The following is a 57,245-nucleotide window of genomic DNA, read 5'->3' as shown; positions in this document are numbered from 1 at the left end:
TCTTCGCGATGGAACTCGCGACGGCGAAGGGGCTCGACGTCGATCAGCCGCGCAACCTCGCGAAGTCCGTCACGGTCGAATAGGGCGTGGCGAGGCAGTCCACCGGTCCCGATGTGGCGGACCGGTCGGCCGTGCGCCTCGCCGTAGAGTAGAAGCATGATCATCGGCATCGGCGTGGACCTCGTGGACCTCGCCAGATTCGAACGCGCGGTCACGAGGACCCCCGGTCTCCGCGAGCGCCTGTTCGTCCCGGTCGAACGGGAGCTGCCGTTGCGTTCGCTCGCCGGCAGATTCGCCGCGAAGGAAGCGCTCATCAAAGCGCTCGGCTCGTCCGACGGCGTGCGCTGGCAGGAGATGGCCGTCGTCAACGGTCCGGAGGGCAGCCCCGATTTCCACCTGACCGGGGTGACGGCCGAGGTCGTCGCGGCACGCGGGATCACGAGCCTCCACCTGTCGATGACGCACGACGGCGGCGCCGCGGTGGCCTTCGTCGTCGCTGAGGGGGAGTCGCGATGAGGCAGACGCAGCAGACAGGAACGCAGCGGTCCGGCGCGCAGCAGCCGACCCGCGAGGCCATCATCGACCTCGATGCGATCCGCGACAACGTGCGGACGATCCGTCGCCTGACCGGGACCCCGCAGCTCATCGTCGTCGTGAAGGCCGACGCGTACGGCCACGGCGCGATTCCGGTCGCGCGCGCCGCCGTCGAGGCCGGAGCGGATCGCCTGGGCGTCGCCGACATCCGCGAGGCGCTCGTCCTGCGTGCTGCGGGCATCGACGCACCGCTCGTGGCGTGGCTGCACGGACCGGACGCCGACTTCGCCGCCGCGATCACCGCTCGCATCGAGCTCGGGGTGTCCTCGGTCGAACAGCTGCGCGCCGTGATCGCCGCCGGCGCCGTCGCCGCGCCCGGACGGCCCGTCGACGTCCAGTTCAAGCTCGAGACCGGCCTCAGCCGGAACGGGGCCTCCGCCGATCAGTGGCCGGCCCTCTTCTCCGAGGCGGTCGCGGCTGAGCGCGACGGTCTGATCCGCGTCGTCGGCGTCTTCAGCCACGTCTCGAACGCTTCGCCGGACGATGACGCCGACGCCGCCCAGCGCTTCGAGCAGGGCGTCGCCGCGGCGCGCGCCGCGGGTCTCACCCCGGAGACCACGCACCTCGCGGCATCGGCCGCAGCCCTCGCCCTCCCGACGCTCCGATACGACACCGTGCGCGTCGGCATCGCCGTCTACGGCCTGTCGCCGTTCGAACCGGACGCCTCCGCGGACCCGTCGACCGGACGCACCGCGGCGGCATTCGGGCTCCGACCAGCGATGACGCTCCGGGCGACCGTCGCCGCCGTGCGCCGCGTCGAGCCCGGCGCCGGCGTCTCCTACGACTACACCTACCGGACCGACCGGCCGACCACCCTCGCGCTCATTCCGCTCGGCTACGCAGACGGCATCCCGCGCAGCGCCTCCGGGCGAGGTCCCGTCGTCATCGGCGGACGCCGGTACCGGGTGTGCGGACGCATCGCCATGGACCAGTTCGTGGTCGACGTCGGCGACGACGAGGTGCACGTCGGCGACGACGCGATCCTCTTCGGCGACCCCTCCACGGGCGTGCCCGCCGTCGAGGAGTGGGCGGACGCCGCAGGAACCATCAACTACGAGATCGTCACGCGCATCGGACCACGCGTCACGCGCACCGTGCGGGAGGGACGATGACCGGTCTCGCGGACCGAACGGTCGACATCGGTACGCCGGAGTCCATGCACGAGCTGGGACTCGAGATCGGCCGTGCGCTCGTCGCCGGCGACCTCCTGGTCCTGACGGGTGCGCTCGGCGCAGGCAAGACGACGCTCACGCGCGGCATCGGCGAAGGGCTCGGCGTCCGCGGGCCGGTGACCAGCCCCACATTCGTGCTCGCCAGGACGCACCCGAGCCTCGTCGACGGGCCACCGCTCGTGCACGTGGACGCGTACCGCCTCGGCTCCGCACTCGAACTCGACGACCTCGACATCGACTTCGCACGCTCGGTCGTCGTCGTCGAATGGGGCGCCGGCATGCTCGACGGCGTCGTCGACCACTGGACCGAGATCGTCATCGACCGGCCAACGGGCGCGGGGACCGAGCACGTCCCGACGCCGGAGGGCGAGGAGCCCGTCGAGACGAGGCGCGTCACGATCACCGGGCGCGGGTAGGCTGGTCGGCGTGCTGTTGGCCATCGATACGTCCGCGGGTTCGAGTGTCGCCATCACCGACCCGGTCCGTGGTGTGCTCGCGGAACGCTCGTCGGCGGACACGATGCGTCACGCAGAGGTCATCGGCCGGCTCATCCACGACTGCCTGCAGGAAGCGGGCGTCGCGGTCTCCGAGCTCGACGGCGTCGTCGCCGGCATGGGGCCGGGTCCGTTCACGGGTCTGCGCATCGGCATCGCCGCGGCCCGCGCCTTCGCCATCGGCGCCGGACTCCCGGTCCTCCCGGTCGTCAGCCACGATGCGATCGCGCTCAGCGAGTACCGCGACGGTCGGAGCGAGCCGCTGCTCGTCGTGACCGACGCACGTCGTCGCGAACGCTACTGGACCGCCTACTCCGGGCTCGACGCCTCTGGGCTGCCCGTGCGCATCGACGGTCCAGGACTCGGCAAGCCGGACGAACTGCCGCATCCGGAGCTCCTGCGCATCGACGCGGAGACCGTCTCGGCAGCCTCGCTCGGCGTCGTGGCGGAACTGCTCCGCGCCGGCGGACACCCGTTCGCCTCCGACGAGCCGCTCTACCTGCGCTCACCGGACGTCACCCTCTCACCGAAGAAGCGGGTCACGGGATGACCTGGCTGCTCCGCACCGCGACCGAGGCCGACCTCGACCGCATCATGGACATGGAACGCACCGTCTTCACGACCGACGCCTGGTCCGACGAGATGATGCGATCCGAGATCCTCTCACCGCACGGCACGTACCTCGTCGCGACCGACGCGGACGGCGACGGTTCCGTCCTCGACGGGTACGCGGGCCTCTTCGCACCCTCCCGTTCGAACGACGGCGACATCCAGACGATCGCCGTCTCCGAAGCTGCACGGGGTCGTGGGCTCGGCCGACTGCTCATGGTGACGCTCATCGATCGCGCCCGTCGCCAGGGCGTCACGCAGGTCTTCCTCGAAGTGCGCGCGGACAACCCCGTCGCGCAGGGCCTCTACCGAAGCCTCGGCTTCGAGGAGATCGCGGTCCGCCCGGGCTACTACCAGCCCGATGACGTCGACGCGATCGTGATGCGGCTGACCGTCCGTCCCGCGGAGCCTGCGCTGGCCGAGCCTGCGCTGGCCGAGCCTGCGCTGGCCGAACCCGGTCGGGCCGAACCCGCCGCAGCTCCTCAGCCCACCGAGATCCCGGAGAACCCCCTGTCATGAATCGCGACCAACCGCTCGTCCTCGGCATCGAGACGAGCTGCGACGAGACGGGCATCGGCATCGTCCGCGGTCGGACCCTCCTCTCCAACACGATCGCGTCGAGCATGGACGAGCACGCCCGGTACGGCGGCGTCGTGCCCGAGGTCGCCGCTCGTGCGCACCTCGAAGCCCTCGAGCCGGCGATCACGGCGGCGCTCGCGGAAGCGGGAGTGACGCTGCAGGAGCTCGACGCCATCGCGGTCACGAGCGGTCCAGGGCTCTCCGGTGCGCTCATGGTCGGGGTCGGTGCCGCGAAAGCGCTCGCCGTCTCGCTGGGCAAGCCGATCTACGCCGTCAACCACCTCGTCGGACACGTCGGCGCCGACATCCTCGACACGGCCGACGGCCCCTTCGAGTACCCGACCGTCGCGCTCCTCGTCTCGGGCGGCCACACCTCCCTCCTCCTCGTCCGCGACCTCGTGACCGACGTCGAACTGCTCGGCGAGACGATCGACGATGCCGCCGGCGAGGCCTTCGACAAGGTCGCGCGCGTGCTCGGCCTGCCGTACCCCGGCGGACCCCAGATCGATCGCGCCGCCGCGACGGGCGACCCCAAGGCCATCCGGTTCCCACGTGGGCTCAGCCTCCCGAAGGACATGCCTGCGCACCGCTACGACTTCTCCTTCTCCGGCCTCAAGACGGCGGTCGCCCGCTGGGTCGAAGCCCGTGAGGACGCAGGAGAGCCCGTGCCGACGGCCGACGTCGCCGCGAGCTTCCGTGAAGCCGTCGTCGACGTTCTCATCACGAAGGCGATCGCCGCGTGCACCGATCTCGGCGTTCCCCGGCTGCTCCTCGGCGGCGGCGTCATCGCGAACGCGAGACTCCGCGAGGTCGCGGCGGAACGCACGGCGAAGGCCGGCATCGCCCTCCGCATCCCGCCCCTGCACCTGTGCACCGACAACGGCGCGATGATCGCCGCGCTCGCCTCCCAACTCATCGCGGCGGGCCACGAGCCGTCCTCGCTCGACTTCGGTGCGGACTCGACATTGCCCGTCACGGAGATCCAGGTCCACTGATCGACGGTGGCGGCTCGGGAGGGTCGCTTTCGAGGCTCCCGCAGGGCTCCTACGGGGCTCCTCCGGAGCTGAGCGCATAGGATTGCCCGTGCCGGACGCACACCGAGCTCGAGCAAGGGAGACCTCATGACCGATCCGACGATTCCGCCCGGCCAGCCGCAGCCGCCCGTCGAACCGACCCAGCCGCCCGCGTCCCCGCAGCAGCCGCCTGCCCCCACCCAGCCGGAGCCGCAGCAGCCGGTCCCGCCGCAGTACGGGCAGCCGACGGGGCAGTTCCAGCAGCCTCAGCAGTACTCGCCCCCGCAGCCCCAGTACCAGCCCCAGCCGCAACAGTCCGGGCAGTTCCAGCCGCCCGTCGAGCCTGGGCGCTACCAGCAGCCGGCTCAGCCGCAGCAGTACCAGCAGCCCGGCGCCTACCAGCAGCAGCCCACGTATCTGCAGACGGTCCCGACGGCGATCTACCAAGCGCCGAGCCAGGGCGGATACGCTCCGTACCAGGGCGATGCGCAGGGGCAGGGCGCCCGGCCGATGCCGCAGACCTCGACGCGCGCCGTGTGGGCGCTCGTGACGGGCATCATCGGCCTCGTCATCTCGATCTTCGTCGGCTGGGGATTCCCGTTCTCGATCGCTGCGATCGTCTTGGGCCTCATCAGCCGCCGGCGCGAGACGGCCGGTCGCGGATTCGCGCTCACCGGCATCATCACGGGCTTCATCGGGTTGGCGCTCTCGGCCGGCTGGCTGACCTACAGCATCGTCACGATCATCGGCTACCTGGCCACCTGAGCCCGTGATCCGTGTGAGGGCATCGCGGCGAGCGGCTACGCGACCCGCTCGACAAGCAGCGCGGTGTGCTTGCCGTCCACCCGTGTGAGGATGACGGTCGCCGAGTTCGGGCCCTTGAGCCCGAGCCGGCGACGGAGCGCTGCCGGATCGACCTCGACGCCCCGCTTCTTGATCTCGAGGACGCCGATGCCGCGCGCCTTCATCGTGCGCTTGAGCGTCTTCTCATCCATCGGAAGCCGTTCGAGCACACGGAACGCCGTCGCGAACGGGGTGGACGGTGCCTCGTCGCCCGTGAGGTAGGCGATGCCGGAGCCGAGCATCCCGGCGCCGAGCCGTTCCGCGAGCATGCCGATGAGACGGGCGCGGATGACGGTGCCGTCCGGTTCGAAGACGTACTCGCCGAGCGGGCGCACGGGGACGTCGTCGACGTCGGCCTCAGCGTGCAGTTCGTGGCTGCCGTCGGCACCGAGGACCAGCGCCGAGCGACGGATGCCGGGGCGTGCGAGGACGCCGAACCACAGTCCCATCTCGACGAGTTGACCGTCGACCGACACCCACTGGGCCTCGGCCGTCGGCGGAATGAGGGAGCGGTCGAATCCGGGGCCGAGCTTGACGCCCGTCGGTAGGATCTCCGCTGCGCCCCACACGACGTCGAGCGACGGCGTGTAGTCGGCTGCATCGGTCAGGCGGCTCGTGTTGCCGTGGCCGGCGGTCCGTCTGGCCGGGTCGAAGTAGACGGCGTCGAATCCGCTGAGGTCGACGTCCTCGGCCGGTTCGTTGCGAACGGTCGCGGTGGGGAACGGGGCGAGGTTGTAGCTCGTGATGGCGGCCGTGACCTCGTCGATCTCGACGGCGGTCACCTCGAGGTCGAGGGAGGCCATGGCCATCGCGTCCGCACCGATGCCGCATCCGAGGTCGGCGACGCGGCGGAGACCCGCCTGCGCGAATCGGCCGGCGTGCAGAGCCGCGACGGAGAGCCGCGTCGCCTGTTCCAGACCGGCCTCCGTGAAGAGCATCCGCTCGGCGAACGGCCCGAACTTCGCCGCGGCCTTCGAGCGGAGTCTGGCCTGCGTGAGGACGGCTGCGACGAGCGATGGGGAGTGGCCTTCGGAGCGGAGTCTGCCGACGAGCCGCACCGCTTCGTCCTTCGAGGGGTACGGTGGGAGGGAATCGAGCAGTCGGAGACCGTCCGCGGTCAGCAGTTCGACGAGTTCGCTGCGTTCCACGGTCAGCGCGTTCCTGCGGGTGCACTGTGCATCCGGCAACGGTAGCAGCCGTGCGCTGGCACTCGCATTGCGTGAGTGCCAGAACATCCCTAGACTGGAATTAGCGCTCTCACAATGAGAGTGCTAACACGTCTTCGTCTTAAGAAAGAGGTCAACCGTGTCGGTCTCCATCAAGCCGCTCGAGGATCGCATCGTCATCAAGCAGGTCGAGGCAGAGCAGACCACCGCGTCCGGTCTGGTCATCCCTGACACTGCCAAGGAGAAGCCCCAGGAGGGCGAAGTTGTGGCGGTCGGCCCCGGCCGCATCGACGACAACGGAAACCGCGTCCCCCTCGACGTCGCCGTCGGCGACAAGGTGATCTACTCCAAGTACGGTGGCACCGAGGTCAAGTTCGGTGGCGACGACCTGCTCGTCCTCTCCGCACGCGACGTCCTCGCAGTCGTCGTCCGCTAAGGACTCAGTTCTGCAACACCACAACCCGGATGGCGGAAACCATCCGGGTTGTGTCTGTTAACCGCGCGATCCGAGACGGGCCCGCACGTACGATGGGGACAGTGCAGACTCCATCCGACCCCGCCTCGACGACCGCTCCGACAGCCGAGGCGACCGGCATGAAACCTGCATCGCAGAGTCGCATCGGGCTCGTCTACGCCTTCGCCGCGTACGGTCTCTGGGGCTTCCTTCCGCTGTACTTCATCGCGCTCGCACCGGCCGGCGCCTTCGAGGTCGTGGCGTGGCGGGTGCTCTTCTCCCTCGTCTTCTGCGTCGTCCTGATCACAGCGACGCGCACCTGGCGGAAGCTCGTCGTGCTCCTCAGGCAGCCGCGGATCATGTTCACGATGGGCGCCGCCGGAGCGCTCATCTACGTCAACTGGCTGACCTACGTCTTCGCAGCGCTCACGGGTCACGTCGTCGAGGCGTCGCTCGGATACTTCATCAACCCGATCGTGACCGTCTTCCTCGGCGTCTTCTTCCTGCGCGAGCGCCTGCGCCCGGCGCAGTGGGCCGCTGTCTCGGTGAGCCTGCTCGCCGTGCTCGTCCTCGCGATCGGCTACGGGGGCCTGCCGTGGATCGCACTCGTCCTCGCCTTCTCCTTCGGGTTCTACGGCTACCTCAAGAAGCTCATCGGCGGATCGGTCGATGCCGTCTCCGGGCTGACGATCGAGACCGTCTGGCTGACCCCTGTGGCGATCATCCAGCTGATCGTCGTCGGCGTCATGGGCGGGTTGACGATCGGGACGGTGAGCGTCTGGCACACGGTACTCCTCGTGAGCGCCGGCGTCGTGACGGCCGTGCCGCTCCTCCTCTTCGCTTCTGCGGCGAGGCGCCTCCCGCTCATCTGGATGGGCTTCGTGCAGTACTGCGCGCCCGTCCTGCAGTTCATCGTCGGCGTCGCGATCCTCCACGAGCCGATGCCGCCGGAGCGGTGGCTCGGATTCGGTCTCGTCTGGGTCGCGCTCGCCATCCTCACGGTCGACCTCCTCATCGCCGGTCGGCGTGCCCGTCGTCTGGCGCCCGTGCTCTGACGAGCAGCATCGTCGCCATGACGACGACGATGCCGATCGCGCCCGTCACGATGAACGACGCCTGGGCGCCGGACACTTGGATGACCAGGCCGGCGAGAGCGGTGCCGACCGAGCCGCCGACGTTGTGCGCGGTGTTGACCCATGTCGTCGCCTCCGTCCGGCGATCGTCGCCGCCGAATCCGGCTGCAGCGAGGTACGCGACGACCATCACGGGGGAGAAGCAGCAGCCGGCGATCACGATCGCCAGGCAGATCCACACGGCACCGCTCGCGAAGCCGACCACGGTCGACGTTCCCAGGAGGAGCACGGTCAGCACGACGAGCTGCCGATGCGGTGGGCCGGGCGTCGTGATCGCCCCGAACACGAGTCCGCCGACCGCGCTGCCTCCGGCGAACAGGCCGAGTGCGATGCCGACGAAGACGGGGGCGGAGGGGCCGGTGAGCAGTTCCGGCATCGAGATCGTGAGGTTCCCGGAGACCATCCCGGCGAGGAGCGGCGGCAGGAGCACGGCCAGGTACGTGGCATCGGCGAGGAGCGATCGGCGTCGTGTCTTCCGGGCCGAGTCGGTGCGCTCGGTCGATGTCGGAGCGGGGGGCGTGCTCCGCACCGCCGGGGACAGCACGAACGCCACGGTCCCGACGACCACGAGGACGGCCGGCACGACGAGGGCGATGCCGGGGGCGATGATCGTGAGGGCGAGTCCTGCGGCGGCCGGGCCGATGAGGTACAGCACCTCCTCGAGCACCGCGTCCAGGCTGAGCGCCGTGCGGAGCGTCGCTGGATCCCCGGTCAGCTCCGACCAGACGACGCGCATCGCCGGGCCGATCGGTGGGGCGAACGCGCCGGCGAGAGCGGCGAGCGTGATGAACATCGCGCCGTTCGCATCGAGGAGGGCGGCCACCGCGAGCGAGGCGAGCATCGCGCCGAAGACCACCGCGAGCACGGTGAGCACGCGAGGCCTGCCGTAGCGGTCGATGATGCGGGCGCGGAGCGGGGCGAGGAACGCCGCGCCAGCGCCGTAGACGCCGACGGCGAGGCCGGCCGTGGCGGCGGACCCCGTGCTCGCCTGCACGGCGAAGATGAGCGGGAGGATGACGATGGCGTAGGCGGAACGCGCGACGAGGGCGCTCCCGAAGGTCGGCAGGGCGTGGGGGAGTGCGAGCACGTCGACGTAACGTGCTGACCGGACGGTCGGCATGGAAGGGCTCCAGAAAGCTCGGCGCCGTGGAGGCGCGCGGATGATCGGACGGGCTGGGAAGCGCGTCGTCGATCAATCACGAGCGGTGAGCATCGCACCAGACTAGCGACACGGCGCGTTCTGCCGCGAGCGCACTCCCGCCCGGCGACGCCGCAGGATTCCCAGGAACGTGGGAATAGGGGCGGGCCACACTCCGTTACCATGGAGATATCGCCGGAACGGTCCGCCCTTCCGGTGTTTTTGGCATCCCGAGCGGATGACGTGCTGATGAAAGGGAAAGATGGACCAGCCTGATCCGTTCGGTTTCGTAGGACTCACGTATGACGACGTGTTGCTGTTGCCCGGCCACACCGATGTCATCCCCAGCGAGGCGGACACCTCGTCACGACTGACGAGACGGATCACGGTGGCGACGCCGCTCCTCTCGAGCGCCATGGACACCGTCACCGAAGCGCGCATGGCCATCGCCATGGCCCGCGAAGGCGGCCTCGGCGTCCTCCACCGCAACCTCTCCATCGCCGACCAGGCCGACCAGGTGGACCGCGTCAAGCGCAGCGAGTCCGGCATGATCACGAATCCCGTCACGACGACGCCGGACGCGACCGTGGCCGAGGTCGACGAGCTCTGCGGCCAGTTCCGCATCTCCGGCCTCCCCGTCGTGAACGGCGACGGCATCCTCGTCGGCATCGTCACCAACCGCGACATGCGCTTCGTGTCGGCCTTCGAGAAGGCGACGACCAAGGTCAGCGACGTCATGACGAGCACGGGCCTCATCACGGCCCCCGTCGGCACGGACCGCAACACGGTCATGGCGCTCCTCGCGAAGCACCGCATCGAGAAGCTCCCCCTCGTCGACGCAGCCGGCAAGCTCAAGGGCCTCATCACGGTCAAGGACTTCGACAAGAGCGAGAAGTACCCGCTCGCCACGAAGGACGACGACGGCCGACTCCGAGTCGGTGCCGCCATCGGCTTCTTCGGCGACGCATGGAGCCGTGCAGGATCGCTTCTCGACGCCGGGGTCGACGTCCTCGTCGTCGACACTGCAAACGGCGACAGCGCCGGTGTGCTCGAGATCATCCGCAAGCTCAAGGCCGACCCCGCGTTCGCGAACGTCGACATCATCGGCGGCAACGTCGCCACGCGCTCCGGCGCGCAGGCGCTCATCGACGCAGGCGCCGACGCCATCAAGGTCGGCGTCGGACCGGGATCCATCTGCACCACGCGCGTCGTCGCCGGTGTCGGCGTCCCGCAGGTCACGGCCGTCTACGAAGCATCGCTCGCCGCACGTGAAGCAGGCGTTCCACTCATCGCCGACGGCGGCCTGCAGTACTCGGGCGACATCGCCAAGGCCCTCGTCGCCGGAGCGGACACCGTGATGCTCGGCTCGCTCCTCGCCGGAACCGACGAGAGCCCCGGCGACCTCGTCTTCGTCGGCGGCAAGCAGTTCAAGAACTACCGCGGCATGGGATCGCTCGGTGCACTCCAGACGCGTGGCAAGAAGACGTCCTACTCCAAGGACCGCTACTTCCAGGCGGACGTCCCCACCGACGACAAGCTCATCCCCGAGGGCATCGAAGGGCAGGTCCCCTACCGCGGGCCGGTCTCCGCCGTCGCGTACCAGCTCATCGGCGGCCTCCGACAGACGATGTTCTACGTCGGCGCACGCACGGTCCCCGAGCTGAAGGCGAAGGGCAAGTTCGTCCGCATCACGCCTGCAGGCCTCAAGGAATCGCACCCGCACGACGTCCAGCTCATGGTCGAGGCGCCCAACTACCGCAAGTAGTCGGCCCCTCGCATCGACGCCGGGAAGGCCCCGTCCGCTCACGCGGCGGGGCCTTCCGCGTTCCCCGAATCCTGTTCCGGACACCCCAACCGATAGGCTGTTGTCGTGAGTATGGATATCGAGATCGGCCGGTCGAAGCGCGCCAGGCGTGCCTACGCATTCGACGACATCGCAGTGGTCCCGTCGCGGAGGACCCGCGACCCCGAAGACGTCTCCGTCTCCTGGGCGATCGACGCGTACCAGTTCCAGATCCCGGTCCTCGCCGCCCCCATGGACTCCGTGGTGTCGCCGACGACGGCCATCATGATGGGCCAGCTCGGCGGCGTCGGCGTCCTCGACCTCGAAGGCCTCTGGACGCGGTACGACGACCCGACCCCGCTGCTGGCCGAGATCCGCTCGCTGCCCGCCGCCCGCGCCACCTCGCGAATGCAGGAGATCTACGCGGCTCCCATCAAGCCTGAACTGGTGACCGCTCGTCTCGCCGAGATCCGCGCAGCCGGTGTCACCGTCGCCGCTGCGCTGTCCCCGCAGCGGACGCAGGAGCTCTACGAGACCGTCGTCGCCGCCGGTGTCGACCTCTTCGTCATCCGCGGGACCACCGTTTCCGCCGAGCACGTCTCCAAGAACCAGGAACCGCTCAACCTCAAGAAGTTCATCTACGAACTCGACGTCCCCGTCATCGTCGGCGGCGCCGCCACCTACACCGCTGCGCTGCACCTCATGCGCACGGGCGCGGCGGGCGTCCTGGTCGGCTTCGGCGGCGGTGCCGCGTCCACGACGCGTGCTTCGCTCGGCATCCACGCGCCGATGGCCACCGCGGTCGCCGATGTCGCGGGCGCACGCCGCGACTACCTCGACGAGTCGGGCGGACGCTACGTCCACGTCATCGCGGACGGCGGTCTGGGCACGTCCGGTGACATCGTCAAGGCCGTCGCGATGGGTGCCGACGCCGTGATGCTCGGCACCGCGCTCGCCCGCGCGACCGACGCGCCCGGCGGCGGCTGGCACTGGGGTGCGGAAGCGCACCACCCGCACCTGCCGCGCGGTCGTCGCGTCGAGGTCGGCACGGTCGCCCCGCTCGAGGAGATCCTCTACGGTCCCTCGCCCGTCTCGGACGGCACCGCCAACCTGATCGGTGCGCTGCGGCGTTCGATGGCGACCACCGGGTACTCGGACCTCAAGGAGTTCCAGCGCGTCGAGGTCGTCGTCGCGCCGTACCAGTCGAACTAGTGGTTGTGGCCGGTCGGGACTCTCCATTCATCGGGCTGTCCCGGATCCCGTAGCTCACGGGTGACCAGCGTGTCGAGGGTGTTGTCGCGCCTGACGCGTCGCACTAGCCTCGAAGGAGAGCCTCAGCGATGAGTCCCTGCGCCAGCAGGAGCTCACTGGGGCGAACCGGAGAGCGGAGTTCGACGTGACCACGAAACCCAACGGCATCACCAGATCCACGAAGCTCGGCCAGGAGGAACGGGCCGCTGCGATCGAGGCGCTGAAATCGAAAGAGCTCGACATCCTGGTGGTCGGCGGCGGGATCGTGGGCACGGGGAGTGCGCTCGATGCCGTCACGCGAGGCTTGAGCACCGGCCTGCTGGAGGCCAGGGACTGGGCGAGCGGCACCTCGAGTCGTTCCTCGAAGCTCGTGCACGGTGGCATCCGCTACCTCGAACAGCTGGACTTCCGTCTCGTCCGTGAGGCGCTCATCGAACGCGGCCTGCTCCTGCAGCGCATCGCACCGCACCTCGTGAAGCCGGTCAAGTTCCTGTACCCGTTGACGAAACCCGTCTTCGAACGCTTCTACATCGGCGCCGGCATGCTCCTGTACGACGCGTTCAGCTGGACCGGTGGGCGGCCCCCTGGCGTTCCGCACCACAGGCACCTGTCGAAGCAGCAGATGCTGCGGTCGATCCCCAGCCTCAAGTCGAATGCGTTCGTCGGCGGGCTCACCTACTACGACGCGCAGGTCGACGACGCGCGATACGTCGCTTCGCTCGCCAGGACGGCGTCGTCGTACGGTGCACACGTCGCGAGTCGGGTGCGGGTCGAAGGCTTCATCAAGGTCGGTCAGCGCGTGGTCGGGGTGAAGGCCCACGATCTGCAGACGGATGAACGGTTCGAGATCCGTGCCAAGCAGGTCGTCAACGCGACGGGTGTCTGGACCGATGACACGCAATCGATGGTGGGGGAGCGCGGGCAGTTCAAGGTGCGTGCCTCGAAGGGGATCCACCTCGTCGTCCCGCGCGACCGATTCCAGTCCAACATGGGGCTCCTGCTGCGGACCGAGAAGAGCGTGCTCTTCGTCATCCCGTGGGGCCGGCACTGGCTCATCGGCACGACGGACACCGACTGGCATCTCGACAAGGCGCACCCCGCCGCGACGGCGGCAGACATCGACTACCTGCTCGAACACGTCAACAAGGTCCTCGCCGTTCCGCTGACGCGCGAGGACGTCGAGGGCGTGTACGCGGGTCTCCGGCCGCTTCTCGCTGGCGAATCCGAGCAGACGTCGAAGCTGTCGCGTGAACACCTCGTCGCGCACTCGGTCCCCGGGCTCGTGGTCATCGCGGGCGGCAAGTGGACGACGTACCGCGTGATGGCGAAGGACGCGATCGATGCCGCGGTGGACGCGCTCGACGGCAAGATCCCCGCGAGCGCGACGGAGAACATCGCGCTCATCGGTGCGGAGGGCTATCAGGCCGCGTGGAACAAGCGGGCGAAGATCGCTCGTGCGTTCGGGGTGCACACCGCCAGGATCGAGCACCTCCTGAACCGCTACGGCGTGCTGACTGACGAGCTGCTCGACCTCATCAAGGAGAAGCCGGAGCTCGCCGAGCCGCTGCCCGGCGCCGACGACTACATCGGTGCGGAGGTCGTGTACGCGGCGTCCCACGAGGGGGCCTTGCACCTGGAGGATGTGCTCGCCAGGCGGACGCGCATCTCGATCGAGGCGTGGGACAGAGGGGTGTCCGCGGCTCCCGTGGCGGCTGCGCTCATGGGCGGCGTCCTCGGCTGGGACCAGGAGCGCATCGAGCGGGAAGTGAGCACCTACCTGAAGCGTGTCGCGGCGGAGCGGGCTTCCCAGGAGCAGCCGAACGACGAGTCCGCGGACCGGGTGCGCCTCGAAGCCCCCGACATCGTCCCCGGCGCCTGAGTACCCGACATCGCGCTGACGTGAGCGCGGGGCTGTGCCGTGAGCGCGGTGCGGAGACGACCCGCGCTCACGGCAGCAGCCCGCGCACGCGCAAGCGCATCGCGCTGAGCCGTGGGCGAACTCGGGATGGAGCACCAGGGAGGGCGGATACACTGGGAGGACTGCCACAACAAGCCTGAGGAGTTCAGCATGGTGGATGTTCGGCGGGTCAAACTTCCCGGGGTGGGAGTCCTGCACACCTTCGTCACGGACGACGGAGGGAAGGTCGGCGTCATCGCCCACCGGTCCGGCCACAGCGACCTCATCACCTTCGCCGACTACGAAGACGGAGCAGACGCCACCAAGGTGTCGCTGCGCCTCAACGAAGACGAGGCGCACACCCTCGCAGAACTCCTCGGTGGCACGCAGATCACCGAGTCGCTGACAGCTCTCGACCAGATCCCCGGCCTCAGCATCGACTGGTTCACGGTCGACTACGAAGACCACATCGCCGGTCAGCCCCTCGGCAACCCGGCGGAGAAGGGGATGGTCGGACTGACCGTCGTGGCCGTCGTCCGCGGCGAGTCCGCGAACCCGGCACCTGCAGCCGACTTCCGGGTCTTCCCCGGCGACACCCTCGTGGTCGCCGGCAGCCCGGAGAAGGTCGCGAAGGCGTTCACCTACTTCCGCTCCGGTGAGCTGAAGACCAAGGTCGCCGTGGACGCCCCGCCTGGAGGCTAGGCATGCACTTCGCCGCCGCAGCTGAGGGCTCCAACGTCGGCCAGGACCTCGTGGTCCTCGGAGCGCTCTTCGTCATCGCTTACGCGCTCGGGCGATTGGGCAAGCTCATCGGCCTGCCCTCGATCCCCGTGTACATGCTCGTCGGCCTGCTCGCGAGCCCGCACACCGGGTGGTTCCCGCTCAACTTCCCCGGTGCGCAGATCGAGTTGATCGCCGTCTTCGGCCTCATCCTGCTCCTGTTCAACCTCGGGCTGGAGTTCGACCAGGACGAGTTCATCGGCAATGCCGGGAAACTCATCATCTCCGGCGGCTCCTACATCCTCGTCAACATGGCCGCAGGGCTGGTGTTCGGCTTCCTCGTCGGCTGGGGCACGCGGGAAGCCCTGATCATCGCGGGCATCACGGCCACGAGTTCGAGCGCGATCGTCACGAAGCTCCTCATCGAGCTCAAACGACTCACCAATGCGGAAACCCCGATGATCCTCGGCGTGACCGTGGTGGAGGACATCTTCATCGCGATCTACCTCGCGATCGTCGGCGTCGTCCTGAGCGGCGAGACGGAGCTGTGGCCGGTCATCGGCAAACTCGCCATCGCATTCACGTTCATCCTCGTGATGTTCGCGATCGCCAGATTCGGCGGGAAGCTCGTCTCCCGACTGTTCCGCACGAAGGACGATGAACTGTTCACGATCCTGTTCTTCGGGCTCGCGGTCGCGTTCGGCGGCATCGGCGAACTCCTCGGCGTGACCGACGCGATCGGCGCCTTCCTCATCGGTCTCGTCCTCGGAGCGACCCGCTTCCGGAACAAGATCGAACAGGTCGCCGTTCCGTTGCGAGACGTCTTCGGAGCATTCTTCTTCCTCAACTTCGGACTCGCCCTCGACGCCTCCAAGTTCGGGAGCGTCATCCTCCCGGTCGTCATCGCCGTGCTCATGACCGTGACCCTCAACGTCATCGCCGGGCAGTTCGTCGCGTGGTTGAACGGACTCGGGCCACAAGCAGGCATCAACGCGTCCGTCATCCTCCAGAACCGCGGCGAGTTCGCCCTCATCCTCGCGACCCTGTCGCTCAGTGCCGGCCTCGACCCACGGATCCAACCGTTCGCAGGCCTGTACGTGCTCATCATGGCGATCATGGGGCCGATCGTCGCAGGGCAATCGGAACGCATCGGCGCCTTCGTCCTCCGAACCGGGAAACCGACGAGGAAACAACGGCGCGAGCAACGCGAGCAACAAGCGAAGCCGCACGACCCGATGCTCGACGAGGAGATCGCGCTCGTCGAGGCGACCGAGGACGACGCGGACGAACCCGTGACCGAGAGCGAGCAGGCCGCGATCGACCGGCTCGTCGAGCAGGCGATGAATCAGACCGACGATCCACCGCCGCGCAAACGCGAACCCGACTACTAGGCCGCGACGGGTCCGTGCCCCAGACCGGATCCCGACCCAGACCGACCGGCGCAGCTCCACTGCGGCATCCCGGACGAACCCCGTGCGAAAGCGAGAACCTGATTTCCAGCGACACCCCGGCCAAGCCCGGCACCCTGTTCTCCCTCATGCGGCGTCCGCGATGGATCGGCCTGCTCATCCTCGCGCTCGCCGTCGCCGCCGCGTTCGCCGCGCTCAGCCAGTGGCAGCTCGCACGCGCCATCGAATCCGGCCAGGTCGTGTCGCAGGACACGGAGCAGTCGCGGCTGATCGACGACGTCCTGAAGCCGGCGACGGGCATCCGCGAGACCGCGGCCGGGCAGAAGATCGAGGCGGAGGGATCATGGGTCCCCGGTGACTACCTCGTCGTCGGCAACCGCGTGAACTACGGTGCGATCGGCTACTGGGTCACCGGTCACCTGCAGACGGACGAAGCGGGCCTCGCCGTCGCGCTCGGCTGGACGCCGGACCGCCAGAAGGCGGAGGACATCGCCGCAGCGCTCAACACCGCGCCGGCCGGTGCACCGATCGACCTCGTCGGACGACTGACACCCCCGGAGGGCCCTGTCGTCCCCGCCGCATCGGCGGACCCGCTCGACATCAATGCGATGTCCGTCGCCGGGCTCCTGGGGCGCTGGCAGAACATGGACGGCGCGGTCGTCTACACGGCATTCGTGGTCGATGACGAAGCACCGGCCGGCATGGATCGCATCGACTCCCCGGCACCCAGCCAGGACGTCCAGCTCAACTGGCTGAACATCTTCTACGCCGCGGAATGGGTCGTCTTCGCGGGCTTCGCCGTCTTCCTCTGGTACCGCCTCGCGAAGGACGCCTGGGAGCGCGAACACGAGGAATACCAGGACGCGCTCGCGGAGGCGGCCGGCCCCGACTCCGGGTCGGCGGACGGGCCCGCGGCGGGCCCTGCGGGCGGCTCCGCGGCCGGTTCGACGCCCAGCCTGCCCCGGGTAGACTGAACGCATGCCTCTCCAGCCGAAACCTGAGACGTTTCCTGCCATCCGGAGGGCGCTGAAGTTCTATCAGATCTCCGCGCCCATCACCGGTGTGCTCCTCCTCGCCCTCTGCGGCGAGATGATCATGAAGTACGGCTTCGGCCTGGAACTCGAGCTCGGCGGAGCCTACGGATTCCTCGCGTTCGTCCCTAAGGGATCGGTCGCCGCCGTCAACCTCAGCACGGGCCTCCTCATCATCCACGGCTGGTTCTACGTCGTGTACCTGTTCGCCGACTTCCGCGTGTGGAGCCTCATGCGCTGGTCGTTCATGAAGTTCCTCTGGATCGCCCTCGGCGGCGTCGTTCCGTTCCTCTCCTTCTACTTCGAACGCCGGATCCCGCGCGAAGTGAAGGGCTATCTCGCCGGTCGCGAATCCGAGCTGACCGCTCAATCCGTGGAGTCAATGCAGTGACAGAACCCACCACCGCGTCGCAGGGCGACCCGACGACGATCGCCGGGCCCCGTCCCGTCCTCGTCGTCGACTTCGGCGCCCAGTACGCCCAGCTGATCGCGCGGCGCGTCCGCGAGGCCGGCGTCTACTCCGAGATCGTGCCCCACACGGTCTCCGCGGCCGAGATCGCCGAGAAGAATCCGGTGGGCATCGTCCTGTCCGGCGGACCCTCGAGCGTCTACGAGGACGGCGCGCCGTCGCTCGACGAGGGCATCCTCGAACTCGGCATCCCCACCTTCGGCATCTGCTACGGCTTCCAGGTCATGGCGAAGCAGCTCGGCGGCGAAGTCTCCCAGACCGGTGCTCGTGAGTACGGCGCCACCGATGCGTCGCTCGCCGGTTCGGACAACGTCCTGCTGAACGGCCAGCCCGTCGCGCAGAACGTGTGGATGAGTCACGGCGACTCCGTCTCGAAGGCCCCTGAGGGCTTCGAGGTGCTCGCATCGACCGCGTCGACCCCCGTCGCGGCGTTCAGCAACGTCGAGCGCGGCCTGTACGGCGTGCAGTGGCACCCCGAGGTCAAGCACAGCGACTTCGGTCAGCAGGTGCTCGAGAACTTCCTCCACCGCGCAGCCGGCATCCCCGCGGACTGGAACAGCGGCAACGTCATCGCCGAGCAGGTCGACCGCATCCGCGCCCAGGTGGGCGAGGGTCAGGTCATCTGCGGCCTCTCGGGCGGCGTCGACTCCGCCGTCGCGGCGGCCCTCGTGCACAAGGCCGTCGGCGACCAGCTCGTCTGCGTCTTCGTCGACCACGGCCTCCTCCGCAAGGACGAGCGTCGTCAGGTGGAGGAGGACTACGTCGCCGCGACCGGTGTGCGCCTCGTCACGGTCGACGCCCGCGAGCAGTTCCTGAACGCTCTCGCAGGCGTGAGCGATCCCGAGCAGAAGCGCAAGATCATCGGCCGCGAGTTCATCCGCACCTTCGAGCAGGCGGAAGCGGCACTCGTCGCCGAAGCGGCAGAGGGCGGAGAGCCGATCAAGTTCCTCGTGCAGGGGACCCTGTACCCCGACGTCGTCGAGTCCGGCGGCGGAACCGGCACGGCCAACATCAAGAGCCACCACAACGTCGGCGGCCTCCCCGAGGACCTGCAGTTCGAGCTCGTCGAGCCGCTCCGCACGCTCTTCAAGGACGAGGTCCGCGCCATCGGCCGCGAGCTCGGCCTGCCCGAGGTCATCGTTGGCCGTCAGCCGTTCCCCGGCCCCGGCCTCGGCATCCGCATCGTCGGCGAGGTCACGGGGGAACGCCTCGACCTCCTCCGCGACGCCGACGCCATCGTCCGTGAGGAGCTCACGGCGGCCGGCCTCGACCAGGAGATCTGGCAGTGCCCGGTCGTCCTGCTCGCCGACGTCCGCTCCGTGGGCGTTCAGGGCGACGGTCGCACCTACGGCCACCCCATCGTGCTCCGCCCCGTGTCGTCCGAGGACGCCATGACGGCCGACTGGACGCGTCTCCCGTACGACGTCCTGGCGCGCATCAGCAACCGCATCACCAACGAGGTCAAGGACGTGAACCGCGTGGTCCTCGACGTCACGTCGAAGCCGCCGGGAACCATCGAGTGGGAGTGATCCCACCCGGCTGACCGCCGACGACGAAGGCCCGTTCCCGATGTGGGAGCGGGCCTTCGTCGTGCGGTGACAGCGGTGACAGCGGCGGCGGGCGGCACAGGTTCTCGGGCGGCACGGGTGCTCGGGTGCTCGCGTGGGAGCCTGCGCATCGCCATACCAACGCGAGAGGCCCGCTCCCTCACGGGAACGGGCCTCTCGACGAGTGGTGCTGAACGCTCCTGCTAGTTGCGCGAGATGGCGAGCAGACGCAGGATCTCGACGTAGATCCAGACGACGGTCACCATGATGCCGAACGCGCCACTCCAGCCGTACTTGGCGGGGGCGCGGTTCTGGACGCCGCGCTGGATGAAGTCGAAGTCGAGCACCAGGGAGTAGGCGCCCATGAGGACCGCGAAGATGCCGATGACGATGCCCAGCGGGATGCCGAAGATCGTGGCTCCGTAGATGCCGAACGGGTTGTTGAGCACGCCCGTGAACATGAGCACGAGGTTCAGGAGCTGGAAGACGCCGTAGCCGATGATGGCGATCAGGAAGATCTTCGTCATCTTCTTCGACGCGCGGACCTTGCCGCTCGCGAAGAGCGCGAGGGTCACACCGACGACCGCGAGGGTCGCGAGAACGGCCTGGACGACGACGCCCTCCCACTGCGGGACGGCTTCGAAGAAGCGGGAGATGCCGCCCACGAACACGCCCTGGAAGGCGGCGTACGCGAGGATGAGGGCCGGGACCGGCTCCTTCTTGAAGGAGTTGACGAGGCCGAGGACGAGGCCGCCGATCATGCCGACGATCATCGGGAGCGACGAGGCTCCGCCCGACTGCAGCATGGACGTGGTCCACACCCAACCGATGACGGCGAAGACGACGAGCACGGCGAACGAGCCGACGGTCTTGACGACCGTGTTCTCGACCGTCATGCGGTCCGTGCCGGCCGTGCCGGTGGTGGGCGTGTTGTAGAGCGCCTGGAGCTGCTCGGCCGTCATGGACGCCTGAGCCGCTTGCGTCGCCTGAGCGCCGTTCTGCTTGAAGGCCGGGTTCTTCGAGAACGCCGGGTTGTCGAGTGCCATGGCTGATTCCTACTCTCAGTCGTGGAGGCTGGTGAGGCGCCATACGACGCTTCTGCTACGGATTCTATCGGAGATCACTGGGAAAGGGCCCGTGGAGGCCGCTGTTCGCGGTCGGCGGAAGGTGCCGTTCCGCCCGGCTGGTTAGAGTGGTCGCGTGCGATCCGTCCCCACCCCAGGTCCGTCCGTCCACGTGCTTCCCCACCCGATCGTGATCGGGCATCGCGGCGCCTCCGGGTACCGGCCGGAGCACACGCGCTCCGCCTACGAGCTGGCCTTCGCGCTCGGCGCCGACGCGGTGGAGCCGGACCTCGTGGCCTCACAGGACGGCGTGCTCGTGGTCCGCCACGAGAACGAGATCTCCGGGACCACGGATGTCGCCGATCATCCCGAGTTCGCGGACCGCCGGACCACGAAGACGATCGACGGCGAGACGCTCACGGGCTGGTTCACGGAGGACTTCACGTGGGAGGAGCTGTCGACGCTCACGGCGCGCGAGCGGATCGCGGACGTCCGTGCGTCGAGCGCTTCGTTCGACGGACAGGACGGGCTGCTGCGGTTCGTCGACCTCGTCGAGATCGTCCGGACCTCGTCCGTCGAACAGGGACGGCCCCTCGGCATCGTCGCGGAGATCAAGCACGCGAGCCACTTCGCCTCGATCGGTCTCCCGCTCGACGTCCTGTTCGCGGCGGAGCTCGCCGCGGTCGAGCACGGGGGCGCGCGGAGCAACGATTCCTCACGCGCGGACGGCCCGCTCATCGTGGAGTCCTTCGAGAAGACGGTGCTCCTGCAACTCGCTGAGCGCGGTGTCGCGGCCCAGTACATCTACCTCGTCGAGCGGTCCGGCAAGCCCGCGGACCTCGTGGCGGCGCAGGGCGAGGACGCTCCGACGTACGCCGAGGCGCTGACCGATGCCGGACTCGCCGTCCTCGCGGAGGAGGTGGACGGCATCAGCGTGGACAAGACGATGCTGCTCGCGACGTCCGACGACGGCGCGGTCGTTGCATCGGCCGATCTCGTCGAGCGCGCGCACGCGGCTGGACTGGTCGTGTACACGTGGACGCTCAGGCCGGAGAACCGCTTCCTCTCCCCGGGCAACCAGGTCGGCGAGGACGCCGCGGCGTTCGGGGACTGGCGGGCGGAGTTCGACGCGGTCCTGTCGACGGGGGTCGACGGGATCTTCGTCGACCAGCCAGACCTCGGCGTCGACGCGCGCGACGCCTTCCGGCCCGGCAGCGTCGTGGACGATCGTCGCACGGTCGTCGGTCCCTGAACACCGTCGGTCCCCGAACACCGTCGGTCCCCGAACACCGTCGGTCCCCGAACACCGTCGATCCCCGAACACCGTCGGCCCTCTGGACGTCGTCCGACCCTGAATGTCAGGGGCTGCGCCTAGACTTGGAGGGATATGGCGAGCACTCCTTCTTCCTCAACCGATGCCGTCCAGCCAGTGATCGTCGGCTGGCCGACGACTCCCGTTCCGAGCGAGCCCGCGGACTCCGGATCGCGGTCCGGAGCATCCTCCGGCGGGGCTGAACACGACCGCCTGCTGGACGGCCTCAACCCGCAGCAGCGCATCGCCGTCGAGTACCGAGGACAAGCGCTGCTCATCGTCGCGGGCGCCGGCTCGGGCAAAACGAGTGTGCTCACGCGCCGCATCGCCCTGCTCCTCGCACAGCGCGAAGCCTGGCCCAGCCAGATCCTCGCCATCACCTTCACCAACAAGGCCGCAGCGGAGATGCGCGAGCGCGTCGAGGCGCTCGTCGGGCAGGCCGCCTCCGGCATGTGGATCTCCACCTTCCACTCGGCGTGCGTCCGCATCCTCCGACGCGAGGCGGAGCACTTCGGCTTCACCAAGAACTTCACGATCTACGACAGCGGCGACCAGCGCGCCCTGCTCAAGCGGATCATCAAGGAACTGGAAGCGGACGCGTACGGGTTCACCCCCTCAAACGCCTCCGCCAAGATCTCCAAGCTCAAGAACGAGCTGTCGGACGTCGACAGCTACGCGCGGACGATCAACACGAACGACCCGCAGGAGGTCGTGTTCCTGCAGATCTTCCGGAAGTACACGAAGGCGCTGTCCGATGCGAACGCGTTCGACTTCGACGACCTCATCAGCCAGACCGTGTTTCTGTTCCGCGCCTTCCCGCACGTGGCGGCCACCTACCAGAAGCGGTTCCGCCACGTGCTCGTCGACGAGTACCAGGACACCAACCATGCGCAGTACTCGCTCATCCGTGAGCTGACGCGCGCGCCCGAGCCCGAAGCGGGGCAGTTCGACGTCCTCGCGCCAGAAGGCGCTTCGCTCACGGTCGTGGGCGACTCGGACCAGTCGATCTACGCGTTCCGCGGCGCGGACATCCGCAACATCACCGAGTTCGAACGCGACTTCCCCGGCGCGAAGGTCGTGCTCCTCGAGCAGAACTACCGCTCCACCCAGAACATCCTGTCGGCGGCCAACGCCGTCATCTCGAACAACTTCGACCGCAAGGACAAGAAGCTGTGGACGGCCGTCGGGGACGGCGACAAGATCGTCGGGTTCACGGGCTACTCCGGGCACGACGAGGCACAGTTCATCGCCGACGAGATCGAGAAGCTCCACACCGCGGGAACCGCGTACAGCGAGATAGCCGTCTTCTACCGCACCAACGCGCAGACGCGCGCGCTCGAGGAGATCTTCATCCGTGCGGCGCTCCCGTACCGGATCATGGGCGGCACGAAGTTCTACGAGCGCGCCGAGATCAAGGATGCGCTCGCATACCTCGTGTCGGTCGCGAACCCGGCCGACATCCTCGCGCTGCGCCGCATCCTCAACACGCCGAAGCGCGGCATCGGCCCGGCGACGGAGACGGCGCTGCAGACCTTCGCCGAGAGCAACGGTGTGAGCTTCCGCGAGGCCATGCGCCAGGCCGACGCCCTCGGCCTCGGTCCCAAGGTCACGTCGGCGATCCTGGCCTTGTCCGCGCTGCTCGACGAAGCCCAGGGCATGCTCGACGCCGCAGCGGAGTCCGATCGGTCGACCGCGTCCGCCTCCGCCGTGAGCGATGTCCTCACCACGCTCATGACGAAGAGCGGCTACCTCGACTCCCTGCGCACGAGCCGCGACCCACAGGACGAGGCGCGGGCCGAGAACGTCGACGAGCTCGTCGCCGTGACGAAGGAATTCGCGAAGAACAATCCGGACGGCACCCTCGTCGACTTCCTCACCGAGGTCTCGCTCGTCGCCGCTGCGGACGACCTCGACGATGCGACGGGCAGCGTCTCCCTCATGACCCTCCACACGGCGAAGGGCCTCGAGTACAACGCGGTCTTCCTCACCGGCATCGAAGAGGATCTGCTGCCACACCGGATGTCGGCTTCCGAACCGGGCGGGCCCGCCGAGGAACGCCGCTTGTTCTACGTGGGCATCACGCGTGCGAAGCAGAAGCTGTTCCTGTCGCTCGCGATGACGCGCGCCCAGTACGGGGAGACGGCCGTGGCGATGCCCAGCCGCTACTTGCAGGAGATCCCGGCCGAGCTCATCGAGTGGCGTCAATCGCCCGGCACGGTCAACGGTCGCGGCGGCACGCAGTCGCGTGCGCTCAATGCCAAGCGCGGCTCGTCGACGGATCGGTGGTCGGTCCGGTCGCTGCCGGAGGGCGCTTCCGCCGGTGACACCCGCTGGTCCGGTGGCACGAAACCGGCCGGCGAGCAGGTCTGGGCGAACCGGGTCACGGCCAAGGTCCGCGACAACGGCGACCTCGAGCTTGCGCCCGGCGACCGCATCTCCCACGCCGACTTCGGTGAAGGACGCGTCAACCAGGTCACGGGCGAGGGCGCCAAGCGCATCGCGCACGTGCAGTTCGACTCGGCCGGCGCCAAGAAGCTCCTGATCAAGATCGCACCGATCGAGAAGCTGTAGCCTCTGCGCTCGTGCAAGCGGCGGATTCCGCGTATCGGCGCAGTGCCGGAGACGCTCTAGGCTTGCCTGATGGGTCTGTTCTCGAAGCGCAACGCGTCCGATTCCACCGAAACCGAGTCCGAAACCGAGGCCGTCGCAACGTCGGACGACGCTTCGTCGAACGCTTCCTCCGAGGAATCGGTGCCCCAGGTGTCGATCTCGGTGTCCGCCGTCGGGGCCTCTCCGTTCATCCCCGGTGCCGTCGGCGCGGCAGCTGCTGCCCCCGCGTCCGAGCCAGAAGCGCCGGCGGAGCCCGCCGAGCCGGAGGCGCCCGCCGCCGGGCCCGAGACGAACGTCGACCTCGGTGAGGCGCTGCTCGGCCTGCCGGGGGAGGAGGGCGGTCGCGCGATGCTGCACGTCCTGCGCCAGGCGCTTCAGGGCAAGCTCCTCCTCTCGACGAACCTCGACGGCGTGTCCGCCGAGGACCAGGCCGCCGGCCGCATCCCGCTCGGCGTGCACCGGGACGAGGACGGCGACATCTATCTCCTCGCCTACACCTCCGGTGTCGCGCTCGAACGGATGCGCTCCGGCGATGAGCCACTGCACGGCATCTCGGTCCCGTCGCTGTGGGCGCTCGGCCAGGCCCGCACCGACGACTACGCCGGCATCATCCTGGACCCGTCGGCAGGCGACGCGAGCGCGGTCATCCCGAAGGAACTCATCAACCGCATGTTCGGCGACGGGCGGAACAACGACGCCGCCAAGCAGGCGCTCGCCCAGCCGCGCGAAGCCGGAGCGGAGCAGCGCATCGTCGAGGCGCTCGCCGAGCGCGGCGGCTTCGTCGCGGGTCGTGCGGATGTGGACGAGAACGGGGTGCGGACCTCAGTCGGAGTGGCTGAGACGCGGATGGGCGACCGCCGCATGCTCGAGGTGTTCACCTCCCCGCTCGAGATCGCGGCGCTCGGCCGCGGCGACGACGCGTACCCGGTGACGGCTGCGGAGCTCGCAGGCGCCCTCCGCAGCGATGAGGGGATCTCCGGCATCATCGTGAACCCCGCAGCGCCGTGGATCGACCTGGACCGCGAACAGCTGACCCTCCTGCTCTCCGTCGAGTAAGCGGCCGGGCCACGAGGCCCGCGCCGAGGAGCATCGCGGCACCCGCGCAGGCGAGAAGTGTCGTCTGCAGCTCGGCATCGACGCCCGTCTCCGGGAGTCGCGCTCCGGCCGCAGCTGGAGGGGTCGATGCAGGCGGCGCCGGCGGACGCGGCACCATCGTCACCTCGGTCGCGACACCGAACGCGGACCGCCATGGGCGCACCCGATCGCCGCCGAGTTCCCGTGGCGTGTCCGAGGGCTCGATGCGCTCCACCCACACGTAGTGTCCGGGGCCAGGGAGGACGCACGCGGCGGTCCGGTAGGCGCCGGGCCCCTGATCGACGACCGTGGTGACATCGCACACCACGGGCGCGCCCTCCGGGGTGTCCGGCGCTTCGGCCGGAGCATCGTCGAACGGTCCCAACAATTGGCTGCGGACCGTCACCGGGACGGGTACGTGAGTGCCGTCGTCGCGCGTGACGAGACCCCACTCGGACGACAGGTCCGGGCCGGGCGCCACGTCGACCGTCAGCTCGTCGGTGATCGGGGCACCCGTCTCCGCGGTCGTCGCGGAGGTCTGCGTCACCACGTGAGGCTGGAACGGCAGTGGTGTGGGCCGCGTGGCGTCGATGGTCGCGGCCGCCTCCGCGTCGGACGGTTCCGCGAGCAGAAGGCTCTGGACGTTCCCGGGGTTGTGGGCGACCGTGAGGCGACGCCCGTACGGGAGGGAGCCGAACGACGCCTGCGCCGAGACGGACACGAGCGCGGCGTCGCTGTCCGGCACGATCCGGTACTGCTGGCCGTTGGTGATCTCCCTCGTCGTCTCGCCGGTCTCGAACCGGGCGCCGACGAGCGTGGCCGTGCCCGTGTGCGCGCCGGCGGGCAGCGTCGTCGGTCCGCCGGAGAGCATGTCGGCACTGAGCTCGGCTCTGAGAACGTCGAAGTCGTCGTCGCCGCGATCGAGTGAGAGCGACGCCGTGACCGATCGGGTGGCTCCGCCTGTACCGTTCGCCGCGGCCAGCATCTCTGCGGAGAGTGCGAGCACACGCGCCGCGCTGCCTCCTGCCCGAGAGGCGATCTCCGCGGGGTCATGACCAGCAAGACCGGTGATCGTCCAGGTGCTCAGCTGCCCGGCCGCCGCTGTGTCCGCGTCCGTGCTCCCACCCCATCGCCGTGACAGGTAGGCCAGGCGTGCGGCGTCGTCGGGGGAGTACCAGCCGAGTGCGGTCTCATCAACGAGCTCGTAGTGGTGTCCCGGCGGAACCGGGCGTTCGAGATTGACGCAGAATCCGACGTGGCCGTCGTCGAGCGCCCAGGAGCCGAGCCATCGTCCGTTCGCGGCCGAGCGGTGCCCGTGCGCCTCACCGGTGGCCGTCGCCGCCGAGGCCGCCGCATCTGCTCCGACCAGGGTGAGAACGAGCACGCACAGCAGCGCCGACGCCAGGAGTTTGAGCCGGTGGGCGAGGAGATGCAACGACGTGCGCCCAGGCGGTGACGGCAGACGTAGAGCGCGGATGTGATGGGTGCTTCGCAGTGATGGGGTCATCACTCCATGCTCGTCAGCCGCCGCGCGGCCGGCTGAGGACCATGGCCGATTGTGGAGAACCGGGCGAGAGGGCCGCCCTGTGGAGGAGCCTCAGACCGAAGCGCCCGCGCGCAGCCGCGCGAGGTAGTACGAGGCCGCCGCTCCTCGCACCGACCGCGGCAGCATCGGCCAGACCACGCGTGCGACAGCGAGCCTACGGTCGAATCGTCGTTGTTGGCGGGCCGACCACCGGAACCCGAACGGAGCGCGGAGGGACGCCGGCAGCAACGCAGCCGTGGCCAGCCGGGCGAGCGGGAGCAGTGATCGCACCGCCGACGGCGTCGCGCGTGCCGTGAGCAGCTCCCGAGAGACGCGCACCGCTTCGGGCGTGACCTCGAGCATCGCCACGCGCTCGTCCCAGTACCGGCTGAACGCCGTTCGCGACTCCGGCCACATCCCGACCGGAAGCTGCAGACTCGTGCCCACGATGGCGTACTCCCGGTAGACGCGGTCCGCATCGGCATCGCTCATGGGCCCGTAGATCAACTCGTACACCTGCACGGCGGTGTCGTAGAGGGTGGCCGCGACCCAGAGCTGCAACTGCGGATCGAACGCCGAGTACACGGGTGCGGCATCACCGTCGTGCGAGCGGACCGGCACATGCGCGCGATTCACGCTGCGGGCGACATCGCGCTGCTCCTCCTCCGTGCCGAGGGCGAGCGCATAGACGAAGGTGAGCGTGGCGTGCAGACGGTCGAGGGGGCGCTCGCTGAAGTCGCTGTGTCGGGCGACTCCGGCGCCGATCGCGGGATCGGCGATCTGCAGGAGGATCGCTCGGCCGGCACCCGCGATCAGGATGCTCTCGCGGGCGAGGTCCGCCATGCTCGTCATGCCTCGACGATAGCCGTTCCGTCCTGACAGGACCCGGGCGCCGTCCCCGCCTGGTTCTTTACTCGTCCCCATCCACCCGGCCCATCGACCCGGCCCATCGACCCGTCCCCATCCACCGGTCCCGTCGTCCCCGTCCCGCTCGACCCGCTCCATCGGTCGGAGGTGCCAGGACACCGTCCCGAAGGCGTTCGTTCACCTGTGAGTGACGTGGGAGGCCGAGCGCTGGGGGGTAGAGTCGTAGCTGGCCCTTTTTCTCTCGCCGCCGAGATAACGCGCGGTCGAAAATCGCCACGAACCTCACAGCAGAACGCGCACAACGCGGATGGGAATGACACGTGGATCTTTACGAATATCAGGCACGAGACCTGTTCGAGAAGTACGAGGTGCCGGTGCTCGCCGGCATCATCGCCGATACCCCGGACGAGGTGCGTGCCGCGGCTGAGAAGCTCGGCGGCGTCGTCGTCGTGAAGGCGCAGGTGAAGGTCGGCGGACGAGGCAAGGCCGGCGGCGTCAAGGTGGCGAAGAACCCCGACGAGGCGTACGAAGCCGCGAAGGCGATCCTCGGACTCGACATCAAGGGCCACGTCGTCAAGCGCGTCATGGTCGCAGCCGGTGCCCGCATCGCGCAGGAGTTCTACTTCTCCGTGCTGCTCGACCGCGCCAACCGCTCCTACCTGTCGCTCACGAGCGTCGAGGGCGGCATGGAGATCGAAGTCCTCGCCGTCGAGAAGCCCGAAGCGCTCGCTCGCATCGAGGTCAACCCTCTGACCGGCGTCGACAAGGCAGCGGCCGTCGAGATCGCCAAGGCGGCCAACTTCCCCGAAGAGCTCGTCGACCAGGTGTCCGACGTCTTCGTGAAGCTGTACAACGTCTACAAGGGCGAGGACGCGACGCTCGTCGAGGTCAACCCCCTCGTCCTCACGGAAGAGGGCAAGATCGTCGCCCTCGACGGCAAGGTCTCGCTCGACGAGAACGCCGGCTTCCGCCACCCCGACCACGAGGCCCTCGAGGACAAGTCCGCTGAGGACCCCCTGGAGCTGAAGGCCAAGGAGAACGACCTCAACTACGTCAAGCTCGACGGTGAGGTCGGCATCATCGGCAACGGTGCAGGGCTCGTCATGTCGACGCTCGACGTCGTCGCGTACGCCGGTGAAGCGCACGGCGGCGTCAAGCCGGCCAACTTCCTCGACATCGGCGGCGGAGCATCGGCTGAGGTCATGGCCGCCGGTCTCGACGTCATCCTCGGCGACGCGCAGGTCAAGAGCGTGTTCGTCAACGTCTTCGGCGGCATCACCGCGTGCGACGCCGTCGCCAACGGCATCGTGAAGGCGCTCGAGATCCTCGGCGACGCAGCGACCAAGCCCCTCGTGGTCCGCCTCGACGGCAACAAGGTCGCCGAAGGCCGCGAGATCCTCGCAGCGGCAGCGCACCCGCTGATCACGCTCGCCGCAACCATGGACGAAGGCGCCGACAAGGCCGCCGAGCTGGCCTCGAAGTAAGGGATCACAGAAGCATGTCAATCTTCCTCAACAAGGATTCGAAGGTCATCGTCCAGGGCATCACCGGCGGCGAGGGCACCAAGCACACGGCGCTCATGCTGAAGGCCGGCACCCAGGTCGTCGGCGGCGTCAACGCGCGCAAGGCCGGCACCACGGTCACGCACGACGGCGGAGTCGAACTCCCCGTCTTCGGCACCGTCGCGGAGGCGATCAAGGAGACCGGCGCAGACGTGTCGATCGCCTTCGTCCCGCCCGCATTCACCAAGGACGCCGTCATCGAAGCCATCGACGCTGAGATCCCGCTGCTCGTCATCATCACCGAGGGCGTGCCCGTCGGCGACTCGGCCGAGTTCTGGGCGTACGCGCAGGAGAAGGGTTCGAAGACGCGCATCATCGGGCCCAACTGCCCCGGCATCATCACGCCGGGCGAGTCGCTCGTCGGCATCACCCCCGCCAACATCACGGGCAAGGGACCCATCGGCCTCGTGTCGAAGTCGGGCACCCTGACCTACCAGATGATGTACGAGCTGCGGGAGATCGGCTTCTCCACGGCCATCGGCATCGGCGGCGACCCCATCATCGGGACCACCCACATCGACGCACTCGCTGCGTTCGAGGCGGACCCCGAGACCAAGGCGATCGTCATGATCGGTGAGATCGGCGGCGACGCCGAAGAGCGTGCTGCCGACTTCATCAAGGCGAACGTTACGAAGCCGGTCGTCGGTTACGTCGCGGGCTTCACGGCTCCCGAGGGCAAGACGATGGGTCACGCAGGCGCGATCGTGTCCGGTTCCGCCGGTACGGCTCAGGCGAAGAAGGAAGCCCTCGAGGCTGCAGGCGTCAAGGTCGGCAAGACGCCGAGCGAGGCCGCTGCCCTCATGCGCGACATCATCGCTGCGCTCTAGCGTTCCCGTTCCACAGCTGCACGGTGCGGCGTCCTCCTCCGGGAGGGCGCCGCACTGCTGTGTGTGCTCATGCGTGCCCGCGCGATCAGAGCTCTGGGTTGCAGAATTCAGGAGGATTTGCACAATTCAGGATGATGTCTCGGCGCGTTGCACGGAATTCTCCTGAATTCTGCAGATGTTCCTGAATTGTGGAAAGTCCGGGTTCGGGAGACGGGCGAGGGGCGGCGAGGAGAGGGCAGGTCAACCGAGGCGGATGGGGGCACGAGCCACGAGCGACGGCGTCACGAGCCGATGCGCCTCACCCGGCGTGAGTTCGCGCTGCACGACGGCACGTCCCCGTTCGCCCATGAGGAGCTCCAGGGTCCGCGCCGCGACCTCGTCCAGCCGCTGCTCGACACTCGACAGCCCCACGGCCTCGGCGACGGGCGTGTTGTCGAATCCGACGATGGGCAGCTCGGAGCGACCGAGCGTCGTCGCCGCCATGAGGGCACCGAGGGCGAGGGAGTCGCTGGCGCAGACGATCCCGTCGATGCCTGGATCCGCGGCCAGGAGCGACGACACCGCGGCGCGAGCGGCCGGGACCGTGTCGACGACGGCGGCCTGCAAGCGGGCGACCGTCTCGTCGTCGTAGCCCAGCCTGGACCGGACGAGCTGCTCCCAGCCGAGCCGGCGGTCATCGCCCGTGCCGGATGGCGCCGGCCAGCCGACGTAGGCGATGCGGGACGACCCGCCGGTCAGGAGATGCGAGGTCGCGGCCGTGAGGCCCGCGCGGCCGTCGACGTCGACCCACAGGTGCTGCGGATCGTTGAGGTCGTCGATGCCCCACGGGCGGCCGAACGTCACGAAGGATGCGCCGTGGGCGATCAGCCACTCCGTGCGCGGGTCGCCGTGGAAGGTCGAGGTGAGGACGAACGCGTCCACGTCCGCGCCGTCGATCAGCCGACCGAACTGGGCGATCTCGTCGGCCGGGTCCGCGGCCGTGAAGAGGAGCATGCGCATGCCCCGCGCATCCGCTTGCTCCGTGAGCGCGTGGAGGTAGCGGTCGTGGATGGAGCCGGAGATGCCGTTGGCCATGGGATCGAGCCGGATGCCGATCGTCGAGGACTTGCGGGTGCGGAGACGACGCGCGGAGGCGTGCGTCCGGTAGCCGAGTGAGGAGATCGCGGCTTCGACGCGCTCGCGGGTGTCGTCGCGGACGATGTCGGGGGAGTTCAGGACGTTCGAGACGGTCTGGCGTGAGACGCCGGCGGCTGTGGCGACGTCGGTGATGGTCGGCAGTTGCGACATGGATCCCCTTTCCCGCGGTCATCGTTATTGGAACGATAAAAGCAACCCTAGCGGAGGCGGTTGACAGCGCGGAAGGTGCTGGGTAAAGTCGCCCACAAGCCACCTTTGATCGTTCAAATCGATGCTGACCGTGTCGGTGTTTGATCGTTCAAAGTGTCAGCCAACGACGGACTGACCAACGCAAGGAGAAACAGATGCAACGAAGCACAAGCCGCTGGATCCTGACCAGCGCGATCGCCGCGGTGAGCGCCATCGCCCTCACCGCCTGCGGTTCCGGCTTCTCGGGAAGCTCGAGTTCGAGCGGAGAACTCACTTCGGACAGCTCGAAGGGGCTTACCGTCCTCATCGGCTCGAGCGGCGACGCCGAGACGAAGGCCGTGACGGACGCGGTCGCGGACTGGTCCAAGGAGTCCGGCACCGACGCCAAGGTCAACGCGGCCAGCAACCTTCCGCAGCAGCTCTCGCAGGGCTTCTCGGCGAAGAAGCCCGCCGACGTCTTCTACCTCTCCACGGACTATCTGGCGGGCTACGCGGCCAACGGCTCGCTCCTCGCCTACGGCGACAAGCTCAGCAACAAGGACGACTTCTACCCGAGCCTCGTGAAGTCCTTCACCTACGACGGCCAGTTCTATTGCGCGCCCAAGGACTTCTCGACGCTCCAGCTCGTCATCAACACGGACATCTGGTCGCAGGCGGGCCTCACCGACGCCGACATCCCGAAGACCTGGGACCAGCTCGAGACCGTCGCGAAGACACTCACGAACGACCAGCACGTCGGTCTCGGCATCGGCGGGGAGTACGCACGCGTCGGCGCCTTCATGACCCAGGCGGGCGGCAACCTCATGAACGACGACAGCACGAAGGCGACCGCGAACAGCGACGCGAACGTACAGGCGCTCGACGAGGTCAAGAAGCTCCTGAACGAGGGAACGCTCAAGTACGCGAAGGACCTCGGCGCGGGCTGGGGCGGAGAAGCGTTCGGCAAGGGCCTCGCCGCGATGACGATCGAGGGCAACTGGATCACGGGCGGTCTGCAGGCCGACTACCCGAACGTGAAGTACACGGTCGCCGAACTGCCCGCGGGGCCCGCGGGCAAGGGCACGCTCCAGTTCACGAACTGCTGGGGCATCGCAGCCGACAGCCCGAACCAGGCCGCAGCGCTCAAGCTCGTGGAGAAGCTGACGAGCGCGGACGACCAGCTCGCGTTCTCGAAGGCCTTCGGTCCGATGCCGTCGATCAAGTCGGCCGCGGACGCTTGGAAGACCGCGAACCCGCAGCTCGTCGCGTTCCTCGCCGGAGCCGACTACGCGAAGGGCGTGCCGACCGCGAAGGGCGCAGCCGATGTCGTCGGCGACTTCAACTCAAAGCTCGAAACGCTCGCGACGGGCGATCCGAAGACGATCCTCGACGGAGTGCAGAAGAACCTCGAAGCACTCCTGACGAAGTAACGGCCGGAGCGCTCGCCCATGTCAACGCAGACGACGTCACCGCAGCCGCAGCCGCAGCAGCCGACGACGCCACAGCGGTCGACGATGCCTCGGGCGACGGAGTCCCACCGCGGCGGTCTCCGCCGCGGTGAGACCGCCGCCGGATGGCTCTTCACCGCACCGGTGCTCATCATCATCGGACTCTTCCTCGTCGTGCCCGTACTGATGGCGTTGTGGGTGAGCGTCTCCGACTGGGGCGGGCGCGGCAGTCCGTTCGCGTCCGGCGTCAACTTCGTGGGCGCGCGAAACTACCAGGCGATCCTCTCCGGAGGCGGTCTCGCCGAACAGGACTTCGGCACCTCGCTGCGGAACAACGCCTGGTATGTGCTGCTGGTCGTCCCCATCCAGACGGCCGTCTCGCTGTTCCTCGCCGTCCTCGTGAATCGGCAGATCCTGAAGGGCCGCGGGTTCTTCCGGACCGCGTTCTACTTCCCGTCCGTCACGAGTTCGGTGGCGATCACCGTCCTCTGGTTGTTCCTCTTCTCCGCGTCAGGCGCCGTCAACAAGGTGCTCTCGTGGTTCGGGGTCAACGGACCGAACTGGTTCAACGACCCCGACGGCATCGTCCACGGCTTCCTCGGACTCTTCGGCGTGACGAGCGGCCCGGCCGCCCTCACGGGTTCCGGCTTCCTCGGCATCACCTGGTGGGACTGGCTGGCGGGGCCGTCCGTCGCGATGAGCGCGTTCATCATCATGGCCGTCTTCACGACGAGCGGGACGTTCATGCTGTTGTTCATCGCCGCGCTGCAGAACCTCGGCGGGGACATCCAGGAGGCGGCGATGATGGACGGCGCGAACGGCTGGCAGCGGTTCTGGAAGGTCACCCTCCCGCAGCTGCGCCCGACGCTCTTCACCGTCCTGACCCTCGGCCTCATCGGCTGCTGGCAGGTCTTCGACCAGATCTACACGGGCACCCAGGGTGCTCCTGGCAAGACGACGCTCACGCCCGCCTACCTCTCGTACACCTCTGCGTTCAACAACCAGGCGTGGGGGCAGGGCGCCGCGATCGCGTTCATCCTGTTCGTCATCATCGTCCTGTTCACGATCCTGCAGCGCTGGATCCTGCGTGAACGGGCCGTCTCGAAGCGCCGGATGAAGCCGTACCTCGATGCGCTCGCCGCCGGGAAGGAGAGCAAGCCGTGACCGCGACAGCAACCCGCAGGCAGGCGAAACCCATCACGCTGCGGCCCACGCGCCGTCATCGTTCGAGCTCAGCGGTCGCGGCCTCGAGTATCGTCTACGCGATCCTCATCGTGCTCGCGATCGTCTACATCACGCCGTTCCTGATCCAGGTCGCGACGTCGTTCAAGACCGATGCGGATGCCGCAGCCAATCCGGTCTCGCTCCTGCCGGCGACGTGGACGACGGCGGCCTACGAGAAGCTCTTCCTGTCCTCGGACTTCCCGGTGTGGTTCAAGAACTCCGTCATCGTCACGATCTTCGTGACGGCAGGACGCGTGTTCTTCAACTCGTTGGCCGGCTACGCACTGGCACGCCTGCAGTTCCGTGGGCGCGGCGTCGTCTTCGCCGGTCTCATCGCCGTGATGAGCGTGCCGATGGTCGTCCTGCTCATCCCGAAGTTCCTCGTCATCAACCAGCTCGGCATCTACGACTCCTACGCGGGCATGATCCTGCCGCTCCTCGCCGACGCGGCAGGCGTGTTCATCATGAAGAACTTCTTCGAATCGATCCCGCCGAGCGTCGAGGAAGCGGCGCGCATCGACGGCGCCAGCACGTTCCGCGTGTTCTGGTCCGTGGTGCTGCCGATGGCGAGGCCCGCGCTCGTGACGATCATCATCCTGTCGTTCCAGGGGTCGTGGAACGAGCTGAGTCATTTCATCGTGTCGGCTCAGGACCCGTCGCTCACGACGCTGACGAAGGGCGTCGCCTCGCTCGCCAGCGGGCAGCTGAGCCAGGGGTCGCAGTATCCGATCAAGCTCGCGGCCGCGGCCATCATGACCATCCCGGTCGCCGTGATGTTCTTCATCTTCCAGAAGCGGATCATGAACACGAGCGACGGCGCGGTGAAGGAATGACCGTCGCCCAGCGCCACCGGGACTGCTCCGCCCGGACTCCGGTCCCCCTTTTCCACTCCGACAGCCGAGGAGGCGTCAGAACCACATGACCGACCACACCACCGCCGCGACGACGGCGACACCGACCGCGACGGCGACGGCGAGCGAGTCCGCGCAGCCGCAGCGGCCCCTGCAGCCGCTCCTCCAGGGCTCCGTCGTCGCTCTCCGCGCACCCAGCCAGGCCTGGTCCGCTCCGAGCGGAGAGATGGGCGATGCCGCGATCGACGGATTCGCGCACTCCGAGACGCGGGTCCTCCGATCGCTGCGCCTCCGCATCGACGGCGCGCAGCCCGAGCACATCGCGACTGCCGCTTCCGGCGCATCAGACCTCACCTTCGTGTCCCTCGTGCGGAACGTCGACGACCGCTCCGCAGACCCCCGCGTCCGACTCGACCGGCACCGGACGGTCTCGGCGGGCGAGCTCCGCGAACGGCTCGTCCTGTCCTCAACGCTCCACGACGACGTGCCCGTCCTCGTCGAGCTGACGGCGACCCCCGAGTTAGGCGAGATGCAGCACGTGAAGGCGGGGCTGCCCCGACGGTCGGAGTCGTTGCGGTGGGACGTCGACGATGCTGCGGCCTCCGTTTCGTACGAGGCCGGGCTCGTCCGGGGCCGCATCGACGCACCCGGCGCCGGACTGGACGTCGGGTCCGACGGCGAGACGTCCATGCGATGGAACGTCACGATCCCGGCGAAGGGGACCGTCACGGTCGACTGGTCGATCGTCGTCGTGGACGACGGCGCAGCGGTCTCCGGCGTCAGCACGCCGTGGGACGTCACCGCTCCGTCGACGGACGACCCGCGCCTCACCCGGTGGATGGGCGCGGCGCTCGCCGACCTCGACGCCCTCCGCCTCACGACGACGGCTGCGCCCGGTGAAGCATTCCTCGCAGCCGGAGCCCCATGGTTCTTCACCCTCTTCGGACGCGACTCCCTCTGGGCCGCACGGCTCCTCCTCCCGGTGACCCACGGCATCGCGGCCAGCACCCTGCGCGTCCTGGCCGGCCTCCAGGGGACCGCATCGGTCGACGCGACCGCGGAGCAACCGGGCAAGATCATGCACGAGCTCCGGCCGGGCGTCCTGGAGATCCCGGGGGAGGACGTATCGTTGCCGCCGCTCTACTACGGGACGATCGATGCGACCCCGCTCTGGGCGTGCGTGCTGCACGACGCCTGGCGCGCCGGGATGCCCGAGGACGAGGTTCGGGCTCTCCTGCCCGCGCTCGAAGCCGCGCTCAGCTGGATGCGTGACTTCGGGGACAGCGACGGCGACGGCTACCTCGAGTACGTCGACACGACCGGTCACGGGCTCGCGAACCAGGGCTGGAAGGACTCGGGCGATTCCATCCAGTGGAACGACGGGTCGCTCGCCGACGGGCCGATCGCGTTGTGCGAGGTCCAGGGCTACGCGTACGAAGCCGCCGTGCACGGTGCGGACCTGCTCGAAGCGTTCGGTCGTCCAGGCGCGACGGAGTGGCGCGCGTGGGGTGCGGAACTCCGCGAACGCTTCAACCGGGACTTCTGGATCGATGACGAGCGCGGCGGGTATCCGGCGGTCGCCCTCGATGCTGCGAAGCAGCGGGTGGACACCGTCACGAGCAACATCGGGCACCTCTTGTCGACAGGGATCCTCGATGGGGAGCGTGCCGCTGCCGTCGCAGCCCGTCTCGTTTCACCCGAGCTGTGCTCCGGCTACGGTCTGCGTACCCTCTCGACGGAGGCGGCGGGCTTCTGGCCGCTCAGCTACCACGGCGGATCGGTGTGGACCCACGACACCGCCATCGCGATCTCCGGCCTGGCATCGGCCGGGTTCGGCGATGAAGCGGCCGTCCTCGCCGCCGGACTGCTCGATGCCGCGGAAGGGTTCGACTTCCGGATGCCGGAACTGCACTCCGGGGACGCCGCGGCCGACATCGCGAGCCCGGTCCCGTACCCGGCCGCGTGCCGTCCGCAGGCGTGGTCGGCTGCTGCCGCCATCGCGGTCCACTCGGCCCTCGCCCGCTAGTCCTGCGCCTGCCCTGGCTCTCCCCGCCCCTCTCTCCCTCCCACGGCCACGGGGCGGCACAATTCAGGATCACTTGCAGAATTCAGGATGATTGATCGGCGCGTCGTCTGAAACCATCCTGAATTCTGGTGATGTTCCTGAATTGTGAAACCCAGGGGCGGGCAGGGGAGGGACCGGTGGAGGGACGCAGACCTGTGGAAGGCGGGGCACGGGTGTGGCTGGCGAGCGAGCGAAGCGCGAACGGGTAGGGTCGGAAGCGCATGAATCGCCTCACCGTCGCCCTCCTCGCAGCACTCGATGCTGCGCTCGCCGTGTCCATCGGGATCGGCTTCGCACTCGTCCCCCTCGCAGCCCTCTGGGCGTTCCAGTTCGAGATGTCCTTCGACTGGAGCCTGCTCTGGCGCGGGGCGGTCGACGTCTGGCTGCTCGGCAACGGAGCGAGCATGCGGGTGACGCTCGACACGGCTCTCGTGACCGCGATCGGCTTCCCCGGCGCCGCCGCATCGTTCCTCGTGTCGCTCGCGCCCCTCGCCTTCACCCTCGCGACCGTGCTCTTCGGCATCCGCACGGGCATGCGCGCGGCCCGCAGCTCCTGGTGGCAGGGCGCCGTCGTCATCGCGGTCGTCGTCTTCGGCGTCCTCGCCTTCGCGGCGTCCCTGAGCGCCGTGAACGTGGGCGTCCGTCCGTCGATCGTCCAAGGGACCCTGATCCCGACGCTCCGCTTCGGCCTCGGCGTCCTCGGCGCAGCGCTCTGGGTCCGGTTCCGCAACCAGACCGGCCCCGACCTCGTCATCGACGGTCTGCGATCCCTCACCGACCGCATCCAGGACGACGTTCGCGCCGTCATCGGTACGGCACTCCGAGGCGGCGCCATCGTCGTGTTCGGCATCATCTCCGTCGCCGCCATCGTCCTCGCGGTCATGATCGCGGTCCACTACGGCACGATCATCAGCCTCCACGAGAGCGCGCAGCTCGGCGCCTTCGGCGGAACCATCGTGACCCTCGCAGAACTGCTCTTCCTCCCGAACCTCGTCATCTGGACGGCCTCGTGGCTCGTCGGTCCCGGGTTCGCCCTCGGCACCGGCACGAGCATCTCGCCCGTCGGGACCCTGCTCGGCCCTGTCCCGGGCGTCCCCGTCCTCGGCGCGCTCCCGACGGCCGATTCCGCGTTCGGCTTCGTGACCCTGATCGTCCCGGTCGCGATCGGCTTCATCGCCGCAGTGCTCGTCCGCCGCCGTCTCGTCAGGGACCTGAGCGGGCACAACATTCTCGCCCTCCTCGCGCTCGCCGGCGTCGGCATCGGGCTCGTCGCCGGGATCGGTCTCGGTGTCCTCGCAGCGATGTCGGCCGGCGCGGCGGGTCCGGAGCGGCTCGTCGACGTGGGCCCGAACGGCTGGACGGTCGGCCTCTGGAGTGGCATCGTGACCGCGATCGCCGCCGTGATCGGGATGGCCGCCGGTCCGACGCACGCAGACGAGACCGATGAGCTGCCTGAGCTCCACAGCCGCCCGAACGAGCGGACGCCGCTCGCCGGCCGTTCGGGGCGTCCGAGCACTGCGAACCGCCCCTCCCGCTGACACCGCCCGTCTGAGCGCCCACGCCACGGACGATAAGATGCTGGGGTGCTGTCACTCGTCGTGCTCATCTCCGGTGGCGGATCCAATCTCCGCGCCCTCCTCGAGGCATCACGGGACCCCGAATTCCCCGCTCGCGTCATCGCGATCGGCGCCGACCGGGAAGCTGATGGTCTGGCGCACGCCGAAGACTTCGGCATCCCCTCGTTCACGGTCCCGTACTCCTCCTTCGATTCACGCGCGGAATGGGGTGAAGCCCTCCTCGAGCAGATCATGGTCTGGAAGCCGGACCTGCTGGTCCTCAGCGGGCTGATGCGGCTCCTGCCGCCCGTGGTCGTCGACGCGCTCTCGCCGCGCATCATCAACACGCACCCCGCGTACCTGCCGGAGTTCCCCGGCGCACACGGCGTCCGCGACGCGCTCGCGGCCGGTGTGGACCGGACCGGAGCATCCATCATCGTGGTCGACAACGGCGTGGACGCCGGGCCGATCATCGCGCAGGAGCGCGTGCAGATCCTCCCTGACGACTCCGAGCACGCCCTGCACGAACGCATCAAGCCCGTGGAGCGTCGGCTCCTCGTCGAGGCCGTTCGAGACATCGCCACGGGTGCCGTCGACCTCGAAGCGCTCTCGAGCGCTGCGCGCAACCCGGGTTCGGCCGCACCGGCCGCACCCACCCCAGACCCCAGCCAGGCAGCAGAAGGAGCACCACAGTCATGAGCGGTCCCAGCCACGACAAGAGCCTCTATCGCGAACGCGACCTCGTCCCCGTCAAGCGGGCGCTCATCTCGGTGAGCGACAAGACCGGCCTCCTCGAGCTCGCGGGCGCCCTCGCCGCTGCCGGAGTCGAGATCGTGTCGACGGGTTCGACCGCATCGACCATCCGTGGTGCGGGCCACGACGTCACGGACGTCTCCGCCGTCACGGGCTTCCCCGAATCGCTCGACGGCCGTGTGAAGACGCTGCACCCCTCGGTCCACGCCGGTCTCCTCGCCGACCTGCGCCTCGAATCGCACGAAGCGCAGCTCGCCGACCTCGGCATCGAGCCGTTCCAGCTCGTCGTGGTGAACCTCTACCCGTTCGTCGAGACCGTCGCGAGCGGTGCCCAGGGCGATGACGTCGTCGAGCAGATCGACATCGGCGGTCCTGCGATGGTGCGCGCTTCCGCGAAGAACCACGCGAACGTCGCGATCGTCGTCTCCCCGGATCGGTACAGCGACGTCATCGAGGCCGTTCAGGCGGGTGGAACGACCCTCGCTCACCGCCGCGCGCTCGCCGCGCAGGCCTTCGACCACACGGCCGCCTACGACGCCGCGGTCGCCGCCTGGTTCGCTGAGAGCACGGTCGACGGGTACGACGCGTTCCCGTCCTCGCTCAGCATCACTGGCCACCTCGAGAGCGTGCTCCGCTACGGCGAGAATTCGCACCAGGCCGCGGCGCTCTACGTGCGTCCGGGCGGCGCAGGCATCGCGCAGGCAACGCAGCTGCACGGCAAGGAGATGTCGTACAACAACTACGTCGACGCCGATGCCGCGGTCCGCGCGGCCTACGACTTCGCGAACCCCGCGGTCGCGATCATCAAGCACGCGAACCCGTGCGGCATCGCCTTCGCGAACCCCAAGGCGCCCGACGCGATCGCCTCGGCCCACCGGCGCGCGCACGAGTGCGACCCCGTTTCGGCGTTCGGCGGCGTCATCGCTGCCAACCGCACCGTGACCCTCGGCATGGCCGAGACGGTCAAGGAGATCTTCACCGAGGTGCTCGTGGCGCCCGCGTTCGAAGAGGCGGCGCTCGAGGTCCTGAAGACCAAGAAGAACCTGCGCCTCCTGCAGCTGCCGGAGGACTTCACCCGTGAGGTGCGTGAGGTCCGTCAGATCTCCGGCGGCCTCCTGTTGCAGGACTCCGACCGGTTCGCCGACGTCCCGCAGGACACCGCGAAGGGCTGGACGCTCGTCACCGGAGAGCCGGCCGACGAGGACACCCTGCTCGATCTCATCTTCGCGTGGAAGGCGTGCCGCTCGGTCAAGTCGAACGGCATCCTGCTCGCGAAGGGCGGCGCGAGCGTCGGCGTGGGCATGGGACAGGTCAACCGTGTCGACTCCTGCCACCTCGCCGTGACGCGCGCGGGCGACCGCGCTGCAGGATCGGTTGCGGCTTCCGACGCGTTCTTCCCCTTCGCCGACGGCCTCCAGGTCCTGCTCGACGCCGGCGTCCGCGCCGTCGTCCAGCCGGGCGGTTCCGTGCGTGACGAAGAGGTCATCGCGGCCGCAGCGGCGGCAGGCGTGACGATGTACTTCACGGGAGAGCGTCACTTCTTCCACTGATGTCGGGTAGCCGAGCGGGAATCTTCGGATGACCTTTCGATCAGCTGACAAGCTCGTGTGAGCGCTCCGGCGCCGTGGACATCGTGTCTGCGGCGCCGTTGCCATGCCGGTAGGGTCGGAGGATGACTGTCACCTGGGGCCGTAAAATCATCGCATCCATCGCCGCTGCCCTCGCGGCCACAGCCGTCACCTTCGTCGGCTCGGTCGTCGCGTTCAACATGGTGTATCAGGTGTTCCTGCTGCTCCAGCAGCAGGCGGGTGGTGTCGCGCTGCTCGTCCAGGTCACGGACTACTACTTCCAGCCGGCGATCTTCATGCTGCTGATCCTCATCGTCCTCGGCATCGTCGGGGCGTTCCGGCACTGGGCGCTCGCGCTCGTCGCGGGCCTCGCATCTGGCATCCTCGGTGTCCTCATCGGCCGCATCGTGAAGTCGGCCGCAGCCGGCCAGCCGATCACGGGCGACGCGATCGGCAGCACCTGGCAGAACATCGCTGGCATCGACCTGGTCTTCGTGGTCCTCGCGGCCGGCACCGCCGCGACCATCGGCCTCTTGAGCTACCGCGGCGTCATCGGCGTGACCGCTGCAGCTGATGCGGCAGAGCGCCGCATCGCTCTCGTCCGCATGCCTGCCACCAACCTCGCCGAAGGCCTCGTCACCCACCAGAAGCGCGCCGAGATCGACAACGAACTCGCCGACAAGCAGTGGGACGCGTACGTCGCCGTCTTCGACGCACACGGCTGGGACACGAGCGAGATCTCGTGGGCCGAGCAGCTCGCCGACTCCGTCTTCGTCGAGGACACCGTCGTGCTCTTCGGCGACGACGCCGTCATCACCCGCCCCGGCGCCGAGTCGCGTCGTCCGGAGACGGTCGCCGTCGAGACGACGGTCCGCGGCCTCGGCCTGAACGTCCACCGCATCGAGGGCGACGCGACGCTCGACGGCGGCGACGTCCTCGTCGTCGGTACCACCGTGTACGTCGGCCGCAGCGGCCGCACCAACGCCGAGGGCGTCCGTCAGCTGCGCGCCATCGTCGCTCCGCTCGGTTACCAGGTCGTCGCCATTCCGGTCACCCGTGCGCTGCACCTCAAGACCACGGTCTCGGCACTGCCGGACGGCACCGTCGTCGGGTACCGCGACCTCGTCGAGGACCCGTCGGTCTTCGGTCGCTTCCTCGCCGTGCCGGAGCCGGAAGGCGCCGCAGTCGTGGCGCTGTCAGACGAGGCCGTCCTCGTCTCCGCCGCCGCACCGCTCACCGCCGCGCTGCTCGAAGACCGCGGATACACGGTCGAGCGCGTCGACATCAGCGAGTTCGAGAAGCTCGAGGGCGGCATGACCTGCCTGTCCGTGCGTGTCCGCTGACGTGAGCACCGGTACATCGAAGCACCACGGCGGGACTCCGGCATGCTGACCCGTCGCGCAGCGGCGCTCCGTCTCGACATCCCCGTCGAGATGGCGCGTCGCCACGGCATCGGCGGGTTCATCGAGGAGTCGGAGCTCGCGAAACTCGAGTCCGACCCTCCGCCGTGGCTCGTGCAGTCCCGCGCCGCTCGCGCAAGCGGGAAGACGAAGCCGGTGTGGGTCGAGCTCACCTGCACGATCTGCGGCTTCTCCGAGTCCGTCCGACCGAAGAAGTGGTGGCCGCAGTTCACCTACATGACGTGCACGCACCACGGCGCGGACGAGCTGCCGGAGCCGGCCGAGGGTCTGCGTCGTCGTGAAGTCGACGGCCTCGGTTCGCGCTTCGTCGGCATCGTCGACGAGGCGCCCGACGCCTGATTCCTGCGCTGAAGCCCGGCACCTGCGTGGGCGTTCACAACTCAGGACGTGCTCGGCGTGTCGCGCCGTACTGTCGGCGAGTCGCCGGCGACACGCCGCATCGCTCCTGAGTTGTGAACACACCTGCGCGACCGTGAGGGTCGCCCGTTGCGTCGATTCCGGCTAGGCCTGGGCGATGAGCTTCTTGACGAGGTACTCCTCGACGGCCTCAGGACCGCCCTCGGAACCGTAGCCGCTCTCCTTCCGGCCGCCGAAGAAGGTGTCGCGACCGCCGACTCCGAAGCGGTTGACGCTCACCATGCCGACGTCGAGACGGCGCGGCACACGCAGTGCGCGGGTCGCATCGGCCGTGAAGACATAGGCGGCCAAACCGTAGGGCAGTGCGTTGGCGCGGCCGAGGACCTCGTCCTCGTCGGTGAACGTGCTCGTCGAGGCGATGGGACCGAACGGCTCGTCGAGCATCGTCAGGGCGTCGTCGGGAACACGCGTGAGGAGCGTCGGCCGGTAGAAGTAGCCGGCGGTGTCATCGCCCGTGCCGCCGGCGGCGAGGCCCGCACCCCGCGCCACGGCGTCGTCGACGAGCGGCTGCATGGCCGCGTACCGTCGAGCGTTCGCGAGCGGTCCCATCTCGGTCGACGGGTCGAAGCCGTCGCCGAGCCTCACCTGCTCGAGCAGTTCGGCGAAGCGCGCCACGAAGCGGTCGTGGATGCTCTCGTGCAGGTAGAAGCGGGTGGGGGAGCCGCAGGACTGGCCCGAGTTGTGGATCTTGCTGCCGAGGGACTGCAGTGCGACCTCGTCGACGTCGGCGTCCTCGAAGACGATGACCGGTGCGTGTCCGCCGAGTTCGAGCATCGTCGGCTTGGCGGCCGCGCCCGCGAGCGTCGCGAGGTGCTTGCCGACGCCGATCGAGCCGGTGAACGAGACCTTGCGGATGACGCGCGAGGCGATGAGGCGCTCGGAGATCTGGGCCGGGTCGCCGAACAACAGGTTGAGGACGCCGTCGGGCAGGCCCGCGTCGACGAGGGCGTGGGCGAGGGCGACGGCGCTCGCCGGCGTCTCCTCCGCAGCTTTGATGATGACCGTGCAACCGGCGGCGAGGGCGGCCGCGATCTTCCGTCCCGGAACCGTCAACGGGTAGTTCCAGGGCGTGAACGCTGCGACGGGTCCGACGGGCTCCGGCACGACGAGTGTGCGTCCCTCGTCGGCTCCGGTCGGGAGCACGGCGCCGAAGCGACGGGGTCCCTCGGTGGCGAGCGAGTCGATGATGTCGGCGGTGTAGTCGACCTCGCCGAGGGAGTCGCCGTACGGCTTCCCGTTCTCGAGGGTCATGGCGACTGCGATGTCGTCGCGTCGCTCGCGGAGCAGTTCGGCGGCGCGCATGAGGATGGCGGTACGACGGTGGGGCGAGAGGTCGCGCCATGGTTCGAACGCGCGGTCTGCAGCGGCGAGTGCCGCATCGATGTCGGCCTCGACGGCGAGGGGGACCGCGCCGATCTCGCCCCGCGTGGCCGGGTTCTCGATGGGTGCGCTCTCGCGGTCCGCGGTGCCGATCCATCGTCCGTCGACGAGGAGTTCGATCGCGGGGTACTGTGCGGTGCTCGTGGACATGGGCGATGACCTGTTCCTTCTCGACCTCGACCGGTCGGGTGATGAATGCCTGCGACGGTGCGGCACGACTCCGAGAATACCAGGGAAACCGCATTCCCAACCCCTCAATCCGTCGGGAGCAGTCGTTGGATCTGCTACTGGGCGAGCAGATTGTTGCGTGCGAATGCATACATGGTTGCGTGAGGTCTGCACGACCGCATAGTCTGGTCTGCTGCACCCGCTTCGCTCGTCGGAACCCGTGCTGCTCGCCGCTCCCGTGCCCCTGTACACGTCTGAGGCGGAGCCACCCAACAGGATGAGGAGGAACGTCATGTCGAACACGACCCCCACCGCGGATATCCCTGGGTATGCTCGTGGCTTCGTCGCCGGTCCAGTCTCCCGCGCCTTCATCGCCGGACGACACCTCGCCGTAGCCTCCAGGCCGCTGTAGCCGCTGCCGCCAGACCGCATCGGAGCGCCGGATCACCGATCCGCCCGCCCACAGCCGTCGGCAACCGTCCAACGAAGCCGCGCCACCGCCGCACGGTCGCCGGGCCGGGACATCGCACCCGCACCCGCCAGCTCTCGCTCTCCATCCCATCCAGCCGGACCCATGCACGTCCGAGCGCACCTCTCTGCAAGGAACATCCGCAATGTCATCGACCGGCGACGACCGCCGTACCGACCAGTCCACCGCACAACGACCTCCTGAACAGCCGCGCATGAACACGCTCAAAGCGCTGTCCCGCATCTACCCGTTCGCCAAGCCCGCGATGCCCCGCATCTACCTGGGCATGGTCGCGGCGCTCGGTGCCGGCCTCGTCGCGCTCGGGATCCCGCTCATCCTCCAATCCCTCGTCGACGGTCCTCTGTCCTCTGGCGACTCCAATCAGGTGTGGCCGGCCGTCATCCTCGTCCTCGGGCTCGGAGTCGTCGAAGCGGTCATGATCGCGCTCCGCCGCTGGTTCGTGCTCACACCGGGAACTCGCATCGAAGCGACCATGCGCAACGCGCTCTTCGCGAAGCTGCAGGACCTGCCCGTCAACTTCCACGACCGGTGGCAGAGCGGCCAGCTGCTCTCGCGTGCCGTGAGCGACCTCGGCCTCATCCGCCGGTGGATCTCCTTCGGCTTCGTGCTGCTCATCGTCAACGGCATCACGATCGTGATCGGCGCCGTCATCCTGTTCACGTGGAACTGGCTGCTCGGGCTCATCTTCATCGCCCTTGCCATCCCGATCTGGATCTACGGATTCCGGTTCGAGGCGCGGTACTCGATCATCGCGCGCCGCAGCCAGGACCAGGCGGGCGACCTCGCGACGGCCGTCGAGGAGTCGGTGCACGGCATCCGTGTCCTCAAGGCGTTCGGGCGCGGCAAGCACGCGCTCAAGAACTTCTCCTCACAGGCCGAGGACCTCCGCGGCACCGAGATCGAGAAGGCCAAGGCGATCGCCGGGATCTGGCTGTGGCTCGTGCTGCTCCCGGACATCGCGTTCGCGCTGTGCCTGCTCGCCGGCCTGTGGCTCGCGTCGATCGACCAGCTCACGGTCGGTCAGCTGTTCGCGTTCTTCGCCACGGCGACCGTGCTGCGGTTCCCGATCGAGTCCATCGGCTTCCTGCTCGCGATGACGTTCGACACCCGGACGGCGACGGACCGCTACTTCGAGGTCATGGACTCGGTGAACACCATCACCGACCCTGAGCACCCGAAGACGATCACGGAGCCGAAGGGCGAGCTCGTCTTCGAGGACGTCCACTTCCGCTACCAGGACTCGCCGGAGCGCTACCCGGACATCCTGAACGGCATCGACCTGCGGCTCGAACCGGGCGAGACGATGGCGCTCGTCGGTCTGACCGGATCGGGCAAGTCGACGTTCACCGCGCTCACGACGCGTCTGTACGACGTGACGGGCGGCAGCATCAAGGTGGACGGTGTGGACATCCGCGACCTGACCCGCGAGGAGCTGCGCCGGCACATCGCAATGGCGTTCGAGGACGCGACGCTCTTCTCCGCGAGCGTGAAGGCGAACGTGCTCCTCGGTCGTGACGACCTCGACCTCGATTCTCCGGAAGCGGATCGTGTGCTGCGGGAAGCGCTCGACATCGCCCAGGCGGGCTTCGTCGACGAGCTCCCCGACGGCGTCGACACGACCGTGGGTGAGGAGGGGCTCAGCCTCTCCGGCGGGCAGCGTCAGCGGCTCGCCCTCGCGCGCGCCGTCGCGGCCAGGCCTGCCATCCTCGTCCTCGACGACCCACTGTCGGCGCTCGACGTCGACACGGAGGCCCTCGTCGAAGCGGCGCTGCGCCGAGTGCTCGCCGCGACGACCGCACTCATCGTGGCCCACCGTCCGAGCACCGTCATGCTGGCGGACCGCGTCGCGCTCCTGGAGGACGGCCGCATCACCGCGGTCGGACGGCACTCCACGCTGCTCCAGGAGAACGAGCACTACAAGTACGTGATCTCGAGTCTCGAAGACGAAGAGAACGAAGCTGCACGAGCGGAGGTGAACCTGTGACCGAATCATCGGTGACCGGCGTCGAGGGTGAGGAGCGCAACGACCTCACCCGCGCCGAGTCCACACAGATCAGGCAGCGCTCCCTGCGACTGCTCGGCTCGCTGCTGCACCCGCTGCGGTGGCGTGTAGTCGCCGCGATGGCGATCGTCGTCGTGTCGACGGCCGCGCAGGTCGCGGGACCGGCCCTCATCGCGCTCGGCATCGACCAGGCCCTTCCGGCGATCATCGACCGCATGGATTGGACCCCGGCGATCCTCATCGTCGGCGCCTACGTGCTCAGCGGCGCCGTCGGTGCGCTCCTCATCGCGTGGTACACGGTGCTGGCCGCGCGCATCAGCCAGGCGATCCTCATCGATCTGCGGAAGCGCGTCTTCCTGCAGACCCAGCGGTTGAGCCTCGACTTCCACGAGAACTACACGTCCGGGCGCATCATCTCCCGACAGACGAGCGACCTGGACGCCATCCGGGAACTGCTCGACTCCGGCATCAACCAGCTCGTGTCCGGCTTCCTCTACATGGCGTTCACGGCGGTCGCCCTCGTCCTCGTGGACTGGGTGTCCGGGCTCGTGCTGCTCGGCGCGCTCGTACCGCTCTTCGTGTTGACGAGATGGTTCCAGAAGCGTTCGCAGCGCCTCTTCCGAGACTCCCGGGTCGCTTCGGCGAAGCTCATCGTCTTCTTCGTGGAGTCGATGACGGGCATCCGCGCCGTGAAGGCGTTCCGCAAGGAGAAGCGCAACGAGCAGGAGTTCGGCGGACTCGTCGAGGACTACCGGCACGTCAATGCGCGCGTCATCCAGCTGTTCGGCGTGTTCGATCCGGGCCTCGTCCTCATCGGCAACGTGTCCGTCGCGATCGTGCTGCTCATCGGTGGCTTCCGCGTCGCTGACGGGCAGTTGGCGATCGGCGCGCTCCTCGCAGCACTCCTCTACACGCGTCGGTTCTTCGACCCGATGGAGGAGATGGCGATGTTCTACAACTCCTACCAGTCGGCTGCGGCCGCGCTCGAGAAGATCTCCGGCGTCCTGGAGGAGGAGCCGAGCGTTCCCGATCCGGTGAAGCCCGTCGACCTGTGGACCTCGCGAGGAGAGCTGCAGTTCGACGACGTCACGTTCGCGTACCAGAACGGCAAGGTCGTGCTGCCGAGCTTCACACTCGACATCCCGGCCGGGCAGACGATCGCGCTCGTCGGCACCACCGGTGCCGGCAAGTCGACGCTCGCGAAGCTCATCAGCCGCTTCTACGACCCGTCTGAAGGCGCCGTGAAACTCGACGGCATCGACCTGCGGGACCTGCACCCGAAGGACCTCCGCCGCGCGATCGTGATGGTCACGCAGGAGGCGTACCTGTTCTCCGGGTCCGTCGCGGACAACATCGCGCTCGGGAAGCCGGATGCGACGATCGACGAGATCAAGGCGGCCGCGCGCGCAGTCGGCGCGGACACGTTCATCGAGGCGCTCCCCGACGGGTACGACACCGATGTGAACAAGCGCGGTGGGCGGGTGTCCGCGGGTCAGCGGCAGCTGCTGTCGTTCGCGCGCGCGTTCCTCGCAGACCCGAACGTGCTCATCCTCGACGAGGCGACGGCATCGCTCGACATCCCGAGCGAGCGGCTCGTCCAGGAGGCGCTGCAGACGCTCCTCTCCGACCGCACGGCGATCATCATCGCGCACCGTCTGTCGACGGTCGCGATCGCGGACCGCGTGCTCGTCATGGAGCACGGGAAGATCATCGAGGACGGTACGCCCGCGCAGCTGATCGGCGGCACGGGCCGGTTCGCGCAGATGCACGCGGCGTGGAAGAACTCGCTCGTGTGACCCGGATGACGGCTGCGCGCCGCTGAAGCGCGTCTGGGTCGGAGCAGCGCACGATGCACGGGCATCGGCGTCTGAGAGGATGCCGGTGCCCGTTGGCGTCCGGGTGCGCGTCTCCGCCGTGTGTCCGTGCACGTCCACGCCTGTGTCCGCGACTGTGTCGCCCGTCATCGAAGGCTACGCGCCGCGCTCGATTACCTGTCACAATGAGCCATGGCCACTGCTCAGTCGGACGTTCTGCGTGTCGCGATCGCCGACGACGCCGTCCTCCTGCGTGAAGGGGTCGGTCAGATCCTCGCGGCCAGCGGTCACACGATCGCGGCATCGGTCGGCACCGCGGACGAGCTCGTCTCCCTCATCGAGGGCGGTCTCGAGGTCGACGCCGTCGTGCTCGACATCCGGATGCCGCCCACCCACACCGACGAAGGCATCGTCGCGCTCGAACGGCTGCGCGCGGACGGGTTCACTGGCGGAGTCCTGCTCCTCAGCACGTACGCCGTCCCGACCTACGCGGTCCGGGCGCTCGGCTCCGGCTCCGGCACCGGCTACCTCTTGAAGGACAGGGTCTCCGATTCAGGGACCCTCGTCGCCGCCGTCGCATCAGTTGCCGCGGGGGAGTCCGTCGTCGATCCGGAGGTCGTGTCCCTCCTCGTCGCGGACCGCACCCGTGTCGACGGCCTCGACCACCTCACCGACCGGGAGACGGAAGTGCTCACCCTCATGGCTGAGGGGCGCTCGAACGCGGGTATCGCCTCCGCTCTCGTCGTCAGCCTCAAGACCGTGGAAGCGCACATCAGCCGCATCCTCGCGAAGCTCGGCCTCGAGGACTCTCCGGCGGACCATCGCAGAGTGCTCGCCGTCATCCGTTGGTTGGAGCACAGCGATGGGTGACGTTCCGCGACGAGCCTCGCCGCGCTCCCCGCAGCTCCCTCGGGCTCGCTCACGGATCAGTACCGATGGCTAGTGCGCCCTCGGTGGGGCGGGCAGCCATGCTCCCGCGCGCCCCACGCACGGCAGCCGCGGCTCGCATGCCGTGGGGGCTCCGGCTGTTCATCGTCGCGCTCGTCATCTTCGTGGTCGTGCTCTCCGCGGCCTTCTCGATCGCCGAGTCCGGACGCACGAACGGAACCGAGGTCGCCTGGGTCATCGGGCACGTCATCGCCGCCGTCTCTGCGGGCGTCATCTGGTGGCTGTCGCCGGTGGCGATGCCAGGCTGGGTCATTGTCGTCTACTGCCTCGTGGAGACCGCATTCCAGTGGGCGATCGGCATCCAGGCAGGCTGGGCCTGGCCGTTGTGCATCTGGCTGTCCTTCCTCCCCGGAGCCGCGCTCGTGTGGTTGGCGCTCGCTTTCCCCGCAGGACGTCTCCGCCGGGCGTTCGATCGCGGGCTCGTCGTCGCCGCCATCTCCTATCTGGCCCTCTACGCCACGGTGAACCTCCTGCTCGGGTCCTCGCATCCGGCCGGCGGTGCGGAGCCGAGTGCGTACGCCATCTTCCACAACCCGGTACTCGCGGGTGTGCTCAGCCAGGTCCACGCCGTCGTGATGGCGTGCTTCGCTATCGTTGTGGCGACCGTCGTGATCCTGCGCTGGTCCCGTAGCACGGGTGCTGCTCGACAGGTGGCCTTCATCATGCCCGTCGCGTTCCTCGTGTGGCTCGCCATCGGCATCGCCTGGAGCGTCGTCCAGCTCGGCGACTGGCCGCCGTCGCTGCAACTCGTGGTCGAGAACGTCAACGTGCTCTCGGTCGCCTTCGTGCCCTTCGCGTACGCGACGGGCCTCGTGCGGATGCGGACCATCCGGGCCCGCGCCGTCGATCTCGTCCAGACCGGCGAATCGACGACCGCCACCGGGCATGATCGCTGGAACGGGTCGATCCGCACCGTCCTCGGGGATCGCACCGCCTCGCTCGTCTGGCCCGGTTCGCAGCGGACGGGCGCAGGGGATGCGCGCGGCCGAGCGATGTCCACCGTGGGCGATCCCGATGCCCCGCTCGTCTACATCGAGCACGACGCCGCGCTCCTCGACAACCCGCTCCTCCTCCGATCGGTGTCGGCGTCACTCCGCATCATGATCGAGAACGAACGGCTGACCGCTGAGCTCCGGCAGTCGCTCCGGGAGGTCAACCGGTCGAGGCTCCGCATCGTGAACGCGGGCGACGAAGCGAGGCGGCGTGCGGAACGTGACCTCCACGACGGCTCTCAGCAGCAGCTCTTCTCGGTCGCGTTGCGGCTGCGCATGGCGAGCGACCAGGCGCGCGGCGCCGGTCAGACGGAGCTCGCGGACAACCTCGAGGTGACGATCGACCAGCTCGCGAGCGCCATCAAGGAACTGCGCGAGCTCGCCCGTGGCCTGCACCCGGCGCTCCTGTCCGAGGGCGGGCTGCCTCCAGCGCTCGCCGAACTCGGGCGGCGCTGCACTGTCGCGACGAAGGTCGTCGTCGAACTGCGCGAACGACCGAAGCCGATCGTGGAGTCGACGGCCTACTACGTCGTCTCGGAGTGCCTGGCGAACGTTGCGAAGTACTCGATGGCATCCTCGTGCACGGTCGTCGTGGAAGACCACGCGGGTGACCGCCTGAACCTGACCGTCTCAGACGACGGTGCGGGAGGCGCGGATCCGGCCGGCGGGAGCGGGCTCCGAGGGCTCGCCGACCGGGTCGACGCAGTCGGCGGCACGATGGCCGTTCGCAGCCCCACGGGCGAGGGCACCGTCATCGAGGTCTCCCTGCCGTTGCGGTAGCGCTACTCGGGCAGGGCGACTCGCGCGAGCCGGTACTTGCCGCCGGGCAGCTCGACGAGCGGTGTCCCCTCTGCCTCGTAGTGTTCGCGCGCGCGATCCTCATGGCCGGACGGCGGGTAACCACCCGCGCGGACGACGCGCCACCAGCTGACCTGGTGACCGGCGTGCGCCATCACTCGACCGACGCCGCGTGCCGAGCGCGAGCCGATGACCGCCGCGACCTGCCCGTAGGTGAGCGCGCAGCCCTCGGGGATCTCCGCCACGACCGACAGGACGGCTTCAGCGAACTCGTCCGCGTTCCGGATCGACGGATCTGGGGTCATGCTGTGCTGCTCACGCGTGCTCGTGGCTCGGACGACGGGCGCTGCCGCGTCGTCAGAGCTCGATGCGACCGATCGTCTCGCCGTACTCGGTCTCGCCGACGGGCTTGAAGCCGACGCGGAGGAAGAAGGCTTCCGGCCCGAGGTCGCCGGGCTCGTAGATGACGTTGACGTGGTCGAAGCCGCGCTTCTTCGCCTCGTCAGTGAGGGAGTCGACGGCGAAACGTCCGACGCCGCGGCCCTGGTCGTCCGCGTCGACGTTGATGCGCCAGAGCGCGGACTTGAACTCGTCCTGGTGTGCCTCTGGGTCGAAGTTCGCGCCGATGAAACCGACCACTTCACTGTCGTCGAGGATGACGCGCTGCCATGCGGTGGCGGGGTTGATGACCGCCGCGGCGACCGAGTACGACACGGGAGCGACGAACTGTTCCTGGCCTGGTTTGAGCGTGAGGGCGTTGACCGCAACGATCGTGGACGCGGACAGTTCTTCCAGACGCAGCTCAGACATGGGATAAGGCTAACGTGTCGGGCGGGCGGCCGGGTAGCGGGTCAGCCCCACCCACAGCACATGTTCATGTCCGCGGCGGTGCTGTGCGCGGCGCACGAACTGTCTTGATGTCGAGAGAGTTGACGCGGTCTTGTAAGCTAGTGAGCGGCCGCACCGTCGAATGATCAGGACGCGGCCGCCCCCATGCCAGGCGGAGCAACCCCGCGTCTGCACCAATACGGCCGCTCGAGATCGCGCGGCATCAGAAAGGACAATCTGTGTCGAAGATCAAGGTCGAGGGCACCGTCGTCGAACTCGACGGCGATGAGATGACTCGCATCATCTGGCAGTTCATCAAGGACTCCCTCATCCACCCCTACCTCGATGTGAACCTCGAGTACTACGACCTGGGCATCCAGAAGCGCGACGAGACCGACGACCAGATCACGATCGACGCAGCTCACGCCATCCAGAAGCACGGCGTCGGCGTCAAGTGCGCCACGATCACCCCCGATGAAGCACGCGTCGAGGAATTCGGCCTGAAGAAGATGTGGCGGAGCCCGAACGGCACCATCCGCAACATCCTCGGCGGCGTCATCTTCCGCGAGCCCATCATCATCTCGAACATCCCGCGGCTCGTGCCCGGCTGGAACAAGCCGATCATCATCGGCCGCCACGCGTTCGGCGACCAGTACCGCGCCACCGACTTCCTCTTCAAGGGCGAAGGCAAGCTGACCGTCGAGTTCACACCCGACGACGGCTCCGAGCCGCAGAAGTTCGAGGTCTTCCAGTCGCCCGGCGACGGCATCGCGCAGGTCCAGTACAACCTGGACTCGTCGATCCGCGACTTCGCGCGTGCGAGCCTCAACTACGGCCTCAACCGCAACTACCCGGTGTACCTCTCCACGAAGAACACGATCCTGAAGGCCTACGACGGCCGATTCAAGGACATCTTCCAGGAGATCTTCGACGCCGAGTTCAAGGAGCAGTTCGAAGCTGCAGGCATCACCTACGAGCACCGCCTCATCGACGACATGGTCGCTTCGGCCATGAAGTGGGAGGGCGGCTACGTCTGGGCCTGCAAGAACTACGACGGCGACGTCCAGTCCGACACCGTGGCACAGGGCTTCGGCTCGCTCGGCCTCATGACGAGCGTCCTCGCGACGCCGGACGGCAAGATCGTCGAAGCTGAGGCCGCTCACGGCACGGTGACGCGTCACTACCGCCAGCACCAGCAGGGCAAGCCCACGTCCACGAACCCGATCGCGTCGATCTTCGCGTGGACCCGTGGCCTGCAGCACCGTGGCGTCCTCGACGGCAACCAGGAGCTCATCGACTTCGCGTCGACGCTCGAGGACGTCGTCATCAAGACGGTCGAATCCGGCGCCATGACGAAGGACCTCGCGCTCCTCGTCGGCCCCGACCAGGCCTACCAGACGACCGAGGTCTTCCTGCAGACGATCTCCGACAACCTGAAGGCTCGCATCGAGGCGTAATCGCCTGCGAACCGCACACGACGGCGGGCCCGGATCTCCTGATCCGGGCCCGCTGTTCGTCTGTCCGGCCCGGTCCGTTCTGCCCGGCGTGTTCACAACTCAGGAGCGATGCGGCGTGTTGGCCGCGACACGCCGCACCGGGGCGACGACGCGCCGGAGGTCTCCTGAGTTGTGAACAGTCTCCTGACGTGTGGACAGAGCGAGCGGGGCGATGCTTCGCGCTACTTCGCGAGGAACGGGTAGAGCACCTCGATCGGCGAGGACAGGGCGGACTTGACGTTTCGCGCCGTGCCGTCGGCGAGGACCTCGTGTTCGCCTCGCTCCAGGCCGTCGAGCGCTGCACGGACGACATCGGCCGGATCGTTCTTGGGGGAGTCGATGCCACCGGTCATCGGCGTGTCCGTGTAGCCGAAATGCAGGCCGACCACGTGGGTGCCCTGTTCGGCGAGCTGGATGCGGAGCACGTTCGAGAGCGACCAGAGCGCTGCCTTCGTCGCTCCGTACGAACCGTGCACGGGCATGCTCGCCCAGCTGAGCGCCGAGTGGACCTGGATGAACGACCCGCCGCCGTTCGCGGCGAGGACCGGCGCGAAGGCGCGATTGATCGCGAGCGGGCCGAAGACGTTCACTTCGAAGAGGTGACGGACCTCGTCGAGTGACGTCGTGAGGGCGTCGTCGTCCGCGGGGGAGATGCCCGCGTTGTTGATGACGACGGTCGCGTCCTGGGCTGCGACTGCGGCTGCGGCGATGCTGTCCGCGCTCGTGACGTCGAGCGGGAGCGCCACGACGCGCGGGTCGCCCCACTCGCGCGGGGTCCGAGCCGTCGCGTACACCTTGGCGGCGCCGCGGGCGAGCGCCTGAGCGACGAACTCGCGACCGAGGCCGCCGTTCGCGCCGGTGATGAAGACGACGGCGCCGTCGAGTGAAGGGGTTGTGGAGGGTGCTGCTTCGGTGGACATGGTGCTCCTGTGGGTCGGATCGGCTAACTTGTGTAGTGCAAGCTAGCTTCCGTCATCGATATTCCCGCAGGTTCGCAACACAGGGTGCGGGTCGCGAGGGTGACGTAGCATCGGAAGCATGGGGTCGCCGCGCAGAACACGTTCAGGGTCACCGCAGGAGGCGGGTCCGGAACCGGTCTGCTCGATCGAACGGACCGCCGACCTCATGGGCGACCGCTGGACGATGCTCATCCTCCGCGAGACGCTGCTCAACCGGCTCGAACGATTCGCCGACCTCGAACGGGTGCTGGGCATCGCACCCAACATCCTCACGGATCGTCTCACCTCGCTCGTCGCGGCGGGTCTGCTCACGAAAGCCGAGTACCGCGAGCCCGGACTCCGCGCGCGCTTCGCCTACCGTCCGACGCAGGCGGGTGAGGACCTCAAGCTCGTCCTCGCCGCGTTGCAGCAGTGGGGAGACGACCATGTACCGCCGGAGGGCGGCGTGACCGTGACGCGCGAGACCGCCCGGGACCACCGCCCGGTCAGGCTCGGCTTCGTGGACGAGGGTGGCGCCGCGCACGGGCTCGACGAGGTGGCGTTCGTCCGGACGGCGGCGTATCCCGTGGCTGGCGTCTGACCCTTCGACAAACTCAGGGACCGGGCGGCCGGCGCCAGCGCATCCGGTCACTGAGCGTGTCGAAGTGAGGACGCCCGATTCGGAGGTCCGTGCCCTTCGACGGGCTGAGGGACCGGGTGCGGGTCGAGCAGGGCCTAGGCAGGGCAGGCCTCGTTCGGTACGGTGGGCGCGGGGGAATCATGCGACGACGACTGATGACGATGCTGGCGGCAGGGGTGCTCGCTGCCGGTCTGGCGGGCTGTACGATCGGCCAGGCGCACTACGCCGACCTCGATCGGGCGGCGACCGCGGAAGACGTGCTGCCCGCGTTTGTCGAGCGGAGCGACGATGCGGCTTTCGCTGAGGAGAGCGTCCGTTTGATCGGCACGTTCGAGGGTGTCGATGTGTTCCTGGCACAAGGAGATGACGAACCCGTCTGCCTGATTCTCGTGCAGCCTGTTGCGAAGTGGATCCTCAGTTGCTCTGGCGGCTCGGTCGGCACGGACCAGGTGACGGCCAAAACGACCTCCCATGGTGACCCCGAGCCTGGTTGGACGCTCCTCGGGTCGAACGTTCTCATTCAACGGACGCCCCACGGTCTGCCCACGGAGCCGGCCCAATGAGCTCGCATGCCCGAACCGGCATATGCCTCGGTGATGGGTCGCGATCGTGACGAACCTCACCCGGTCCCGCTCGCGCCTGACTCCGCGCAACGTCCTCGTCTGGGGTGTCGCCCTCGTGGGCGTCGGCATCCTGCTGCTCCCCGGGACGTCGGGCCTCCTGCAGCTGTTCGCCGACCAGTTGGGTGCCACGGGGCACCTCGGGCTCGAGATCATCACCATCATCGCCGCGATCGTCGAGAAGCTCGCACTCCCACTCGGCATCGGACTCGTGTGTGCGGCGATCGTGATGTTCCACCTTGATCGCGCCGTCGTGCGCCCTGCCGCAGCCGCGCCGGATCCGGAGGAAGCAGGCAGCGCTTCCTGATCGGTCGTGCGACGCCGTGCCCCGCTGACGGCATACTGTTCTGATCCGGCTCATTCCCGGTGGCGAAGGTGAGGCACGGTGCAACGAGGCACGAATCTGCCAGCACTCGGCGGGTACAACCAGGCGGTCATCCTCGATCTCATCCGTCGGTCGGGCAACGGTCTCAGTCGGGTGGAACTCGCCGGCCAGACGGGGCTCTCCGCCCAGACGGTGTCGAATGTCACGAAGCGGTTGCTGCAGGACGGCGTCGTCGTCGAGAGCGGCAAGTCCAGCAGCGGCCCTGGCAAGCCGAGGACCATCCTGCAGCTCGAAGCCCGCGCACGAGTGGCGATCGGCGTCCATCTGGACCCCGCCGTCATCACGTACGTGGTGCTCGACCTCGAGGGTGCAGTCATTGCACACTCGCGGAGCCTCACCCCGTCCGCGATCGATCCGGCGTCGGTCATCGTGTCCATCGCCGCATCGATCGATGCCCTCGTCGCGGAGGCGGGCGTCGCTCGCGAGCACGTGCTCGGCGTGGGGATCGCCGCACCCGGGCCGATCGATGCCGAACGCGGCATCCTCATCGACCCGCCGCTCCTCCCCGGGTGGGAGCACGTGTCCCTCCGCGATGCGCTGCTCGAGGCGACGGGGCTGCCGGTCGTCCTCGAGAAGGACGTCACGGCCGCGGCCGTCGCGGAACTGTGGCTGCAGAGCGGCCCCAGTCGCGACAACTTCGCGTTCTTCTACTACGGCACCGGTGTCGGCATCGGGCTCGCGCTCGACCACGAAGTCGTCCGCGGGGCGAGCCGGAATGCAGGCGACGCCGGCCACATCATGGTCGACGACGAAGGGCGGCGGTGCTCGTGCGGCCGGCGCGGCTGCCTGGGGGATCTCATCCTCCCGAAGCGCCTCGTGCAGGAAGCCGCGAAGCGCGGACTCTTCGACGGAATCGAGCGCGCAGGCGCATTCCCCGGGGACGAGGCGGAGCTCGACGCGGAGCTCGTCACGCGTGGGCTGGGGATCATCGCCGAGCTCGCAGCGGCCGGAGACGGCACCGCCGTGGAGATCCTGCACGGCGTCGCGGCGCACAT

At 68.5% G+C, this 57,245-nt stretch carries 51 protein-coding genes (2 of these 51 cut by a window edge); 41 read left to right on the top strand and 10 right to left on the bottom strand.

Annotated elements, in window-relative coordinates:
* The 8 genes from glmS to ACQ3HB_RS11460 form a co-directional block, all read left to right on the top strand.
* Positions 1–83, top strand: the end of a protein-coding gene (gene glmS, locus ACQ3HB_RS11495; protein ID WP_430920190.1) for a glutamine--fructose-6-phosphate transaminase (isomerizing). The gene continues 1,765 nt to the left of window position 1, outside the view; 83 of the gene's 1,848 nt are visible here — the last part of the coding sequence; its start codon lies beyond the left edge, outside the window; it ends in the stop codon at positions 81–83.
* Between the two features lie 73 nt (positions 84–156).
* Positions 157–516, top strand: coding sequence for a holo-ACP synthase (locus ACQ3HB_RS11490; protein WP_430920189.1), 360 nt, complete (start codon positions 157–159; stop codon positions 514–516).
* Positions 513–1,706: an alanine racemase gene (gene alr / locus ACQ3HB_RS11485; protein ID WP_430920188.1), complete on the top strand. Its 1,194-nt coding sequence runs from the start codon at positions 513–515 to the stop codon at positions 1,704–1,706. Before ACQ3HB_RS11490 ends, alr begins: the two co-directional genes overlap by 4 nt.
* Positions 1,703–2,182: a tRNA (adenosine(37)-N6)-threonylcarbamoyltransferase complex ATPase subunit type 1 TsaE gene (gene tsaE / locus ACQ3HB_RS11480; RefSeq protein WP_430920187.1), complete on the top strand. Its 480-nt coding sequence runs from the start codon at positions 1,703–1,705 to the stop codon at positions 2,180–2,182. Before alr ends, tsaE begins: the two co-directional genes overlap by 4 nt.
* A gap of 10 nt (positions 2,183–2,192) precedes the next feature.
* Positions 2,193–2,810 carry a tRNA (adenosine(37)-N6)-threonylcarbamoyltransferase complex dimerization subunit type 1 TsaB gene (tsaB, locus tag ACQ3HB_RS11475; protein ID WP_430920186.1) on the top strand — a complete coding sequence of 206 codons (618 nt, stop codon included), beginning with the start codon at positions 2,193–2,195 and terminating at the stop codon, positions 2,808–2,810.
* The gene (gene rimI / locus ACQ3HB_RS11470; RefSeq protein ID WP_430920185.1) at positions 2,807–3,388 is read left to right on the top strand and encodes a ribosomal protein S18-alanine N-acetyltransferase; all 582 of its coding nucleotides are present in this window, start codon (positions 2,807–2,809) and stop codon (positions 3,386–3,388) included. The genes tsaB and rimI overlap by 4 nt, the downstream gene beginning before the upstream one ends.
* Positions 3,385–4,443 carry a tRNA (adenosine(37)-N6)-threonylcarbamoyltransferase complex transferase subunit TsaD gene (tsaD, locus tag ACQ3HB_RS11465; protein ID WP_430920184.1) on the top strand — a complete coding sequence of 353 codons (1,059 nt, stop codon included), beginning with the start codon at positions 3,385–3,387 and terminating at the stop codon, positions 4,441–4,443. Before rimI ends, tsaD begins: the two co-directional genes overlap by 4 nt.
* 126 nt (positions 4,444–4,569) lie before the next feature.
* Positions 4,570–5,226 (top strand): DUF4190 domain-containing protein, encoded by a 657-nt coding sequence (locus ACQ3HB_RS11460; protein ID WP_430920183.1) that lies wholly within the window; start codon positions 4,570–4,572, stop codon positions 5,224–5,226.
* Positions 5,227–5,261: 35 nt separating this feature from the next.
* On the opposite strand, the gene ACQ3HB_RS11455 is transcribed toward ACQ3HB_RS11460, so the two are convergent.
* Positions 5,262–6,452 (bottom strand): class I SAM-dependent methyltransferase, encoded by a 1,191-nt coding sequence (locus tag ACQ3HB_RS11455; protein WP_430920182.1) that lies wholly within the window; start codon positions 6,450–6,452, stop codon positions 5,262–5,264.
* Between the two features lie 157 nt (positions 6,453–6,609).
* On the opposite strand from ACQ3HB_RS11455, the gene groES reads away from it, so the two are divergent.
* Together groES and rarD are read left to right on the top strand one after the other, a co-directional pair.
* The gene (groES, locus tag ACQ3HB_RS11450) at positions 6,610–6,906 is read left to right on the top strand and encodes a co-chaperone GroES (RefSeq protein ID WP_108595970.1); all 297 of its coding nucleotides are present in this window, start codon (positions 6,610–6,612) and stop codon (positions 6,904–6,906) included.
* A gap of 158 nt (positions 6,907–7,064) precedes the next feature.
* Positions 7,065–7,979: an EamA family transporter RarD gene (rarD, locus tag ACQ3HB_RS11445; protein ID WP_430920278.1), complete on the top strand. Its 915-nt coding sequence runs from the start codon at positions 7,065–7,067 to the stop codon at positions 7,977–7,979.
* Here rarD and ACQ3HB_RS11440 read toward each other — a convergent pair.
* Positions 7,936–9,177 (bottom strand): MFS transporter, encoded by a 1,242-nt coding sequence (locus ACQ3HB_RS11440; RefSeq protein WP_430920181.1) that lies wholly within the window; start codon positions 9,175–9,177, stop codon positions 7,936–7,938. The genes rarD and ACQ3HB_RS11440 overlap by 44 nt on opposite strands.
* A 280-nt stretch (positions 9,178–9,457) precedes the next feature.
* Between ACQ3HB_RS11440 and guaB the strand changes: the two genes are divergently transcribed.
* The 8 genes from guaB (at position 9,458) to guaA (ending at position 19,284) form a co-directional block, all read left to right on the top strand.
* Positions 9,458–10,960 carry an IMP dehydrogenase gene (gene guaB / locus ACQ3HB_RS11435; RefSeq protein ID WP_430920180.1) on the top strand — a complete coding sequence of 501 codons (1,503 nt, stop codon included), beginning with the start codon at positions 9,458–9,460 and terminating at the stop codon, positions 10,958–10,960.
* A 111-nt stretch (positions 10,961–11,071) separates the two neighbouring features.
* Entirely contained in the window at positions 11,072–12,190 is a 1,119-nt protein-coding gene (locus ACQ3HB_RS11430; protein ID WP_430920277.1) for a GuaB3 family IMP dehydrogenase-related protein, read from the top strand.
* 184 nt (positions 12,191–12,374) lie between these two features.
* The gene (locus ACQ3HB_RS11425) at positions 12,375–14,108 is read left to right on the top strand and encodes a glycerol-3-phosphate dehydrogenase/oxidase (protein WP_430920179.1); all 1,734 of its coding nucleotides are present in this window, start codon (positions 12,375–12,377) and stop codon (positions 14,106–14,108) included.
* 189 nt (positions 14,109–14,297) lie between these two features.
* Entirely contained in the window at positions 14,298–14,828 is a 531-nt protein-coding gene (locus ACQ3HB_RS11420) for a cation:proton antiporter regulatory subunit (RefSeq protein WP_422780128.1), read from the top strand.
* 2 nt (positions 14,829–14,830) lie between these two features.
* Complete coding sequence (locus ACQ3HB_RS11415) at positions 14,831–16,237, top strand: cation:proton antiporter (RefSeq protein ID WP_430920177.1); 1,407 nt, start codon at positions 14,831–14,833, stop codon at positions 16,235–16,237.
* 146 nt (positions 16,238–16,383) lie between these two features.
* Complete coding sequence (locus ACQ3HB_RS11410; protein WP_430920176.1) at positions 16,384–17,229, top strand: SURF1 family cytochrome oxidase biogenesis protein; 846 nt, start codon at positions 16,384–16,386, stop codon at positions 17,227–17,229.
* Between the two features lie 4 nt (positions 17,230–17,233).
* Positions 17,234–17,677, top strand: coding sequence for a DUF3817 domain-containing protein (locus tag ACQ3HB_RS11405; RefSeq protein ID WP_430920175.1), 444 nt, complete (start codon positions 17,234–17,236; stop codon positions 17,675–17,677).
* Complete coding sequence (gene guaA, locus ACQ3HB_RS11400; RefSeq protein WP_430920174.1) at positions 17,674–19,284, top strand: glutamine-hydrolyzing GMP synthase; 1,611 nt, start codon at positions 17,674–17,676, stop codon at positions 19,282–19,284. The genes ACQ3HB_RS11405 and guaA overlap by 4 nt, the downstream gene beginning before the upstream one ends.
* A 221-nt stretch (positions 19,285–19,505) precedes the next feature.
* On the opposite strand, the gene ACQ3HB_RS11395 is transcribed toward guaA, so the two are convergent.
* Positions 19,506–20,348 carry a Bax inhibitor-1/YccA family protein gene (locus ACQ3HB_RS11395; RefSeq protein WP_430920173.1) on the bottom strand — a complete coding sequence of 281 codons (843 nt, stop codon included), beginning with the start codon at positions 20,346–20,348 and terminating at the stop codon, positions 19,506–19,508.
* Positions 20,349–20,502: 154 nt separating this feature from the next.
* Between ACQ3HB_RS11395 and ACQ3HB_RS11390 the strand changes: the two genes are divergently transcribed.
* The 3 genes from ACQ3HB_RS11390 (at position 20,503) to ACQ3HB_RS11380 (ending at position 25,344) form a co-directional block, all read left to right on the top strand.
* Positions 20,503–21,618 (top strand): glycerophosphodiester phosphodiesterase family protein, encoded by a 1,116-nt coding sequence (locus ACQ3HB_RS11390; RefSeq protein WP_430920172.1) that lies wholly within the window; start codon positions 20,503–20,505, stop codon positions 21,616–21,618.
* Between the two features lie 135 nt (positions 21,619–21,753).
* Positions 21,754–24,249, top strand: coding sequence for an ATP-dependent helicase (locus ACQ3HB_RS11385; RefSeq protein WP_430920171.1), 2,496 nt, complete (start codon positions 21,754–21,756; stop codon positions 24,247–24,249).
* 69 nt (positions 24,250–24,318) lie between these two features.
* The gene (locus tag ACQ3HB_RS11380; protein WP_430920170.1) at positions 24,319–25,344 is read left to right on the top strand and encodes an SseB family protein; all 1,026 of its coding nucleotides are present in this window, start codon (positions 24,319–24,321) and stop codon (positions 25,342–25,344) included.
* Here the strand turns inward: ACQ3HB_RS11380 and ACQ3HB_RS11375 are convergent.
* A complete protein-coding gene (locus ACQ3HB_RS11375) occupies positions 25,271–26,869 on the bottom strand; it encodes a hypothetical protein (protein WP_430920169.1) in 1,599 nt (532 codons plus the stop codon). The two genes, ACQ3HB_RS11380 and ACQ3HB_RS11375, sit on opposite strands and share 74 nt — an antisense overlap.
* Before the next feature lie 90 nt (positions 26,870–26,959).
* The gene (locus ACQ3HB_RS11370) at positions 26,960–27,739 is read right to left on the bottom strand and encodes an oxygenase MpaB family protein (RefSeq protein ID WP_430920167.1); all 780 of its coding nucleotides are present in this window, start codon (positions 27,737–27,739) and stop codon (positions 26,960–26,962) included.
* 335 nt (positions 27,740–28,074) lie between these two features.
* Between ACQ3HB_RS11370 and sucC the strand changes: the two genes are divergently transcribed.
* Together sucC and sucD are read left to right on the top strand one after the other, a co-directional pair.
* On the top strand, positions 28,075–29,238 hold the full coding sequence (gene sucC / locus ACQ3HB_RS11365) for an ADP-forming succinate--CoA ligase subunit beta (protein WP_430920166.1): 1,164 nt from the start codon (positions 28,075–28,077) through the stop codon (positions 29,236–29,238).
* 14 nt (positions 29,239–29,252) lie between these two features.
* Positions 29,253–30,143 (top strand): succinate--CoA ligase subunit alpha, encoded by an 891-nt coding sequence (gene sucD, locus ACQ3HB_RS11360; RefSeq protein ID WP_430920165.1) that lies wholly within the window; start codon positions 29,253–29,255, stop codon positions 30,141–30,143.
* A gap of 240 nt (positions 30,144–30,383) precedes the next feature.
* On the opposite strand, the gene ACQ3HB_RS11355 is transcribed toward sucD, so the two are convergent.
* Positions 30,384–31,430, bottom strand: coding sequence for a LacI family DNA-binding transcriptional regulator (locus tag ACQ3HB_RS11355; RefSeq protein WP_430920164.1), 1,047 nt, complete (start codon positions 31,428–31,430; stop codon positions 30,384–30,386).
* Between the two features lie 194 nt (positions 31,431–31,624).
* On the opposite strand from ACQ3HB_RS11355, the gene ACQ3HB_RS11350 reads away from it, so the two are divergent.
* From ACQ3HB_RS11350 to ACQ3HB_RS11310, 9 genes are all read left to right on the top strand, one after another.
* Positions 31,625–32,878, top strand: a complete 1,254-nt coding sequence (locus ACQ3HB_RS11350; protein ID WP_430920163.1) for a sugar ABC transporter substrate-binding protein — start codon at positions 31,625–31,627, stop codon at positions 32,876–32,878.
* 84 nt (positions 32,879–32,962) lie between these two features.
* Entirely contained in the window at positions 32,963–34,060 is a 1,098-nt protein-coding gene (locus ACQ3HB_RS11345) for a carbohydrate ABC transporter permease (protein ID WP_430920276.1), read from the top strand.
* A gap of 38 nt (positions 34,061–34,098) precedes the next feature.
* Complete coding sequence (locus tag ACQ3HB_RS11340; protein WP_430920275.1) at positions 34,099–34,953, top strand: carbohydrate ABC transporter permease; 855 nt, start codon at positions 34,099–34,101, stop codon at positions 34,951–34,953.
* 85 nt (positions 34,954–35,038) lie between these two features.
* Positions 35,039–36,997, top strand: coding sequence for a glycogen debranching N-terminal domain-containing protein (locus ACQ3HB_RS11335; RefSeq protein WP_430920162.1), 1,959 nt, complete (start codon positions 35,039–35,041; stop codon positions 36,995–36,997).
* A 260-nt stretch (positions 36,998–37,257) separates the two neighbouring features.
* Complete coding sequence (locus tag ACQ3HB_RS11330; protein WP_430920161.1) at positions 37,258–38,574, top strand: cell division protein PerM; 1,317 nt, start codon at positions 37,258–37,260, stop codon at positions 38,572–38,574.
* Positions 38,575–38,619: 45 nt separating this feature from the next.
* Positions 38,620–39,291 carry a phosphoribosylglycinamide formyltransferase gene (purN, locus tag ACQ3HB_RS11325; RefSeq protein WP_430920160.1) on the top strand — a complete coding sequence of 224 codons (672 nt, stop codon included), beginning with the start codon at positions 38,620–38,622 and terminating at the stop codon, positions 39,289–39,291.
* Positions 39,288–40,895: a bifunctional phosphoribosylaminoimidazolecarboxamide formyltransferase/IMP cyclohydrolase gene (gene purH / locus ACQ3HB_RS11320; RefSeq protein WP_430920159.1), complete on the top strand. Its 1,608-nt coding sequence runs from the start codon at positions 39,288–39,290 to the stop codon at positions 40,893–40,895. Before purN ends, purH begins: the two co-directional genes overlap by 4 nt.
* Before the next feature lie 122 nt (positions 40,896–41,017).
* Positions 41,018–42,256: a dimethylargininase gene (ddaH, locus tag ACQ3HB_RS11315; RefSeq protein WP_430920158.1), complete on the top strand. Its 1,239-nt coding sequence runs from the start codon at positions 41,018–41,020 to the stop codon at positions 42,254–42,256.
* 42 nt (positions 42,257–42,298) lie between these two features.
* Positions 42,299–42,673 carry a hypothetical protein gene (locus ACQ3HB_RS11310; RefSeq protein ID WP_430920157.1) on the top strand — a complete coding sequence of 125 codons (375 nt, stop codon included), beginning with the start codon at positions 42,299–42,301 and terminating at the stop codon, positions 42,671–42,673.
* Positions 42,674–42,835: 162 nt separating this feature from the next.
* Here the strand turns inward: ACQ3HB_RS11310 and ACQ3HB_RS11305 are convergent, their stop codons facing one another.
* Positions 42,836–44,281, bottom strand: coding sequence for an NAD-dependent succinate-semialdehyde dehydrogenase (locus ACQ3HB_RS11305; RefSeq protein ID WP_430920156.1), 1,446 nt, complete (start codon positions 44,279–44,281; stop codon positions 42,836–42,838).
* 632 nt (positions 44,282–44,913) lie between these two features.
* On the opposite strand from ACQ3HB_RS11305, the gene ACQ3HB_RS11300 reads away from it, so the two are divergent.
* The 4 genes from ACQ3HB_RS11300 to ACQ3HB_RS11285 all read left to right on the top strand — a co-directional run bounded on the left by ACQ3HB_RS11300 (position 44,914) and on the right by ACQ3HB_RS11285 (position 51,325).
* Positions 44,914–46,773 carry an ABC transporter ATP-binding protein gene (locus ACQ3HB_RS11300; protein WP_430920155.1) on the top strand — a complete coding sequence of 620 codons (1,860 nt, stop codon included), beginning with the start codon at positions 44,914–44,916 and terminating at the stop codon, positions 46,771–46,773.
* The gene (locus tag ACQ3HB_RS11295; RefSeq protein WP_430920154.1) at positions 46,770–48,587 is read left to right on the top strand and encodes an ABC transporter ATP-binding protein; all 1,818 of its coding nucleotides are present in this window, start codon (positions 46,770–46,772) and stop codon (positions 48,585–48,587) included. The genes ACQ3HB_RS11300 and ACQ3HB_RS11295 overlap by 4 nt, the downstream gene beginning before the upstream one ends.
* Positions 48,588–48,797: 210 nt before the next feature.
* The gene (locus tag ACQ3HB_RS11290) at positions 48,798–49,475 is read left to right on the top strand and encodes a LuxR C-terminal-related transcriptional regulator (RefSeq protein WP_430920153.1); all 678 of its coding nucleotides are present in this window, start codon (positions 48,798–48,800) and stop codon (positions 49,473–49,475) included.
* Between the two features lie 65 nt (positions 49,476–49,540).
* Positions 49,541–51,325 carry a sensor histidine kinase gene (locus ACQ3HB_RS11285; RefSeq protein WP_430920151.1) on the top strand — a complete coding sequence of 595 codons (1,785 nt, stop codon included), beginning with the start codon at positions 49,541–49,543 and terminating at the stop codon, positions 51,323–51,325.
* 2 nt (positions 51,326–51,327) lie between these two features.
* On the opposite strand, the gene ACQ3HB_RS11280 is transcribed toward ACQ3HB_RS11285, so the two are convergent.
* Both ACQ3HB_RS11280 and ACQ3HB_RS11275 read right to left on the bottom strand, forming a co-directional pair.
* On the bottom strand, positions 51,328–51,648 hold the full coding sequence (locus tag ACQ3HB_RS11280; RefSeq protein ID WP_430920149.1) for an MGMT family protein: 321 nt from the start codon (positions 51,646–51,648) through the stop codon (positions 51,328–51,330).
* Positions 51,649–51,700: 52 nt separating this feature from the next.
* A complete protein-coding gene (locus ACQ3HB_RS11275) occupies positions 51,701–52,153 on the bottom strand; it encodes a GNAT family N-acetyltransferase (RefSeq protein ID WP_430920148.1) in 453 nt (150 codons plus the stop codon).
* A gap of 257 nt (positions 52,154–52,410) precedes the next feature.
* Between ACQ3HB_RS11275 and ACQ3HB_RS11270 the strand changes: the two genes are divergently transcribed.
* The gene (locus ACQ3HB_RS11270; RefSeq protein WP_430920147.1) at positions 52,411–53,628 is read left to right on the top strand and encodes an NADP-dependent isocitrate dehydrogenase; all 1,218 of its coding nucleotides are present in this window, start codon (positions 52,411–52,413) and stop codon (positions 53,626–53,628) included.
* 221 nt (positions 53,629–53,849) lie between these two features.
* Here the strand turns inward: ACQ3HB_RS11270 and ACQ3HB_RS11265 are convergent, their stop codons facing one another.
* Positions 53,850–54,587: an SDR family oxidoreductase gene (locus tag ACQ3HB_RS11265; RefSeq protein WP_430920146.1), complete on the bottom strand. Its 738-nt coding sequence runs from the start codon at positions 54,585–54,587 to the stop codon at positions 53,850–53,852.
* 118 nt (positions 54,588–54,705) lie between these two features.
* Here ACQ3HB_RS11265 and ACQ3HB_RS11260 point away from each other — a divergent pair, with 118 nt between their 5' ends.
* The 4 genes from ACQ3HB_RS11260 to ACQ3HB_RS11245 all read left to right on the top strand — a co-directional run.
* The gene (locus tag ACQ3HB_RS11260) at positions 54,706–55,206 is read left to right on the top strand and encodes a winged helix-turn-helix transcriptional regulator (protein ID WP_430920145.1); all 501 of its coding nucleotides are present in this window, start codon (positions 54,706–54,708) and stop codon (positions 55,204–55,206) included.
* A 194-nt stretch (positions 55,207–55,400) separates the two neighbouring features.
* On the top strand, positions 55,401–55,808 hold the full coding sequence (locus tag ACQ3HB_RS11255) for a hypothetical protein (RefSeq protein WP_430920144.1): 408 nt from the start codon (positions 55,401–55,403) through the stop codon (positions 55,806–55,808).
* 46 nt (positions 55,809–55,854) lie between these two features.
* Entirely contained in the window at positions 55,855–56,172 is a 318-nt protein-coding gene (locus ACQ3HB_RS11250) for a hypothetical protein (RefSeq protein WP_430920143.1), read from the top strand.
* Positions 56,173–56,250: 78 nt separating this feature from the next.
* A protein-coding gene (locus ACQ3HB_RS11245; protein WP_430920142.1) for an ROK family transcriptional regulator crosses the window boundary here: on the top strand, positions 56,251–57,245 show its 5' portion. 265 nt of this gene lie beyond the right edge of the window; the window shows 995 of its 1,260 coding nt (coding positions 1–995); the start codon lies at positions 56,251–56,253; its stop codon lies beyond the right edge, outside the window.

This window comes from Plantibacter lichenum (assembly GCF_050587525.1).
Taxonomy (GTDB): Bacteria; Actinomycetota; Actinomycetes; order Actinomycetales; family Microbacteriaceae; genus Plantibacter.
This window is presented reverse-complemented; position numbering and strand designations above follow the sequence as displayed.

Bases quoted from the DNA above. Each gene is read 5' to 3' on its own strand.
- ACQ3HB_RS11490 (WP_430920189.1), top strand. From the start codon at position 157: ATGATCATCGGCATCGGCGTGGACCTCGTGGACCTCGCCAGATTCGAA.
- alr (WP_430920188.1), top strand. From the start codon at position 513: ATGAGGCAGACGCAGCAGACAGGAACGCAGCGGTCCGGCGCGCAGCAG.
- tsaE (WP_430920187.1), top strand. From the start codon at position 1,703: ATGACCGGTCTCGCGGACCGAACGGTCGACATCGGTACGCCGGAGTCC.
- rimI (WP_430920185.1), top strand. From the start codon at position 2,807: ATGACCTGGCTGCTCCGCACCGCGACCGAGGCCGACCTCGACCGCATC.
- tsaD (WP_430920184.1), top strand. From the start codon at position 3,385: ATGAATCGCGACCAACCGCTCGTCCTCGGCATCGAGACGAGCTGCGAC.
- ACQ3HB_RS11460 (WP_430920183.1), top strand. From the start codon at position 4,570: ATGACCGATCCGACGATTCCGCCCGGCCAGCCGCAGCCGCCCGTCGAA.
- rarD (WP_430920278.1), top strand. From the start codon at position 7,065: ATGAAACCTGCATCGCAGAGTCGCATCGGGCTCGTCTACGCCTTCGCC.
- ACQ3HB_RS11440 (WP_430920181.1), bottom strand. From the start codon at position 9,177: ATGCCGACCGTCCGGTCAGCACGTTACGTCGACGTGCTCGCACTCCCC.
- guaB (WP_430920180.1), top strand. From the start codon at position 9,458: ATGGACCAGCCTGATCCGTTCGGTTTCGTAGGACTCACGTATGACGAC.
- ACQ3HB_RS11430 (WP_430920277.1), top strand. From the start codon at position 11,072: ATGGATATCGAGATCGGCCGGTCGAAGCGCGCCAGGCGTGCCTACGCA.
- ACQ3HB_RS11420 (WP_422780128.1), top strand. From the start codon at position 14,298: ATGGTGGATGTTCGGCGGGTCAAACTTCCCGGGGTGGGAGTCCTGCAC.
- ACQ3HB_RS11415 (WP_430920177.1), top strand. From the start codon at position 14,831: ATGCACTTCGCCGCCGCAGCTGAGGGCTCCAACGTCGGCCAGGACCTC.
- ACQ3HB_RS11410 (WP_430920176.1), top strand. From the start codon at position 16,384: ATGCGGCGTCCGCGATGGATCGGCCTGCTCATCCTCGCGCTCGCCGTC.
- ACQ3HB_RS11405 (WP_430920175.1), top strand. From the start codon at position 17,234: ATGCCTCTCCAGCCGAAACCTGAGACGTTTCCTGCCATCCGGAGGGCG.
- ACQ3HB_RS11395 (WP_430920173.1), bottom strand. From the start codon at position 20,348: ATGGCACTCGACAACCCGGCGTTCTCGAAGAACCCGGCCTTCAAGCAG.
- ACQ3HB_RS11385 (WP_430920171.1), top strand. From the start codon at position 21,754: ATGGCGAGCACTCCTTCTTCCTCAACCGATGCCGTCCAGCCAGTGATC.
- ACQ3HB_RS11380 (WP_430920170.1), top strand. From the start codon at position 24,319: ATGGGTCTGTTCTCGAAGCGCAACGCGTCCGATTCCACCGAAACCGAG.
- ACQ3HB_RS11375 (WP_430920169.1), bottom strand. From the start codon at position 26,869: ATGACCCCATCACTGCGAAGCACCCATCACATCCGCGCTCTACGTCTG.
- ACQ3HB_RS11370 (WP_430920167.1), bottom strand. From the start codon at position 27,739: ATGACGAGCATGGCGGACCTCGCCCGCGAGAGCATCCTGATCGCGGGT.
- sucD (WP_430920165.1), top strand. From the start codon at position 29,253: ATGTCAATCTTCCTCAACAAGGATTCGAAGGTCATCGTCCAGGGCATC.
- ACQ3HB_RS11355 (WP_430920164.1), bottom strand. From the start codon at position 31,430: ATGTCGCAACTGCCGACCATCACCGACGTCGCCACAGCCGCCGGCGTC.
- ACQ3HB_RS11350 (WP_430920163.1), top strand. From the start codon at position 31,625: ATGCAACGAAGCACAAGCCGCTGGATCCTGACCAGCGCGATCGCCGCG.
- ACQ3HB_RS11345 (WP_430920276.1), top strand. From the start codon at position 32,963: ATGCCTCGGGCGACGGAGTCCCACCGCGGCGGTCTCCGCCGCGGTGAG.
- ACQ3HB_RS11335 (WP_430920162.1), top strand. From the start codon at position 35,039: ATGACCGACCACACCACCGCCGCGACGACGGCGACACCGACCGCGACG.
- ACQ3HB_RS11330 (WP_430920161.1), top strand. From the start codon at position 37,258: ATGAATCGCCTCACCGTCGCCCTCCTCGCAGCACTCGATGCTGCGCTC.
- purH (WP_430920159.1), top strand. From the start codon at position 39,288: ATGAGCGGTCCCAGCCACGACAAGAGCCTCTATCGCGAACGCGACCTC.
- ddaH (WP_430920158.1), top strand. From the start codon at position 41,018: ATGACTGTCACCTGGGGCCGTAAAATCATCGCATCCATCGCCGCTGCC.
- ACQ3HB_RS11310 (WP_430920157.1), top strand. From the start codon at position 42,299: ATGCTGACCCGTCGCGCAGCGGCGCTCCGTCTCGACATCCCCGTCGAG.
- ACQ3HB_RS11305 (WP_430920156.1), bottom strand. From the start codon at position 44,281: ATGTCCACGAGCACCGCACAGTACCCCGCGATCGAACTCCTCGTCGAC.
- ACQ3HB_RS11300 (WP_430920155.1), top strand. From the start codon at position 44,914: ATGTCATCGACCGGCGACGACCGCCGTACCGACCAGTCCACCGCACAA.
- ACQ3HB_RS11290 (WP_430920153.1), top strand. From the start codon at position 48,798: ATGGCCACTGCTCAGTCGGACGTTCTGCGTGTCGCGATCGCCGACGAC.
- ACQ3HB_RS11285 (WP_430920151.1), top strand. From the start codon at position 49,541: ATGGCTAGTGCGCCCTCGGTGGGGCGGGCAGCCATGCTCCCGCGCGCC.
- ACQ3HB_RS11280 (WP_430920149.1), bottom strand. From the start codon at position 51,648: ATGACCCCAGATCCGTCGATCCGGAACGCGGACGAGTTCGCTGAAGCC.
- ACQ3HB_RS11275 (WP_430920148.1), bottom strand. From the start codon at position 52,153: ATGTCTGAGCTGCGTCTGGAAGAACTGTCCGCGTCCACGATCGTTGCG.
- ACQ3HB_RS11265 (WP_430920146.1), bottom strand. From the start codon at position 54,587: ATGTCCACCGAAGCAGCACCCTCCACAACCCCTTCACTCGACGGCGCC.
- ACQ3HB_RS11260 (WP_430920145.1), top strand. From the start codon at position 54,706: ATGGGGTCGCCGCGCAGAACACGTTCAGGGTCACCGCAGGAGGCGGGT.
- ACQ3HB_RS11255 (WP_430920144.1), top strand. From the start codon at position 55,401: ATGACGATGCTGGCGGCAGGGGTGCTCGCTGCCGGTCTGGCGGGCTGT.